Raw genomic sequence first — 57671 nt, 5'->3', positions numbered from 1 at the left:
TCAGCACCGTCCGGTCCTGGTCCGCTCCCATGGCGCGAACGGTTACGGTCGCGGTCGAGGGATTGAGCCATGAAGCCGATCTGCCGATCGGGCTGCTCGGTCATGCTGATGACCTTGCGATGCTGGTAGTCAGGGCGAAGTAATAACCTTTATGGCTATAAGTAATAAAAGAACATATTCGGAATAGATATTGTAAGTTTTCTCTCCCGGGCTTATCTACGCGCCAGCCGCCGAAGAGCGGTGTTCGTTTTTCGCACAGGAGAAGATGATGAAGATTGGGCTCATGTGCCTGGCGGCTTTCGCCTTCGCGACCCCGGCAATCGCTGGCACTACTGGCGGCAATCCCTTCGCTCAGGACACCGCGATCCTCGACCTCAAGGGGTTGGACCTCTCTACCGCCTCTGGCCAGCAGAGCCTCGCCATCCGCATGGATCAGGCGGCGCGGGCCGTTTGCGGCGATCATTTGGCGGGCGTGCACCTCGCTCTCGAATCCAAGGCGCGGGATTGTCGCACTGCGGTTGCGGCCGACATCCGCGCCCAGATTGAAGCCCGGCTTGCCAAGGCTGGCGATAAGTCGCCCGTCCAAATGGCTTCCGCCCGCTGAGAATCTGCTCCGCGGCGCTTGATGGCGCCGCGGACGCCTCATTTCGCCAGCTTCGCCGGATCGGGCCACCAGGTCAGCGTGTGCACGTCATGCGCGGACGTCCAGATGCCTGAATCCGTGAAGCGCAGCGCGCCGCTGCCTTCCGCTTTCCCCACTCGCGCCCTGACCGCCATCGACTTGGGATCGATCACGACGAAGGTCTGATCCTCCGTGGTGCGCAGCCACACCAGCCCGCCGCCCGTATCGATGTCGCCCCATTTCAGCACTGCGCCGACCTTCACCCGGCCAGCCGCGTCGCCGGTTTCCGGGTCGATGCGGACGACCGTTCCGTCGCCCTGCTCCTGAACCCAGACCCCGCCTTCCCCGGCCGCAAGGAAACCCGGCTCCTTGCCCAGTGCCGTCGTCTTGACGACGCTGTCGGTCGCGGGGTCGATGCGCTGGATCGAGCGGCTCTCGCTGCTGACCGCCCAGACCGATCCGAAACCGAACGCCAGATAATGGGTGCCGGGATTGACGGGGATGGTTGCCGTCACCGCGTTCTTCGCCGGGTCGACGCGGGATACGACGCCCTTCTGATCGCTGGCGACCCAGATCGATCCGGCGCCGGCGACCACATTCAGCTCGCCCTTGGGATTGGCGATGCCGGTGGGGATGGTGGCAGTCTTCCGCGCGGTCTTCGTATCGATCTTTATGAGCGCATTTTCCTGGCAATCGGCCACCCAGAGCGCTCCGTCGGACAGGGCCATGGCGCCGCAGGGTTTCGACATGGCCACGGCGGCAAGCCTGCCCTGCCGCGACCAGCGCTCGACCCGGCCGGCATTGGTCGCCCAGACGCTGTCGCCGTCGACCGCCAGGAAGTCCGCAAAGCCCGGCACCTCGATCACCTGCTCCGCATGGGCCATGGAAGCCGCACATCCCGCCGCCACTGTCATGATCAATCTCCTGAGCCTTTTCATGCCTTGCCCTTTCCTTGCGAAGATCAGGCGCGCTGCGCGATATAGGCGCGCCATCCGCCCAGGGCGGTGATGTCCTCGGCTCCCGTCAGCGCGCGCGGCTCTGCGACGAAGCCCTTGACGCTGCTGCCGTCGGCCAGCGTCACCGTGCCTATGGCGAGTGGCGCCGGCACCTCGACCACGAAGCTGCCGAATTCGGCGATGCCAAGCTCGTAAACCTCCAGCGCGATCGATCCGCCGTCCTCGCTGTGCACCAGTGCGGGCTTGGGCGGCACGCTGTTCGCGATCGCGTAGAGGCGGTAGTTGGGTGCCGTTTCGAAAGCGCCCACGAACTTCGCGTCGCGGGAGGTGAGTTGCCAGTGCAGCGGCATGTTCTTCAGATGAGCACCGACTACAGCGAGTTTTACGGTTTCCATTTTGCCCTCCAGATCGAGCGGTGGCGGCGACGGAATATCCGCCGCCGAAATATAGGCGTCGGCGGCGTCGAGCAGCGCAACATCGCTGTCGGCGGGACCGATCAGGGTGATGCCGAACCCGGTCGCATTCGACCTTATGCCGGCGGGCACGGCGACGGCGGCCATGTCCAGCAGGTTCACGAAATTGGTGTAGAAGCCCAGGGCGCTGTTCAGCGCGATCGGCGCGGCCTTGAGTTCCGCCACTCGATAGGTCGTGCCGGTGGTAGGGAAGGCGAGCAGGTCGATGCTCTCCCAAAGCGTATCGGCGTGACGCTTGAGTTCGGCAAGCCGATAGATGCCGTTGAACAGATCGACGGCGCTTATTTCCAGTCCCGGCTCGACGACTTCACGCACGGTCGGGTCTATCGCGTGGGGATGGTCGGCAAGCAGGTCCGCGATGGCGGCGGTCCGCTCCGCCACCCAAGGGCCGCCATAGAGGAGCTGCGCCGCTTCCTGTAGCGGCGCATAGTCGATCTCCACCAGTTCGGCGAGGGTGGAGAGCCTGTCGAGCGCCCGGTCGTAAAGATATTCGGACTGCGCGTCGCCGAAGAAGGCGCGCTGGTCGCGGCGAGGAACGCCGATCCTCTTGCGCCCGATCGGCCGGTCGGCAAGCGGTTTGGAATAGGGATCGGCCGCATCGAAGCCTGCTGCGATAGAGTCGACCAGCCGGGCGTCCGCCGTGTCGCTCGTGAAGGCGGTGATGCAATCGAGCGTGCGGCAGGCTGGCACGAGACCGCTGTTGCTCCACCGGCCTTTGCTGGGCTTGAACCCGATCAAATGCTGGAAAGCGGCCGGAACGCGGCCCGATCCTGCGGTGTCGGTGCCGAGTGCGAAGGCGACCAGTCCCGCCGCCACGGCGACCGAGGAACCGGAGCTGGAGCCGCCGCTGACATAGGACAGGTTGTAGGCGTTTCTGGGGCTGCCATAGGGACTTCGCGTGCCGTTCAGTCCCGTGGCGAACTGGTCGAGATTGGTCTTGCCGACGCAGATCGCACCCGTCGCGATCAGCCGCTCAACGACCGTGGCCGAAGCCTTCGGCCGATAGGTGAAGGCGGGGCAGGCCGCGGTCGTATCGAGCCCCCGGACATCGATATTGTCCTTCACGGCGAAGGGAACGCCGGCCAGCGGCAAGGCTTCGCCTGCCGCCACCCGCGCATCGACCGTGCGGGCGGCCTCGATCAGGGCGTCCGGCGCGACCCGGCTGATCCAGATCTGGGGCTGAACCGCGTCATAAAGGGCCAGACGCGCGATCGTCTCTTCGGCCACCGCAACGGCGCTCATGCGCCCCGCCCTGACCGCATCGGCAATCATCGACACGCTGCGGCGGTTCAGCCGGTCCCCGGCTGGCGCGGTCATGCGTGCCTCCTCAGCGCCATCATCGGCGCACCGGGCTGCAGCGACTGCCGCTCCTGCACATAGAGCGCCTCGACCCTGCCCGCGCCCGGGCTGTGAACGGCACATTCCATCTTCATCGCCTCTATGATCGCGATCGTTTCGCCGGCATCGACCTCGTCGCCGGGCCCAACGAGCAGTTTCCACAGGCTGCCGCCGAACGGCGCTTCGACCAGATCGGCGCCATCGGGAATTTCCACGGCGTCCGGCTGCGGCTCCTCAGCTTCGGATAGATGGGCGACGCGGTCGAATTCGCCGTTCCGCTGCCACTCGGCCCGCTCCTCATCGAAGGCGCTCTGTCGTCGCGCCTCAAATTCCGCGATCGACTTCGCATTGTCGGCAAGGAAAGCGCGATAGTCAGAGAGGCGGAATTCGCACGGCTCGATCCTGATCGAGCGTCGGCCGCTCGGAAAATCGCGCCGCCATTCGACGAGTTCGTCCGCGTTTACAGGATAGAAGCGGATCTGGTCGAAAAAGCGCAGCAGCCAGGGCTTTCCCTCCGTGAAGGCGTCGGTCTGCCGATGGGTATTCCACATCTGGATGGTGCGGCCGAACAGTTGATAGCCGCCCGGCCCTTCCATGCCGTAGATGCACATATAGGCCCCGCCGATGCCAACGACATTGGGCGGCGTCCAGGTGCGCGCGGGGTTGTATTTGGTGGTGACCAGCCGATGCCGAGGATCGACCGGCGTGGCCACCGGGGCACCCAGATAAACGTCGCCCAGGCCCAGGACGAGATAATTGGCCTCGAAGATCAGATTCTCCACGGCCGCGGCATCGGGAAGGCCGTTGATCCGCCGGATGAACTCGATATTGTCGGGGCACCAGGGCGCGTCAGCGCGGACGGCGCCCATATATTTCTCGATCGTCTCGATCGTGGCCGGATCGCGCCAGCTGAGCGGCAGGTGGACGATACGCGACGGGACGACGAAGTCCGCCAGATCGCCCAGCCGCTCCTCCGCCGCCATCAGCATGTCGAGGGCGGCTCGCTGATCCATGATCTCGCCGTCGAAATGCAACTGGAGGGACCGGATTCCGGGCACGATGTCGACAATCCCGGCAGGATCGAGCCTTTCCAGCTCGGCCATCAGCGCATGCGCCCTTATCCGCAGCTCGATATCCAGCACGATGGGGCCGTATTCGACCAGGATATTGCGGTCGCCCTGCTGGCGATAGACCGTGCGCGGGCGATCCGGGGTGGCCGGGATTTCCGCAAGGATGGGGGTGAGCGTGCCGATGGGCCGGGCTGGTCCGCCCCCAAGCGCCGTACCCGATGCGATCAGCCCGCGCTGGTGCAAATCCGCCGCGCGCGCACCCTCGACATCGACCGGCACGAAGCGCAGCTTGTCGCCGGGCGCGAGCTGACCCATGATCCAGCGATCGGCGGCGATCACGACGAAGGGACAGACAAAGCCGCCGAGCGAGGGGCCGTCCGGGCCCAATATGATCGGCATGTCGCCGGTGAAGTCCACTGCCCCGATCGCATAGGGATTGTCGTGAATGTTGGACGGGTGCAGACCCGCTTCCCCGCCGTCGGTGCGCGCCCAGCGGGGCTTGGGGCCGATCAGCCGGACGCCGGTACGATTGCTGTTATAGTGGACCTGCCACTCCGCCGTCACGATTTCCTCAATATCCTCGTCGGTGAAGAAATCGGGCGCCCCGTGCGGGCCATAGAGCACGCGCAAGGTCCATTCATTCGTCAAGGGCGGCAGCGCGACTTCCGGCAAGGCAGGCCCGACCTCGTCACCGGCCAGATGCAGCGTATCGCCAGCCAGCAACCGGCGCGCGGCATGTCCGCCGAACTGGCCAAGCTCGAAGGTGCTGCGACTGCCGAGATAGGGCGCGATGTCCAGGCCGCCGGCCATGAGGATGTAGCCGCGTATGCCGCCGCCCCTCACCCGGCCAAGGCTAAGCGTCCGCCCCTCCCCCACGTCGAAGGCGACGCCACGCGGCACCGGCGTTCCGTCAAGCTTGGCGTCGAAATCAGCGCCGGTCAGGCAGATGCGCGCCGGCGCGTTGAAGGTCAATGTCGGGCCGGTATGGAGCACTTCCAGGCCGGCCGTGCCTTCGGCATTGCCGAGCAGCCTGTTGCCGAGCCGGAACGACTGGTCGTCCATCGGGCCCGATGGCGGAACACCCACGGCCCACAGTTTCTGCCGGCCGGGCCAATCCTGAACGGTCGTCGCCGTGCCGCCGCTGACGACCTGGATGCTGCGCGGATGGAAGGCGATGCCGTCGAGGACGCGGGTCGAGACTTCGCCGCTGACGAAGGGAGACGAACGCACCACCTCCCGAAGCCAGCGCAGGTTGGTCTCGATCCCGTCGATACGGCTTTGGTCCAGTGCCGCCTGCATGGCGGATACGGCTTGGGCGCGGGTGGGCGCGTGCACGATCAGCTTCGCCAGCATCGGATCGTACCAGGCGCTGACCGTGCTGCCGGCCATGCACCAGGTTTCGACGCGAATGTCGGGCGGAAACGCGACCGCCGTCAGCGTGCCGGAGGTCGGGCGATAGTCGAGCGCGGGATCTTCGGCGTAGAGGCGCACCTGCACGGAATGGCCATTGGGACGCGGCGGCTCCCTGTCGAGGAAGGAGAAGTCTCCGGCAGCGCCGCGGATCATCCATTCGACAAGATCGATGCCCATCACTTCTTCAGTGACGCCATGTTCGACCTGAAGGCGGGTGTTCATCTCCAGAAAGAAAAATTCTTCCCGTTCCGCATCATAGAGAAATTCGACCGTTCCGGCCGACCGATAGGACGCGGCCTCGCCCAGCCGCGTGGCGGCAGCGATCAGCGCGCTGCGCACCGCGTCGGGCAGCAGGGGCGCAGGCGCTTCCTCGACCACTTTCTGGTTGCGGCGCTGGAGCGAGCAGTCCCGTTCGCCCACCGGCAGGACGCGCCCCTCGCCATCGCCGAATATCTGCACCTCGATGTGCCGCGCACGTCGGATGTAGCGTTCCAGGAAGATGCCCGCGTCGCCGAAATTGCTTTCGCCCAGACGAGCGACGGCGGCGAAACTCTCGCGGACGGCGGCCTCGTCCTCGCAGACGCGCATGCCGATGCCGCCGCCGCCCGCAGTCGCCTTGAGGATCACGGGGAAACCGATCTCACGAGCGGCGAGTACGGCCTGCGCCTCGTCCCTGAGCAGATCCGTGCCGGGCGCGAGCGGAACATCGTGCGCGGCGGCAAGCTCGCGCGCGCTGTGCTTCAGGCCGAAGGTGCGGATATTGTCCGGCGTGGGGCCGATGAAGATGATCCCGGCCTTCGCGCAAGCCTGTGCGAACTCGACATTTTCAGCGAGGAAACCGTAACCGGGGTGAATGGCGCCAGAGCCCGTCCTGCGGGCCGCATCCAATATGGCCTCTATGTTGAGATAGCTTTCCGAGGCGCGCGCACCGCCAATGCAGACCGCTTCGTCGGCCAGTGCGACGTGGAGCGAATCCTCGTCGGCTTCGGAATAGACCGCGACTGATCGCAGGCCCATCCGGCGGAGCGTGCGGACGATGCGGGTGGCGATCGCTCCGCGATTCGCGATGAGGACGGTATCGAACCTCATGCGGCGACAATCATGCGCACGGGCGTCGGGTTGAAACCGTTGCACGGATTGTTGATCTGCGGGCAGTTGGAAACCACCACGATGACATCCATCTCCGCGCGCAGGTCCACGGTCAGGCCGGGCGCGGAGATGCCATCGACGATCCCCAGCGATCCGTCGGCCTCCACCGGCACGTTCATGAAGAAGTTGATGTTGGAGACAATGTCGCGCTTGCCCCTGCCTTCGCGCAGATTCGCCTCCAGGAAGTTTTCGACGCAGGCATGTTCGGCCTTGGTGTGGTGGCCGTAGCGAAGCGTGTTGGATTCGCAGGAACAGGCGCCGCCGATGGTGTCGTGATAATCGACGGACGTGGCGGTGATCGTCATCATCGCCCGCCCCTCGTTGGAACGCAGCACCGCGCCTTCGCGAAGGAAGAGATTGCCTTGCGCGGCGACGGTGTCCTGCGCGCTGTAACGCTCCGCATCGTCCTGCGCGGAATAGAGGAGGAAATCGACCGCCTGATTCCCTTCCAGATCGACGATCCGCAGGGTCTGGCCGGCTGCGACATGATGCAGCCAGGGCGCTCGCGCCGGCACGATCACGTCATGGAGGACAGTGCCCGGAAGGCCGGACAAGTGAATATCGACGCTCATTGAGGCGTTTTCCTTTTAACGGCGGAAATAGTCTTCGACATTCTCAAAGGCGCGCAGGCCTTCTGGAGTGGCGGTGCGGATGGTATCGTCGGCGGGAGTGACCGGACCGCGCCAGGCCGTCGCGCGAAGCGGCGTCACGGTCCAATCCTCGCGCGGGTCCAGGACATGCGGGCAGTTCGCGATCACCACGATCACATTCATCTCGGCGCGCAGCACCAGGCTTCGCGCCTGGGCAAAGGGGCCCAACTGCGGCACGATCGCTCCGTCGGCTTCGATCCGCACCCCCTTGAACAGGTTGACGCACGGATGCACGTCGCGCCGCTGGAGGCCGTGTTTGGCGACGCCGAGCAGGAAGCGGTCGCGTCCGCTGGGCGTCGGGCCGCTATTGGCCCCATTGCCATATTTGGCCGCATTCGTCGCAGCGTTGGAGGTGCCGCAGAAGGCGTCATGCGTTCCCGCCCCATCCTCGACAAAGCTCATGAGGACACGGCCCATGTCCGACAGCAGCAGCTTGCCCGCGCCGAGATAGGCGTTCCATTGCACTTTCACCGTATCGGCGACGTTGAGCCGTTCGGTCGGCAGTTCGGCGTTGAAGATGAGGAGGGAAGCACAGGCATCGCCCTTGAGGTCGATCAGCCGCAGGCGGGCGCCGCGCGGCAGACGCCGCGTTGCATAGCCGCCCGCCGCGATCGTCTCTTCCCACAGAAGGTCGTCCGCGGGCACGCCGTCCGGCAGGTCGCTGGCCACCGGCGGCAACACCGGCATGGCTTCCACCGCGGTCCCGGCCTTGGCGCGGGCATGGTCGCGGGCGGCGGTGGGGTTGGTAAGGGCCGTCATGCCATCACTCCCTTGGTCTGTTTGCTGGATTCCTGTTCATAGAGCGGCGGCAGCAGGGCGGTTGTGGTGACGAGCTGGAGCTGGTGGACGCCGCGCACCCGCCGAAGCGCATCGCACAGTTCCTTGAGCAGCGAGGCAGGCCCCTGCACCAGCAGCACCTCAAGCGACTGGTCATCCTCCAGAAAGACATGCTGAGAGGAGATGACCTCCTTCAGATAGTCCGCCTGCGTCTGGGCAAGCTGATGCCGCACGCGGCCGCGGTCGCCGCGATAGACGATGGTGATGGTGCCGGCCAACATCTCGTCGGGCCGGGTAAAGGCCTCATGTTCGGCAAGCGCATGACGGATGAGTTCGGCGATGAGCTGCGAACGCGACGGCAGTCCGCGTTCCTCCACCATCATGTCGAGCTGCCGGAACAGGTCCGCCGGCAGGCTCATGCTCAGCCTTGCAAGGGCCGCAGATTCGCTACCCATGTCCAATCTTCTCCTCATGATGCCGGTCGCCGTTTTCCGGCGCGGCTATCGCCTCTTCCCCGGCCGCGTCGCTCGCGCGTTTGCGCAGGGCGAGGTCGTAAACAGCCGTCGCGCCGAAGCGGTGCGGGGCGTGCGGGTCGTGACGGCGCTTGTCGAGCGCCAGCACCCGCGTCCCCAGGTTGAAGGCTTCGTGGATGTCGTGAGTCACCATGATGATCGTCAGCGAATAGTCGCGCCAAAGCCGGGTGATCAGCCGGTGCATGTCGGAACGGATACCCGGATCCAGCGCGCCGAACGGTTCATCGAGCAGCAGGATGCGGGGGCGCTTGATAAGCGCCTGCGCGATGGCCAGACGCTGCTGCATGCCGCCCGAAAGCTGTGCGGGATAGAGGTGAAGGCTGTCGCCAAGGCCGACGGCATCCAGCATTTCGGTGGCTTCTTCCACCGCCGCGCTGCGAGCCCTGCCGAACAGGCGCGCCAGAAGCGGCGATTGGGCGCATTCCAGCCCGAAAACCGTGTTCCGCAAGGCCGACAGGTGGGGAAATACCGAATAGCGCTGAAACACGACGCCCCGATCGGGTCCGCATTCAGGCGTCAGCGGCATCCCGTCGAGAAGGATGGAACCCCGCGTCGCCGCTTCCTGGCCGAGGATGAGACGCAGCAGGCTGCTTTTGCCGGCGCCCGAAGGGCCGATGATCGACACGAAAGACCCTTCCTCGATATCGATCGTCACGCGTTCGAGCACGATCTTCTCGCCATATTCGATCCAGACATCACGAAGAGAGAGAAGCGCGCTCAATGGCTGACTCCGTGGGCCCAGGGGAACAGGCGCTGGCTGAGGAAAGTGAGGGAAAGATCCATCACCACGGCCAGCAGCGCGATCCACGCGACATAGGGAATGATGACATCCATCGAGAGATAGCGGCGGACGAGGAATATGCGGTAGCCAAGTCCGATGTCGGATGCGATCGCCTCGGCCGATATGAGGAAGACCCAGGCCGGCCCCAGCGACAGGCGTACGGCGTGAAGCAGGCGCGGCATGGCCTGGGGCAGCGCCACCCTTATCATGATCTGCCAGCTGCTCGCCCCCAGCGTCTGCGCCTTGATGATCTGTTCGCGCGGCAGGGCAGCGACGTGCGCGGCAATGTCCCGCACCATGACAGGGGCTATGCCGATGACGATGAGCGCGACCTTGGCAGTTTCCCCCAGGCCCAGGGCGATGAAGAGGATAGGGAGCAGCGCGATGGGCGGGATCACGGCGATGCCCGTTACCAAAGGTCCGAAGGTTGCCCGCACGGGGGGAAGGATGCCGAGCACCAGCCCCACAAGAAGCGCCGCGAGCGTCGCGATGCCCAAACCGATGCCAAGCCGCTCCAGGCTCGCCAGCGTATCCGCCCAGAATAGCAGCTGTCCCGTCAGCTGGTCCGGCTGGAAAAGCAGCCCGGACATCGCCTTCGTCATGCCGTCGGGCAACGGCAATATCTTGTCGAACTGATTGGCGGCGTGGCGTTGAGCCGCCAGGAAAAGATAGAGCAGGACCAGCAGCAGGATCGGCACCGCCCCCAGCAGCAGCCGGTCGCCTCGGCTGACATGTCGATTCACCCAGCGCATATCATCATCGTCCTACAGAGTGGATCGATCGGGGCAGCTCAAAGCTTTCCGTCGGCCGCCAGTTTCATGAAGCTTTCGTCGAACCGCAGCGTCACATGCTGCGCGTCGCCCAGCGTCTTCCCGCCGGCGAAGCTCATGCCGACGGCATCGGCTGAGGCCGCGCCCTTGAACAGGCCATGGGCGAAGCTGAAATCCCGCACCTGCGCCATGCTTTGAACGAGTGCGGGGGCAGATGTGGCCGCCACGGCGGATTTGGGATCGGCATAGAGATGCGTGGTCGCCAGCTGGCTCTCGAACACTTCGGGTGTCGTGCCCGCCAGCTTCGCCATGGCCGCGCGTGCCGCCTTGCCCTGCGCGTCCTGCCTTTTCATCAGCGCCATCGTATCGAACCAGATGCCGGTCAGCGCCTTGCCCAGATTCGGATTGGCTTTCAGGGTCGCCGTATCGACCACCAGCAGATCCAGTATTTCACCGGGGATCTGGGCCGAGCTGAAGACCTCCTTCGCCCCGGCCTGTCCCTTCATGACCGAAAGCTGCGGGTTCCATGCGACCGCCGCGGTGACGTCCGGACTGGAAAAGGCCCCGACGATATCAGCGTCGGAGGTGTTCACGGTCTTGATGTCGGTGGGCTTCATCCCCGACTTCTCCAGCGCGCGGGCGAGAAGATAGTGGGAGACCGAAAGTTCGACCAGATAGACCTGCCTGCCCTTGATCGCTGAAAAATTGTCGGCGCCCTTGAGCAAGATGCCATCATTGCCGTTCGAATAGTCGCCGACTATGATCGCGCTGGTATCTTTCCCGCCGGCGGCCGGAATCGTCAGGGCGTCCATATTGGTCACCGTCACGCCATCGAATTTGCCGGCGGTATATTGATTCACCGATTCAACATAGTCGTTGACCTGAACGATATTGATCTTGATGCCGTATTTATCCGCCCACTTCTTCACGATTCCGGCCTGCTGGGCATAGGGCCATGGCATCCAGCCAGCGTATATCGACCATCCGATGTTGAACTCTGTCTTCGGCTGGGAGGGGGCGTCCGGCGCTTGCGAGCAGGATACAAGCAAAAGCGCTCCAGCCATCAGAGCAGCCCGGCCTGCATTGCGGAACATTCGGATCATTCTTTCGTCCCCTTTCGGCAAACACTATTGCAAAGCAGCACGGGTCTGTCCACCAAGAATTATTACCTTTAAAGTTTTAGGTAATACTCTCCATCGTGGCGGAAATCCGGGGTCCAGCGCCCTGACACCCGCCGTCGGGCCGGCTGAGCGACCGCGCCGATGACCGGCCCCTCCCCGCGAATCGACCAGATTGCGTTATTCTGACGGATAGACAGCGGGCAGCGTCGATCCGTTGGTCGGGGTTTGCGATTCGGGGCCGAATGGTCCCACATAATTCCCACTCCGGTCCCGCCGCCATTCCTCCCACCAATATTGGAATCGGTCTTCATCGTAAGAAAACCGCCACATTGTGCGCCGCACCCAACGATTGCAGTCATACTGAGCAAGTGCGAAATTATTACGCTTGACCCATTACGTAATATCCATACCGTATAGTTGATCGACCGCTCGTCGAAGCGGCGCAACAAAGGGGTAGATTAGCCGGGCAGTCACCGGCTTGAAGTGAGGGTTCGTGAATCGAAGAACGGCTCGCAATGCTGCTCTCTCAGGCGCTATGGCGCCGGTCGCCAGCAATGCGCGGCATTGTGACCTTGCCGGTTCATCGCACGGCGCGCGAACAGATCAAATGATGATTGCAGCCGCTTCGGTTGCAAAAGACGATGCACATCATGGCATGACAATGACGACTGGCCGGGAACCGGCCGACAAGGTGCCGGCCTAGCCAGAGCGCCAGGGAGAAGGATGTCACTTGGGGCTCAACTGCAAGGGGGTCGAAGTGACTATGAAATTGTTTCGCAATACATTGCTTGGCGCGACCATTCTTATGGGCGTTGGGACCACTTCGGCTTTCGCTCAAGGCGCCGCGGACGGTGCTGACGGTGCAGGCGGCGAGGGCAACGAGATCGTCGTGACGGCCACTCGGCGCGCGGTTTCGATCCAGGACGTGCCGATCAACATCAGCGCCGTCGGCCAGGAGCAGCTCGCCCGGCAGCGGATCGACGACGTGCGCGACATTGCCGACTTTACGCCAGGCGTGACCATATCGGACACGGGCCCGGGCTCGACCGGAACGATCGTGCTTCGCGGCCTCAACGCTTCGGATTCCAGTTCCACCGGCAATTCCTATGACACGGCCTTGGGCGTCTATCTCGGCGAGGTTCCGCTCTATTACGACTTCAAATTGCTCGACATCGCGCGCGTCGAAACGCTGCTCGGGCCGCAGGGGACACTCTATGGCCTTGGCACCCTGGCGGGAGCGATCCGCAATATCCCCAACCGGCCCGACACGGACAAGATTGAGGGCGAGGTGCATAGCCGCCTTTACGGCAAGGGCCACAGCGGCAAGCTAGGCTATCAGGTCGACGGCGTCATCAACATCCCGATCGTCAAGGATCATATCGCCTTCCGGTCGGCCACGGGCTATTTCTACGATCCCGGCTTCATCGACTATCCGCTGCTGCTCCAGACGCCGGGCGTTTCGCTGCCCCAGCCGGATGGTCCGACGAGCATCTCGCCCGCCGGCTATGCCGCGAACCTGAGAAAGGAGAAGGACCTCAATTTCGAGAAGACCTTCACCACCCGCAACCAGTTGCTGTTCCAGGTCAGCGAGGATCTGAAGGTCAACTTCACCTACGCGTTCCAGCAGACCAAGACCGATGGAGGTCAATATAATAGCGACGGCGTACTCGGAACGGGCAAATATCAAAGTGCGGCGCGTTATATCGAGCCGGTGAAGCGTCGCGCGCACCTGGGAGCGATGGAAATCAACGCCAACCTCGCGGACATTGCCGATCTTGTTTCGACAACTGCCTATACCGATGTCAAGAACGACAATCGGACGGACAATACCGACCTTCTGCTCGATCTCGATTATGGCTATGAATCCTTCCCCGCTTTTTCGAGCTGGAACGAAAGCCACGATCGCCGCAAGCAGTTCAACCAGGAAGTCCGCTTCGTTTCCCGCCATGGCGGTCCGTTCAACTGGGTGCTGGGCGGCTTCTACAATCAGCAGAAGCGGCTGCGGGAATATACCGAACATGTTCCGAATCATCCCTGGGTGGAATTCGGAACGCAGCCCAACCCCGACGAGGTCGAATATAACAGCTTCAACAAGTCGAAAGTGACGGAGAAGGCAGTCTTCGGAGAAGGCACGTTAAGGATCATACCCGAATGGCAGGTGACGGCAGGCGTGCGCTATTTCGGCTATACGTCGGACGTCAGCGGACGCGCGGTACTTCCACTGCTCGGCGATCCGGTCAGCCCCTATGATCTTCCTTCTGCCGGCGGCAAGTCGAAGAAGAGCGGCTGGGTGTGGAAGTTTAACAGCTCCTACAACTTCACGCCAGACATCATGCTCTATGGCACCTACAGCAAGGGCTATCGGATCGGAGGGCCGAACACTGTCGCGCCCTGCGTCCTGCCACTCGATCTAACGCAGCAGAATGTGTGCGCGCTGCCCAATGAAATCCAATATGGCCCGGACACCACGAAAAACGCGGAACTCGGCATCCGCACCCAGCTTCTGGATCGCAAGCTGACGTTCAATTTCAACGTCTTCCAGATCAAGTGGAACGGTATTCAAGTCGATTCTGCCACCATCAACGGCATCGTGGGCATCACCGTCAACGGCGGCAAGGCGAAGTCGGAGGGCTTCGAAGCGTCGTTCCAGGTCAAGCCGATAGAAGGATTGTCGATCCAGGGAACATATTCCTACACCGATGCCAAGCTGACCCAGGATGTTCCGGGGATCATCGCGGTCAACGACCCGGCGGGAACCTATCCCAGTTCACCGATTCAGCTGGACGCGCTATCGGGCGATCGCCTTCCAGGCTCTGCAAAGAACAGCGGCAGCCTGGGCGCGACCTACACCATGCCGTTCATGGCCGGGAACCTGGTGGCGGACTGGACAGCGACCTATCGCGGCAATGTCGTGACGCGGCTGGGCTGGGACCGCGCCTATGGCGACAAGCTTCCGGGCTATGTGCTGCACCGCGCCTCGCTGGCCTATGAGACGGACCGTTACAGCCTCGTCCTGTTCGCGAACAATATCTTCGACAAATATGCGGTGGCTTCCGTCTCCAATGACCGCTCGCGCGTAGGCCTCAACGATGGAGTGGTGCTGCGCTATTACAAGCAGACCGTGATCAATCCGCGCACCTTCGGCATCGAAGCACGCTTCAAATATTGATCTGATGATGCTGCCGGGGCGCCATTTCGAAAGGATGGCGCCCCGGCGAGCGCGCAGGATCATCGCAATGCTGCCTTGCATGAAAGGGAAAGAGCCATGGCCGCTGATGCGCGCAGGGTTCGACGGGTACGAACCCTTGGATTGAGTGCGGCGCTCCTGATGGCGAGCGGCTCGGGATATGCCCCGGACCTGAAGGCAGCTTGCGTAGCGCTGCCGAAGCTCTTCGCGGAAAAGTGGATCGACGGCACGCTGCCGCAGGAGCCCTTCACCCAGGTCCAGCAACTCGACGAGGACAGTTTCGTCATCCGCCAGTCGGTCAAGACCAATTTCGAAGCGCCCTTCCTTTATCTGCTCTTCGGGCGCGACAGGGCTTTGCTGATCGACAGCGGGGCCGAAGGCGGCCGCATCAGGCCGACAGTCGACCGGCTGGTCGCACAGTGGCTGGCCGCTCACGGACGCCGTTCGATCCCGCTCGTGGTCGCCCATAGCCACAGCCATGGCGACCATGTTGCCGGAGACGCCGCCTTCCGTGACCGCCCGGATACGACCGTCGTCGGGCTGAAGCCATCGGACGTGGCCAGCTTTTTCGGCATCTCCCCTTGGCCCGAGGGAGTTGCCAATTTCGACCTGGGCGATCGCGCGCTCAGCGTCATCGCAACACCAGGGCATCAGGCCGCCGCGATCATGATCTACGACCCTCGCCTCAAGATCTTGTTGTCGGGCGACACGCTCTATCCCGGCCGCCTTTACGTGCCGGTAAATTTCATGGCCGACAATCGCGCCAGCATCGAACGGCTGGCAGCCTTCGCGGCGAAGCATCCGATCTGCGCCGTCATGGGAGCTCATATCGAGATGACGTCCGAGTCGGGGCGCGACTATGGGCATGAAGCGTCAACCCATCCAGAGGAACATCCCCTCCCCTTGCCGGCGCAAACCATTGGTGAACTCCAGACCGGCCTGCGAGAGCCGCTGGAGACACCCGACCAGCGGCAAGTCCACGATCATTTCATCATTGTCCCGGTACCCGCCCGCGCGGAATGATCCGGCGGCGTCGGATAAGATTGCCTTCAAAATCAGAGCAAAGTCTGTGATTCTGGCGCAAGATCGATATGCCTCAAGTTGGAAAGCTTCGCGCGGGCGACCGGACAGACTTTCGTCCTTGCTGCTTTCTTCTTCGCCTGCGCGGCATCGATCATCTGGCTTGCATCGCGACCCACGCGCGCAGTTGATCCCGATGCGGCGCATTGATCGAAAGCTTTCGGTGCATGTCACATGACGATCCGGGAACCTATGTCATGCGCAACATCGAGGAGCAAATCTCCCGCCCACTGGCAGAGACGGCCCTGGCAAATAGCCGTTCCTTCACCTTTGATGTGATATAATAGTGACAATGCAGCTATTTGTGCGTCATGTGGGAAATCGCGCTGCCGATGCTTGTTCTATCCCCGAAGGCATGAAGGGATGCCTTCTGCAAGGGATGAGGGGTGTAACATGCAGCTTCGTGCTATTCTGCTTGGCTCGGCGAGCTGGAGCGCGGCTTTCCTGATCGCAACCGGCGCGGCCTGTGCGCAGACGAATGCGGACGCAGCCTCCCCGGCTGCCGCAACGGTGCCGCAGGGCAGCGACACGGCGTCGGACAGAGGAGAGCCGGTCATCATTGTGACAGGTTCCCGCATTGCGCGGCCGACACTGGATTCGCCGATCCCCGTAACATCGCTGTCGACTGCGGATCTCACCCGGAGCGGCGGCACCGTCATCGGCGATGTGCTGAATGATCTGCCCTCCCTGCGGTCCTCCTACAGTCAGGCGAATTCCACCCAATATATCGGCACGTCCGGCCTCAACCTGCTCGATTTGCGTGGCCTGGGCGTTACGCGCTCGCTGGTTCTGGTGAACGGCCGTCGCCATGTCACCTCTTCCGAAGGCGATTTTCTCGTCGATACGAACACCATTCCCACCGACCTCATCGAGCGCGTCGACATCGTGACCGGCGGCAGTTCGGCCGTCTATGGCTCCGATGCCATGGCCGGCGTGGTCAATTTCGTGCTGAAGCGCGATTTCGAAGGCCTGTCGCTTGACGGCAAGGCCGGTATCTCTAGCTATGGCGACCGGGGAACCTATCGGCTGTCGGGCACCTTCGGCCGGAATTTCGCCGATGGACGGGGCAATGTTGCGCTGAGCCTCGAATATAATCGCACGAATTTGCTGACCTATACCGACCGGCCCGCCCTGACTGGCGCTTTTTCCGGACGGCGGCAGTTCCAGCTGGTCGACAATCCGTCTCTGGACAATGACATTCCCGACAGAAGCTTCCTTACCGGGGTGCACAGCTTCGGTTATGACAATGGTGGCAATTTCATCGCCTATAATGGCGGCAGCCCCCTGTCCTGCGGCACTGGCGCCGCGGGGGCCTGCCGCGCAAATGGTTTCCCGCGCGTTTTCGGCTTCAACCCCGACGGGTCGCTTTACGAATATGCCTATGGCAATGATTTCCGCCCCGCCGGATCGGGGAATAATCAGAATGGCAACGGCGCGACCCTGAACGATCGCGGCACGCTCGACCCCTCGCTCAAGCGCTTCGTGGCGAATTTCCTTGCCCATTATGACGTGTCGGATGCATTTCGCCCCTTTATCGAGGCCAAGTTCGTCCGGGTGAAGAGCTTTAACCAGGGCAGCCCGACATTCGGACAAGGCGGGGAACAAGGCACGGTCGCGTCGGAGGATGAGGACGGCAATCCGATCCGCGTGGCGGCGACGCCCGACACCTATCTGGGCTCGGGCGTTCCGATCTTTTTCGACAATGCCTATTTGCAGCCGGGCGCGGCCGCCACCATCCGCTCGCTGCTGCCGGCGGGCGCGGAGTTCTTCCGGCTCAACCGCAATAATAACGATCTTGGCACCCGCGACGAATATGACCGTCGCGATACATACCGCATCGTTATGGGCGCCGAAGGAACGTTCAACGATGACTGGCGCTATGATTTTTCCGTCAACTACGGGAAGTTCAAGAGCCGCTCCCTGTTCTTCAACAACCGTATCGAATCCCGCTTCCAGAATGCGGCTGACGCCGTTTTCAACGCTGCGGGCAATATCGTCTGCCGCATCAATCAGGTGACCGTCACCGACCCGGCCTGCGCGCCGCTCAACCTCTTCGGGGACGGCGCGCCCAGCCAGGCGGCGCTCGATTATATCAACACCACATCCCATCGCCGGGGCAGCGCCAGTCAGTTCGACATCAACGCCAATCTGGTGGGCGACAGCTCGCAATGGTTCGAATTGCCCGGCGGCCCTGTCGCCTTTGCGGTTGGCGCCGAATATCGTCGGGAAAAGGCGTTTTACGCCTATGACGATACGGTGAAGAGCGGCGATACTTTCCTGAACGCCATTCCCGACTTCAATCCGCCATCCTTCGCCGTGAAGGAAGCCTATGGCGAACTGGACGTTCCCCTTCTGAAGGACATGCCGTTCGCGCGGGAACTCAGCGTCAATGGCGCGGTTCGCGTCGCGGACTATAAGGGCGCAACCGGCACCGTCTGGGCCTATAATGGCGGTGCGATCTACGCGCCGGTTTCCGACATCAAGTTCCGGGTCAATTACTCCCGGTCGGTGCGGGCTCCGACACTGAGCGACCTTTATTCCTCGCCATCACAGAATTTCGATCTTCTGGACGATCCCTGCGACGTCAATTTCATCGACAAGGGCAAGTCGACCCGCGCGGCCAATTGCGCCGCCGCCGGCGTTCCCGCGGGCTTCGTCAACAGCGTGGCGCGGGCCGGAAGCACGGAGTTTCTGTCGGGCGGAAATCCCAATCTGACCGCCGAAAAGTCGCGCAGCTGGACCTATGGGTTCATCCTGCAACCGCGCATGATCCCGGACCTGTCGATCACGGTCGACTATTACGACATCAAGATCAGCAAGGTCATCAGTGCCGTGGATGCGCAGACCATTCTCGACGCCTGCTATGATGGAGCAAATCTGAACAACCAGTTCTGTCAGCTCATCTATCCCCGTCAGGCCAATGGACTGTTCGCCAGACCGGCCCTGTTGCAGAGCACGGTGAACTTCGCCGCCCTGGTGGCGAAAGGCATCGACATGGATGTCGCCTATAATCATCGGTTCGACCCCGACAACAGGATCGCGGTCCGGGTCGTCGGCACCTGGGTGCGGACCCGCACCGACTATCCCTATCTCGACAATCCCGGCCAGCCCGAACGGGTGAAGGGAGAGCTGGGCGATCCGATCTGGAACGTCAATGCGTCCATCGACTATACGCACCGCAACCTCACCCTGGGGTATCAAATCCGCTATATCGGCCGCCAATCGATCACCGATTGGGAGGCCCAGCACGACACTTATGGTGTGCCTGCGCTCGATCCCAACTATGCCGACACCGTCTATTATCCGCGCGTTTTCTACCATTCGATCCGTGCGTCGCTGGATGTCGACAAGCGGTTCACCCTTTATGGTGGGGTCGACAATCTCACCAACCGTAAACCGCCCTACGGATTGTTCGGCAATGGCAGCAATGGTGATGGCGACGCCATTTACGACAATATCGGCCGCTTCATGTATATGGGCGTGTCTGTCAAACTTTGATTTGCAAAGCGGGAATGAGAAAGGGCGGGCAGGTTTGCGTGCCCTTTCTCAACAACATGTGACTTACCGATACAGGTCGAAAATGACGTTTGGGCAGCTTAACCCTCGGTAATGACTCAAGCGTCGAATTCCGGTTTTCGAAAGCGGACAGGGATGCCCGCCATATCAGTTCGACCTCGCGCGTCGGTCCAGAATCTGCTTGAGAGGATTGGGTTTCCCCGGCGCCACACGCCGAAGGGTATTCGTATCGTGATGGTCGAACGGGTCGGGCCTGCCGTGGACGGCAAGAATGGTGTGAATATCATAGCTCCAGCTATCGTCGCCGTCGAAGCGGATGTCGATCCGGTATGCATCCGTTCGAAAACCATATTCCAGGAAAGCGGTCGAGCATATCCCATACTGCGTCTGACCGCGTGCCGCGACCAGCGACAAATTGTCGTCGCCGACCTTGGCGTGGCCCGCGGCCAGCGCCACCTGCCCACGGGGAATAGCCAATGTCTGCAGGATCAGCCCGGTTGCCGGTTCCCATAGCCAGTAACCGACCTGATCGTGGAAGGTGATGTCCTCTTCCTCGGTCGTGATATGGGTGTGATAGCGCAGGCCGTAGAAAAGCTGCGGCCCGTTGGTTTGAGGATCGATGGCATCGAACGAAACACGCTCAACGAACACGCGCCGCTCGGGAGCGTCTGCCTTGGGGTTGATATCAACACCCTTATGGGCCTCCCAGCGACCGGCCAGCCTTGCCAGCGGCCCCAGATTGGCGAGCGTGTCGGGGTCGACGCCGGTTGGCTCGGTAAAAATATCCTGAGGAAACGGATTCATGGCCTTTCCCTGCGAAACGAGTGGAACCCGCAACATAGGACCTGATCCTGGTCGACCCAAGGACTCAATTCCTTGCCTGGTTCATAGGCTTAGGGCAAAAAATATGCCGCTCATCGCGTGCGTGAACGTGGACAGCGCTCGAAGGAATAATCGGTGCGCCCGTTGCACGCATTGCCGGGATGGGAGAAGAGGCGGGCGATACGGACGGAAACCCTCGTCACGATTCGCGGCATGATCCAGTGCAGGGTTCGTCCCTGAACCGCTTGAGGAAAGAGATATGAGCAAGGACATCATCATCGCTGGCTATGCCCGGACGCCCATGGGCGGCTTTCAGGGCGCACTTTCCAGCGTTTCGGCGCCGGAACTGGGCGCCGTTGCGGTGAAGGCGGCGGTTGAGCGCTCCGGCGCCGCGCCGGAGGCCATCGACCGCATCTATATGGGCTGCGTCCTGCCCGCCGCCCTCGGCCAGGCGCCCGCGCGGCAGGCGGCGCTTGGCGCGGGCCTGCCCCAGTCGGTGGAGGCGACGACGGTCAACAAGATGTGCGGTTCGGGCATGCAGGCGGCAATCATGGCGGCCGAAGCGCTGAGCGCCGGGGCCGTGGACATCGTCGTCGCCGGCGGCATGGAGAGCATGACCAATGCGCCCTATGCCCTGCCCAAGCACCGTTCCGGCGCGCGCATCGGCCACGATCGGGTCATCGACACGATGATGATGGACGGGCTGGAGGACGCCTATGATCGCGGCAAGCCCATGGGAGCCTTTGCCGAGGACACGGCCCGCGATTATCAGTTCACCCGCGCGGAAATGGATGCCTATGCGGTCGAAAGCCTCGCCCGCGCCAATGCGGCGATCGACAGCGGCGCCTTCGCTGCGGAGGTGGTGCCTGTCACCGTCAGGACGCGCGGCGGCGAGGTCCAGGTCGACAAGGACGAACAGCCCGGCAATGCGAAGCCGGAGAAGATACCCTCGCTGAAGCCCGCCTTCGCCAAAGACGGTGCGATCACGGCGGCGTCCTCCGCCTCGATTTCGGACGGCGCAGCCGCGCTGGTGCTGACCCGTGCGGATGTCGCTGAGAAGCTTGGCCTTGCCAGGGAGGCGCGCATCGTCGCCACCGCATCCCATGCCCATGCTCCCGCACTGTTCACGACTGCCCCGGTCTTCGCGATCCGCAAGGTGCTGGAGAAGGCAGGCTGGTCCGCCGGGGACGTCGATCTCTACGAAGTGAACGAGGCGTTTGCCGCCGTCGCCATGATCGCGATGCGCGACCTCGACATTCCGCATGACAGGATCAACGTCAATGGCGGCGCCACCGCACTGGGTCATCCCATCGGCGCCAGCGGCGCGCGCATCATCGCAACGCTGGTGGCGGCATTGAAAGCCCGCGGCCTCAAAAAAGGCGTCGCGGCGCTCTGCATCGGCGGCGGCGAAGCGACCGCCGTGGCTCTCGAAATCCTATAAGACGGATAGAGATAACAATTTGGACCGGCGCCGTCTTTCCGGATGGCGCTATCCTTTAATCCATGTCTCTCAGGTTATGGATTATGGCGCGGCGCGACTCATCGCGATGGAACGTCCTGTACGCGGCTGAAGTTTTCCCTTCAGTCGATGACCGGAGCCATGGAGCCAGCCGATGCTCGAACATATTCCCGCCTGGATGGGCAGGATCTTCACCAATGTCCGCGCCGGCCATGAAAGGCTGGCCATCGTCAGGGCCGGGCTGCAGGGAACGGCGCCCATGATCCCGCTGTCCAGCCCGGCTTTCGCTGCCGGCGGCCGGCTGCCGATCCGCTTCACGGCGGATGGCGAAGGGGTATCCCCGCCGCTTGTCTGGGGTGAGGTGCCGGCAGGCACGGCCAGCATCGCGCTGATCGTCGAGGACCCCGACGCGCCCACACCCAATCCGCTGGTCCATGGTCTGCTCTGGGACCTGCCCGGCGATCTCCGCCAGGTGGACGAGGGGGAGATTGCGGAGGGCAAGGAGGCCACCGTCGGTTCCGTTGGCCGAAACAGCTATCTTGCCCAGGCCTGGCTTCCGCCGGACCCGCCGACGGGCCATGGCGAGCATGATTATATTTTCCAGCTCTTCGCCCTGGCGCAGGCCATTGATCTGGGGCCGGGGCCCGGCCGGTCCGACATCGTCAAGGCGATGGACGGCCAGGTGCTGGGGGTGGGCGTGCTGGTCGGCACCTATTCCCGCGGCGATCCGGCGCCCGTCGGACATGTCGGCCCCGGCCTGGCGCGCGGTTAGCCCGAACAAGGCAGGCGCCTCGTCCGCCTGAACCGGCCGACGCCTATCCTTGGAACGTCTCCGCCCTCAAACCGTTCGGGACATGAAACAGAAACAAATCAGCCTCGCCCGACCGGCGTCCAACCCAGGTTAGTTCGCGCTGCGTAATAAACCGATAGAGAAGCGACAGGAGGGTCGTGCCATGGGCGATGAAGACGACACCGTTCATTATGACGGCGCGGAAGGCGGCTGGGGCTCGATCAAGGGCATGGCCGAAATCGCCTGGCGCGAGAAGCCGACGCCGGCCGTCCTCAACACGCTGCGCCGGCAAAACAAGGTCAAGGGGTTCATGTGCGTGTCCTGCGCCTGGACCAAGCCCGCCCATCCGCATGCCGCCGAATTTTGCGAGAACGGGGCCAAGGCCACGCTATGGGAACTGACCAGCCGCCGCTGCACGCCCGAAGTGCTGGCCAGGCACAAGGTCGGCGAGCTCAGGACATGGAAGGACCACGACCTTGAGCAGCTTGGGCGGCTCACCCATCCGATGCGATTCGATCGGGCGAGCGACCGCTATGTGCCTTGCTCCTGGGACGAGGCGTTCGAGGCGATCGGCAGGGAACTCAAGGCCATCGATCCCCGCGCCGCCGTCTTCTATTCATCGGGGCGGGCCAGCCTGGAAACAAGCTATCTCTATGCCCTGTTCGCCAGGGCCTATGGTCACAACAACCTGCCGGACAGTTCCAATATGTGCCATGAGACGACGTCCGTCGCGCTCAAGAAGCTCATCGGCTCCCCGGTCGGCACCTGCGTGCTGGCCGATTTCGACCTGTGCGACGCGATCTTCTTCTTCGGGCAGAATACGGGCTCCAACAGCCCCCGGCTGCTGCATCCGCTGCAGGAGGCGGTGAAACGCGGGGTGAAGATCGTGACCTTCAACCCGATCCGTGAAAAGGGTCTGGAAGTCTTCAAAAATCCCCAGAGCCCGACAGAAATGCTGACGCCCAAGACGACGCAGATCTCGACGCTCTATCTACAGGTCAAGGCCGGCGGGGACATTGCTGCCATCACCGGATTGATCAAGCATGTCCTTGCCGAGGAAGAAAGGAAGTGGCGCGAGGAACAGCGCCACGTCCTCGACATCGACTTCATCGAGCAGCACTGCACCGGATTCGAGGCGCTCAAGGCCCATGTCGAAGCGACAGGCTGGGAGGAGATCGAGCGCGAGAGCGGCCTTGCCCGCGCCGACCTCCGGCAGGCGGCGCAGATCTATATCGACGCTCCCCGCTCCATCGCCATGTATGGCATGGGCCTGACCCAGCATGTCCATGGCTTCGAAAATCTTGCGGCGCTCACCAATCTCTGGCTGCTCAAGGGCAATATCGGCCGCGACGGCACCGGCATATCCCCGGTCCGCGGCCATTCGAACGTGCAGGGCCAGCGGACGGTCGGCATTTCCGAAAAGCCGGAACTGGTGCCGCTGGACAGGATCGCCCGGCAATATGGCTTCGAACCGCCGCGGGAAGAGGGCATGAACACGGTGAAGGCATGCGAGAAAATCCTGTCGGGAGAGGTGAAGGCCTTTATCGGCCTGGGCGGCAATTTCGTCCGCGCCATCCCGGAACGCGAGAAGATGGAGGCGGCCTGGCAGCGCCTGCGCCTGACGGTCCAGATCGCGACCAAGCTCAACCGCAGTCACCTCATAAACGGCGAAATCGCCTATCTTCTGCCGTGCCTTGGACGGTCCGAGGAAGACATGCAGGCATCCGGCCCGCAGGCGGTGACGATGGAGGATTCTCTCTCCTGCATCCACGGCTCGCTGGGCAAGAACAAGCCCGCCTCCGACCATCTGAAGTCGGAAGTGGCGATCGTGGCCGGAATGGCGAAGGCGACGCTTCCCCCCAATCCAAAGCTGGAATGGGACGCATGGACGGCGGATTATGCCAGGATCAGGGACAGGATCGAGGAAAGCTACCCAGACCAGTTCCACGACTTCAATGACAGGGTGTTCACGCCCGGCGGCTTCTACCGCGGCAATTCGGCGCGGGAGCGGATCTGGAAGACCGAGAGCGGAAAGGCGCAGTTCACCGTTCCCAAGACGATGAGTTCGGTCGGCTTCGAACCGGCGGTGGGCCGTTACAGGCTGGTGACCTTGCGGTCGAACGACCAGTTCAACACGACGATCTACGGCTATTCCGACCGGCTGCGCGGCATCGAAGGAACGCGCGACGTCGTGCTGATGAACCCTGAGGATATGGGAGCCGCCGGCCTTCGGGAGGGCCAGGTCGTCAGCCTGGCGAGCGATGCCGGGGACGGCGTTCATCGTCAGGTCGACGGTCTGGCGGTCACGCCCTTCCTGCTGCCGCGCGGCTGCCTGGGCGCATATTATCCGGAAATGAATCCCCTGGTTCCGCTCTGGTACCACGACGAACAGTCGAAGACCCCTGCGGCCAAGGGCGTTCCCGTCCGCATCGTCATCTGAGATGCGGAAGCGCGGGGCAGCGGCATTGATGGCGATCCTGCTCGGCGGATGCAGCCAGGAAGCGCGCGACCTCGGCCCCGGCCTGCCGCAGACGGCGCCGCATGGCAATGCGGACCCGCGGATCGACGCCTATCAGCGGAATTTCTACCAGATCGCGCAGGGCGGCCGCTATTTCGCCTGGTATGGCTGTTCGCCCTGCCACAGCGAACAGGCAAAGGGCGGCGCCCGATTGTCCGATGGGCAATGGGTTCAGGGCGGGGGCTTCGCGGACGTCTACCGGTCGATCGCCACGGGCCATGGCGGCGCCTATGGCCGACGTGTGCCGGTCGAGCAGCTTTGGCAGATCACGGCGTATGTCCGCGATCTGCCGCTGCACTATCCCGAAAAGCGGCGGCGGCTCCTGCTCGACCAGAAGGGCGAGCCGCAGGGATCGGCATGGTCCGGCCCGCAATGAGACGATCGACATCGGTCATCACCATGCTGATCCTGTCCGCCTGCACCGGCGTCCAGTCGCCGCTCGCCCCGGCAGGGGATCAGGCGTCCGCTCTCCACATGCTTCTGATCGTCATGACGGTGGTCTGCGGGCTGGTCTATCTGCTGGTGATGGGCGGGCTCGTCTGGGCCGTCATGCGCGCCCGCTCGCGCCGCCAAAAGGATGAAGGACGCGCTGAAACGCGGGTGGACCGCGCCCTCCATGTCGCGGCGGGGATCATCGTCGTCGGACTCACCATCCTCATCACCGCCAGCTTCTTCGCTGACCGCGCCCTATTCGCAACCCGCGGGCAGGACGCCATGGCCGTGCGCGTGACCGGGCATCAATGGTGGTGGCGGATCGAATATCGCGATCCGGCGAGCGGGCGCTGGATCGAAACCGCCAACGAACTCCATTTGCCGCTGGGCCGCACGACACGGGTCGAGCTTGCGTCGGGAGATGTCATTCACAGTTTCTGGGTGCCGAACGTCTCCGGAAAGATCGACATGATTCCCGGCCGCCGCAACCTTCTCGACCTGACGCCGCGTCGAACGGGCTGGTTTCGCGGGGCCTGCACGGAGTTTTGCGGCGCGCAACATGCCCATATGGCCTTCGATGTGAAGGTGGAAGCGCCTGCCGATTTCGACCTCTGGCTGAAGACGCAGGCAGCCCCGGCGGCATCCGGCGCGCCCGTCACAGGGCGCGGAGCCAAGCTCTTCGCGACGAAATGCGCGGCCTGCCACAGGATCAGGGGCACATCGGCAACAGGCCGGGCGGGACCCGATCTCACCCATGTCGCCGCGCGAAGGTCCATCGCCGCCGGCACGCTGCCCATGACGCGGGGCGCGCTGCAAGGCTGGATCGCGCAGCCCCAGGCGTTGAAGCCCGGCACGTCGATGCCGGCCGTGCCGCTGCCGCCTGCGGATGCCGATGCGCTCGCCGCCTATCTGGCGAGGCTCAGATGACCGCCGACGCGACCCTGATCGAACGGCTGGACGAAAGGTGGCGCGACCCGCCGGGCCTGTGGGGTTTCCTGACCACGGTCGATCACAAGCGCATCGCCGCGCGCTACATCGTCACGGCGCTGTTCCTCATGTTCCTGGCCGGCATGCTCGCGCTCGACATGCGATGGCAGCTGTCGGTCGCCGAAAACACCCGCATGAGCCCGCAGCTCTACAATGAAAGCTTTTCGCTGCACGGTTCGACCATGTTGTTCCTGGTGTCCGTGCCATTGATGGAGGCCATGGCCTTCTGGCTGGTGCCGCTGATGCTCGGCACGCGCAATATGGCTTTCCCGCGCCTTGGCGCCTTCAGCTTCTGGCTCTATTTCGGCGGCGTCCTGACCCTGTGGATCGCCCATGCGATCGACATCACGCCCGACCTTGGCTGGTTCGAATATCCCCCGCTCTCAGGTCCATCCTACAGCCCGGGGCATCGCGCCGACATCTGGGCGCAGATGATCACCTTCACGGAGGTTGCCGCGCTTGCGGCCTCGGTCAATGTCGCGGCGACCATCCTCAAGATGCGGCCCCCGGGCATGACGCTGACCCGCATGCCGGTATTCCTCTGGGCCATGCTGATCGCATCTATCATGACGATCCTGTCCATGCCGGCGGTCATGCTCGTCACCTCCATGCTGATCGCCGACCGGCTCGTCTCGACCCATTTCTTCTCGCCCGCCGGGGGCGGCGACACGCTTCTGTTCCAGCATCTCTTCTGGTTCTTCGGGCATCCGGAAGTCTATATCATCTTCGTGCCCGCCACCGGGTTCATATCCTCCATCGTCGAGACCTTTTCGCGGCGGACGCTGTTCGGCCATGCCGCCCTCGTCCTCTCCATGATCTCCATCGGCGCGCTGGCCTTCGGCCTGTGGGTGCACCATATGTTCGCCGTCGGCCTGCCCCGACTGGGCAATGATTTCTACACCGCCGCCAGCATGGCGATCGCGCTGCCCGCCGGATTGCAGATCTTCTGCTGGATCGCGACGATCTGGCTCGGCAGAATTCATCTTGCGACGCCGATGCTGTGGATTCTGGGCTTCGTCGCGACCTTCGTCATCGGCGGCCTTTCAGGCGTGATGACCGCGTCGGCCGCTCTCGACCTGCAACTCACCGACACCTATTTCGTGGTGGCGCATCTTCATTATGTGCTGATCGGCGGGGCGATCTTCCCGCTTTTGGGGGCCTTTGCCTATTGGTACCCCAAGGCGACCGGGCGGCTGATGTCGGAACGCTGGGGAAAGGTCGCCTTCGTCCTGATCGTCGGCGGCTTCAACCTGGGCTTCATGCCGATGCATTTCCTGGGCCTGATGGGAATGCCCCGTCGCGTCTATACCTATCCGCCCGGCATGGGCTGGGAAACGCTGAACCAGGTCGCGACCGCTGGCAGCGCCATCGCCGTGGCGGGCGGGCTCGTCTTCGTGGGCAATGCGCTATGGGCCTATTGGCGCGGCCAGCCGGCGGGCGACGACCCCTGGGGCGGATCGACGCTGGAATGGGCATCCCCCTCCCCGCCGCCGCCGTACAACATGGCGCATGTGCCCGTGGTGCGCAGCCTGACCCCGATGTGGGACGATGCCGGGCGGCTCGACGTCATGGACGGCCTTCGCCCGGACCGGCGCGAAGTGCTGGTGACGTCCGTGACCGACGCCATTCCCCTCTACAGGCAGAAGAGCGCCGCGCCGTCGATCTGGCCGCTGCTGGCGGCGCTCGCGGTCTCCGCCATGTTCATCGGCAGCATCTTCACGCCTTGGGCCATTGTCGTCGGCGCGGCGCCGGTCGCCGCCACCCTGACGGGATGGTTCTGGCCCAGCCGGCCCCGCTCCCGATCGGGATCATTGGGGGTGAATGCATGAGTCCTTCCCGCTCCATCCGGATCGTCGGCGATCTTTCCACCCTGCCGGAAAGCGCATCGGGCCCGCGCCATCTGGTCTGGTGGGGCAATATCGGCTTCATGGTCATAGAGGGGACCGGCTTCGCGCTCGCCGCCGCGGCCTATCTCTACCTTATGACCCAGGCCCCTGCCTGGCCGCCCAAGGGCGACGCCTTGCCCGGACTTTTGTGGAGCGCGATCTTCACCATCGGCCTGCTGCTGAGCGCGGTGCCCAATCTCTGGGTTTTGCGCTGCGCCAGGAAGAAGCATCTGGGCGGCGTGCGCTGGGGTACGCTGGCGATGGCGGTCATCGCAGCCTTGCTCTTCATACCCCGCGCGTTCGAGTTCGCGCATCTCGGCATATCCTGGCATCAGGACGCCTATGGATCGATCGTCTGGACGCTCCTCGTCCTCCATACCACCCATGTCGTCACCGACTGGTTCGACACGGTGGTGCTGGGCGTCTGGCTTTTCACCCATGAGGTCGGAGACGATCAGTTCGCGGATGTGGAGGACAATTCCAATTATTGGACCTTCGTGATCCTATGCTGGCTGCCCGTCTATGCCCTCATCTACTGGGCGCCGAGGGCGCTATGACGCCCAGCCGCCTCAGCATCCGGGCGCGGGCCTGGATCGGCCTGCTGCTGCCGCCGATGACCTGGTTCCTGTTCGAACAGGGCCTTTCAGCACTGCTCCATGCCGATTGCGGGCGATGGCGGATCGGCCTTGCTTGGGGGGTGGTCAGCATCGCCCTTTGCGCCTTGGCGGCGCGCATCGCCTGGCCCCTGACAGGGTCGCATGGCCCCCTTTCCCATCCCTGGCTGGCGAGACTCGCCCTCGCCGTCGCGGGCATATTCGCGCTGGCGAGCGCCTTCCAGACCCTCGCCCTGCTGATCGTGCCGCCATGCGTCGGATAGGCGTGATCCTTCCAGCGGCGGCGCCGGGCTGCCTCGTCCATGCCGGCGCAGCGATGCGCTTCACCCGCAAAGTGCCGAGGCCTGCATATGGCTAGCCGCCCCGTTCCCTCAAGCCTCGTCTGGCTGGCAGCGATCCTTCTGCTCGCGGTCTGCGTCACGCTTGTGGCGGGCGGCGCGATCTATCTGGAAACCAGGGCCGCCGATGAAACCCGCGCCGACGCCATGACCGGCGGACATTCGGAAAGGGGCCGGGCCGCCCTTTATCGCCATGGCTGCGGCACCTGCCATGTCATTCCCGGCATCGACGGCGCGAACGGCATGGTGGGGCCGGACCTGACCCATGTCGGACAACGCGCAAGCCTGGCCGGTTCGCTCCCCAACGATCCGGAGACGATGGTGCGATGGCTGATGCATCCGCAGGCGCTGCGGCCCGGAAGCGGCATGCCCGAACAGGGCCTGTCGGAGCGTCAGGCACGCGACATCGCCGCCTATCTCTATGCCCGGAACTGAGGGGAGGCATGGCACAAACAGGGTTCCACCAAGCCGGAAATCCTGGGGCCGATTCAGTTCAGGGTGAGCCGAAAATGGCAGTTTTCCGTGACCCGGAGCGCAGCATATTCAAAGTAAGCGAGCACCGGAAGCACGGGAATGGAAGCGGAGCAGGTGACTCGATTCAACCATTGCAGGCCACCATGAGCCTGAATGTCGATCGGTCCTAATGCGCGTCGCCGGATGGACGCTTCACCTTTCTGATCTGGCCGATCCCCAGGAAGACCGTGATGATCGTCACCGGGAACAGCGCGACATCGATCCAGGCGGGCAGATGCCATCCCTGAAGCTCCAGCGCTTCCTTCAGATGGTGCCAAAGGCCAAGGGCATAATAGCTGATGGCCACCACCGACAGCCCTTCCACCGTATGCTGGAGCCGCAATTGCAGCGCGGTCCGGCGGTCCATGGACGCCAGCAGGTCGCGGTTGCGGCGGGCAAGGGCGGTGTCGACCCGCGTGCGCAGCAAGGCGCTGGTCCAGGCGGTCCGCTGCGCCAGATCCTCCAGCCGGCGGGTGAAGGCATCGCAGGTGCGCATGGCCGGCAGCAGGCGCCGCTCGGTGAAATCGTCGAGCGAGCGATACCCCCGCACCGGCACGACGGCGAGACGGCGGAGGCGGTCGCGGCAGATTTCCGCATAGGCCTGCGTCGCGCTCATGCGGTAGCGGGTGCGCGCCACGATCCCGGCCAGCTCCGCGCTCAAGGCGGAAAGTTGCTCCAGCACCTGATCGGCATCCGCATCCTTCTGCGCGACGCGGCTCGTGATCGCGGTCAGCCGCTGTTCCAGCGCGGTGAGCAAGGGGGTCGCCTGTTGCGCCTCGGGCAGGCCGAGCAAGGCGATCTTGCGGTAATTGCCCAGTTCCTGGAGCCGCTGGACCAGTTGCGAGCTTTCGCCGCCTTGCAGCCCCTTGTCGTGGATGAGCAGCCGGCCGAAGCCGTCGGCATGCAGGCGGAAGTCGCTCCAGATGCGGGCATGGCCGTCCGCAACGTCGGATATGATGAGGTCGTCGGTCGCGAAATGGGCGGCGATCGCCGCGGAGAGCGGTTCGTCCATGACCATGGCGATCTGGGTGGAGCGGATCACCCGGCCCGGCATGTCCGCCATCCATGCGGGCACATCGCCAAATGGCGCAAGGTCGAACAGCGTCGCGCCCTCGACCGGCGCGAGGAAGCTGTAGGTCATGAATTCGGTATGACGCTCCCAGGAGAAATGGAGGTCGCCGATCCGAGCGGCAAGGAAGCGATCACCGGCCTTGAGGGCAGGAAAGCGGTGGGACAGCAGGGCGATGCCCTGCTCGGCCTGCTGCTCGTCGACCAGCAGCACGAATTGCAGCGCGAGGGCCGGGGCATCGAAACGGGGCAGGCCGCGAATATGCATTTCCCGCGAGAGGGAAGCCCGCAGCGGATGGTCGCGCTGGCCCAGCGCCGCAAAGGGATCGGCCGGGGTGCTGGTCATGTCGTCCATGGGCCGGTTCTTCCTTGGCAGGCTTGCGCTATTAAGTCCGACAATATCGTCCTTGTCGATTCATAATGCGGCTGGATCGCCATTGGCAATCCGCCCTGCCCGAAAGGATGACAGGCAGAAGGGCGAGACGGACGAGCTCGCCCGACCCCCGCTATCTGAACAGATCGAGCGGGATCGCCCGGGCCATGGCGCGATAGCCTTCGGGCGAAGGATGCAGCGCATCCCCGACATCATGGCGGGGAAGCAGGCGGTCGGGGCGAGCGGGATCGCGCACCGCCCGGTCGAAATCGATCACGCCGTCGAAATTCCCCGGTTCGCGAATCCAGCGGTTGACGGCCTGCCGGTCGGCTTCGTTGCGGGCGTCGGGATGATAATAGTCGTTGCCCATGAAGGGCAATATGGTTCCGCCGATCACCTTGACGCCCCGCGCCCGCGCCCGCATGACGATCTGGCGATAGGACCCGATGATGCGCGATACCAGCCGGGCATGTTCGGCATCGCTGACCGGCGCTTCGCGCGTCAGCGTGCCGATGTCGTTGATCCCCTCCAGCAGGATCAGGTAGCGCACGCCCGGCTGCGCCAGCACATCGCGGTCGAGCCGGGCAAGCGCATTGGGGCCAAGGCCGTCGTTCAGCAGGCGGTTGCCGCCTATGCCCTGGTTGACGACCGCCAGATGCCGCGTCGCCGGATCGGCCTGAAGTCGCCGGGCGAGATTGTCGGTCCAGCGGTCATTGCCATCCGTGGTCGACCCCCTCCCGTCGGTGATGGAATCGCCCAGCGCGACGATCAGCTCCGCCGCCGTGCAGCGCTCCACCTCCAGCGCGGCCAGCGAGAACCAGTGCTCCACCGCCTGCGCGCCCGCCATGGCAGGGTCGGTCAGATGATCGCCCTTGAGCAGCCAGGAGGTCGCCCGCGATCCGGGGTGGGAGGTCTGGCCCGAAGGCTCCTCCCCAAAGGCGATGCTGATCGCCAGATCGTCAAAGGCGCGGACCGGCAGCGCCACCGGATCAGACAGATAATCCGCGCCGGCCGGGATCGTCACGTCGCTGCGCCCGTCGAAGCGGAGCGGAAGGAGGGTCTTCGCATCGATGGCTGGCGATCCGGCCCGCAGCGCGCGCGCGATGCTGGCGCCCCTTATGTGCAGCGGCGCGGCGCCCATCAGATTGGACAGGCGCACCCGCAGCCGGTCCCCCGCCATGGAGGGCCGGACGATCTGCCGCAGGCTGCTGTCCGCCAGCATGCCCGGCGCCAGCGCATTGTCCCCGGTGGGCGCCATCTGGGCAGAGGCCCAGGCCGCAGTCCAACGCCCTGCGCATGGCGTCGCCAGAGCCGGGCCCGCGATGCAGGCCGCGAGCGGGAACAGAAAAGCCGCAAAGGTCAACCGCATGGGCTTGTCCTCGTCAGAACGAAAGAAAGGGGCCGGTCTTGCAACCGGCCCCAGGCTCCTTGGGGGAGGATCAGAAATTCGCGCGGATGCCCGCCAGCACCGTCCGGCCCGGATAGTAGATCGAATAGGGTGCATTATCATATTCGAAGGTGGTGCGGATCGGTTCGTTGGTGATGTTGAGCACATCCAGCGTCAGGCGCATCGCCTTGTTGAGGAAAGGCAGTTGATAACCGGCGGACAGATCAAGCTGGCCGCGGGCATCATTGCGCAGGGCGGCGCCGGTAATGCCGTTCTGCGGCGCGTTGACCGCGATCGACTTGTCGTTCCAGACATAGTTCAGGCTGACCGAGAGGCCGTTATTTTCATAGAAGCCCTGGAGATTATACGACCATTTGGAAACGCCGGTCGCAACCAGCCTGGTCGCCTGACCCGGCATCAGCTTCGACGACTGCTTGAGGTAGGTGCCGTTGGCCGAGAAGCCGAGGCCCTTCACCAGGAAGTCGAGCGGCTGCACCCAGGTCGCCTCGATGCCCTTGATCTTGAGGTCGCTGAGGTTGATCGGCCGGTTCACCGAAACGATCAGGTCGTTGATCGCCACGCCGGTCGATGCCGCGCGGTTGGTCAGCGCTTGCTGCTGGGTCGCGATCAGGCTGTCATAGGGAATATTGAGCGACCCGAAGGTGACATCCTGGGACTGGGTGACGGTAAAGCCCTGGACATTCTTCTGGAACAGCGACAGCCCGACATAGCCGATGCCGCCGGTGTAGATTTCGCCGCCCAGATCGTAATTGTCGGAAGTATAGGGCTTCAGCGTCGGATTGCCGGCGGTCGCCACCAGAGCCGAGGGATCGGTGAAGGTCACGCCCGGCAGGATCTGGCTCGCATCCGGGCGCGTCATGGTCCGCGAGGCGGAGGCGCGCAGTTTCACATTGTCGGCAATGTCGTAGGTCAGGTTGATCGATGGCAGGAAATTATCATATTTCGACCGCGAGGTGATGTCGACGATCGCCGTGCCCACCTGGCTGGGACCGACCACCAGCTGGTTGGTGGCGGCGTAGCGCATGCCGGCATTGATGTGCAGGTCGCGGCCCCCGATGGTGGTGACGCCGTTCAGTTCGAAATAGGCGCCCCAGACCTTTTCATCCATGTCTCCGGTCGCGCCGCCCGTCACCGCGCCGCGCGTTTCCGGCGCGCTGTCGCGATAGCTGTAATAGTCGGTCGCATCCTTGATCGCGCCGAAATCAGGCATGATGAAGGCGTTATAGCCGATATTCCGGCCCGCCAGATGCCCGAAATTGCCGACCGTCATCGGCATCAGATATTGCGGAATGGCGCTGGTGGGGATCGATCCGGTGGCGCCGGTGCAGCCCGTGCCGCAGACCGAAAGCTGATAGGCCGGGCTGTTGTCATAGGCGCGGATCGAGCGGGTCGCCCGGTCATAGGCGGCGCCGACCTTCACGTTGAACATGGCGTCGCCCAGCATGACGTCCAGATGCGCGCCCTTGGTTTCCGTCTTGCGGCGAACCAGCGCGATGTTCTGGCGATACCATTGCCAGCCGAGATTGGGGTCGTTCAGGTCGACATTGGTGGTGATCGACGGATAATAGCCTTGCAGATTGTCATAATAGACGTCGACCCCCGAATTGGGCGGCGTCTGGAACGCGAAGGTCGGCTGCTCGCGGAAGAAGCGGCTCTTGGAATAATTGGCGCTGAGGTCGACCTTCAGGGTTTCGGTCGGCTGCCAGCTCAGGCTGGGATTGATGTTCCAGAACTTGGTGGTCTGCTTGAACTCGCTCGCCTCCAGGAAGAAGGAAGAGTTGGCGAAGGTACCCGAAGTCACGACCCCGTTGTCGTCGACGGTGAGATCGATCGGAATCATGCCGCCGGTCGCCTGCGCTCCCGTACCGGGGCCGGAGTTGCGGACCTGCCAGTTCATGTTGATGCGCGAATAGTCACGCTTCGATTTTGCCCAGATGCCGTCGAGGGCGAAGTGCAGCGTATCGCTGGGCCGCCATTCAAGAGAGGCCAGGGCTGAAATGCGCGAACGGTCGCCGACCGTCAGCGTATTGCGGCCAAGGCGGGGCAGCAGCGCGGTGCTGAGTTGGCTGCGGGTCAGGCCGGAGGTCGCGACGACATCGACTGGCTGGCCCGGGATAAGGCCGTGACCTGCATTGGCGGGGACGGTCGAAGCCCAGAAGAAGTTGTTGCCCCCCGGATCGGGGACGCCATTGACCGGACCCAGATTGCCATCGGTCCAGCCGACCGTGTCGAAGCCATCGATGCGGGTCTTGGTCTTGACGCCGGCCACGCCGACCAGAATGCCGAAAGTGTCGGTCGTATGGCTGGCCACGATCGCGCCGCGCGGGCTCAGCTTTTCATTGCTGTCGGTATATTGGCCTTGCGCGACCACGGTGACATGGGTGCCCGGCTTGTCGAAGGGACGGGCGTTGCGCAGGTTGACGGTGCCCGCAATGCCCCCTTCCAGCGTAGAGGGCGACGGCGTCTTGGCAAGGTCGAGGCGGGTGAAGAGTTCGGACGGGAAGAAGTCGAGGTCGACTTCGCGATTGGCGCTGCCGCCGTTCGTGCCGCCGTCCGACGCGACCTGAAGCTGAGAGCCGTTCAGCAGGACGCGGGTGAAGCTGGGGCCAAGGCCGCGGATCGCGACCTGCGTGCCTTCGCCGCTGATGTCGCGGTTCAGGCGCACGCCGGGCATGCGGTTCAGCGTTTCAGCAAGGTTGGTGGCGGGCAGCTTGCCGATGTCTTCGGCAAAGATGGAGTCGCCGAAGGCGACCGCGTTCTTCTTGGCGTTGGTGGCGCTTTGCAGGCTGCCGCGGATGCCGGTCACGACGATGTCGGCTGCTTCGTCCTGCTGGGCGACGGGTTGAGCGGCGGGCTGGGCCGCGCTGTCCTGGGCGATCGCCGCCTGGGCCAGCGTCAGCGCGCCGAAGGCCGACGCTGCGCAAAGCGCGATGCGGAAAGAATGAATGTGAGAATCTGCCATTTGAAAATCCCCTCCTGAGCGCAGCTTCCGCCTATCCGGTAAGCCTGTCTGGTAGCGCTATCAGTTCGGCTTTGATAAACCCTGAGTTATTTTTGTCAAGCCCGGAAGCGTCTTTATTGGTAACGGTACAAGCGGACCTTCTGGATCTGGAAGTTGCCGGCAGGCAGCCGGATATGGCGCCCCTGATGGGTCTGGTCGCCGTTCAGCAATCGTCCGGCGATCCAGCGGCCCTGCGCGTCGAAATGCCCTTCCCAGGCGCTGTCGATCCCGGCGAGACCCGGTCCTGATCCCGCCGGGGCGAAGGTGACGGTGATGCCCTGCCCGGCGATCAGGTAATCCTCCGGCCCGGTCTGAATGACGATGCCGCCTGCGTTAACGGTATCAGGAGTGGCCACGGGTCTCTGGATGTCGGCAAAGGCGACGGTGAAGCGGTAATTGCCGATCGTCTCCGTCACCGGCTCATAGACCAGCGTTTCGTCATAGAGCGATTTCGGCCGGAAAGCCGACATTCGGCCCAGACCCTGCGCGGCGAGGATATGGGGGGCGAGCTGTTCCAGCAGGCCATAGGCCTCGCCCAGCGCCCCCGGCTTCTCGTCGATCGACTCGATGGAAAAGGGGCCGAAGCCGATCGCGTCCAGCTTGCCGATGGCGTAGAAGGCATTGCCGGGCACCTGCGGATGGTCGGCATTATTGGCTTCGGGGATGAACAGCGGATTGTCGGGCCGCTTGTAGATGTTCACGATGTCGACGAAGTTCGGGAAATAAATGTCGGGCGCCAGGAAATCGATGGCGGGCGCTCCCGCCTTCCACACGTCGATCAGGTGCGGCAGCGGCCCGCCGCTCGGATATTCGCCCGGCAGGCGACCGGGGCGGTTGAGCGCGACATTGACATACATGGGCATGGGATAGGCGCCCTTGCCCGCGCGGGTCAGGGCATCGGCAAAGCGCGCATAATGCCAGGCGGTGAAGATTTCCTCCGCCTGATGGCCGGGGCCGAACACTTCGGACCAGGTGCCGGCGGTCCTGTTCCCCTGCTCCTCCCAGAGGCGCTTCATCTGCGGGACCAGCGTGTCGCGATGCTGCTGCAAATAGGTCATGAGTTCAGCCGGCACCGGCCCCCTGAAAGCGGCATCGGCCAGGGGGCCATAGTCGCGGGCGACCGGCAGCATGCCTATCTCATTTTCCACCTGGGTCATCAGCACCGTATTCTGCCTGTCGTCCACGGCCCTGATATGCGCCATCAGCGCGGCAAAGGCCTTCTGGTCGACCTCCAGCGTCGCGGGCGCCATGGCGGAAAGGATTTCGACGCCCTGCCCATTGGGAAGCTGCGCGCGGGGGAAGCGGCTCTGGTCGCGCTTCACCCAGGCGGGGACGTAGGTCGACATGCTGTTCTTCCACGCGCCGAACCAGAGGATGACCAGCTTCAGGTCATTCGCCCGCGCGTCGCGGATCAGCGCGTCCACCGAGGAAAAGTCGAACCTGCCCTCCTCCGGCTCGATCAGTTCCCAGGACACAGGGGCCAGCACGGTGTTGAGGTGCATGGCCTTCAGCCGCTTCCAGTGCGGCGCCATATAGGCCGCGCTCGACGCGCTGCTGTTGCCCAGCTCGCCCGCGATCAGCAGCATCGGCTTGCCCTGCACGCTGAGTTGGGTGGCGCTGCCCTGCCTGACGAGCCGGGGCGGTTCGGCCTGCGCCGTGGCGGCCAGCGCGAAGGCGGTGAGCGCGGCGCCGATCCTGGCGAATTGCATCATATTTTCTCCTGGAAGGTAGCGAGCGCGGCCAGCGCGCCCTGCGTTTCGAGGATGGCGAGCCACCGGGCCAGCGCTACGCGGAAAGCCGCATTCGCCGCCAATGCGGGCGGAACCACGGAGTCGAGGCGCAGGATCGCGGCGACCCGCTCCTCCGGCGTGTCGGCATCCGCGAGCCGGGCGGCGATCGTGCCTGCCAGCGGGTCGTCGACGACATGCGCCTTGCCGAGATCGTCCCGTCCCGCCTGCCAACGCACCCATGCCGCGACGGCCAGGGACAGCGCCCCTATCCCCTGCCCCGCCGCCAGCCTCGCGGCGATGGGGGCAAGCAGGCGCTGGGGCAGCTTCTGCGATCCGTCCATGGCGATCTGCCGCGTGCGATGGCGCAGCGTCGGATTGTCGAAGCGGGCCATCAACGCGTCACGATAGGCGGCGATGTCGAGTTCCGGTGGCGGCGACAGCGTCGTCTGCGCCTCATCCCACAGCGCCTCGACAAAGGCGCGTGCGGTGGGAAGCGCCAGCACGTCATGCACATGGTCGATGCCCGCAAGGCCGCCCAGATAGGCGATGCCGCTGTGCGCGCCATTCAGCAGGCGCAGCTTCGCCTCCTCCCACGGGGCGACGGCCGCCGTCAGTTGCACCCCTGCCCCGAATTCCGGGCGCGGGCCGCAAAACCGATCTTCGATCACCCATTGGATGAAGGGTTCGGTCTTGACCATCGCCCGGTCTTCCGCGTCCAGCCGTGCGGCGAGCGCGGCGACATCCTCCGGCGTGGTGGCGGGCACGATGCGGTCGACCATCGTCTCCGGGAAAGCCGCTTCTTCCGCGATCCACTCCGCCAGCGCGGGATCATGGCGGCGCGCCAGCGCCAGCACGGCATTGCGCAACCGCTGCCCATTATGCGGCAGATTGTCGCAGGAAATCGCCGTGAAGGGCGGCAGACCCTGAGCCTTCCGCATCGCCAGCGCCGCGACCAGATAGCCCGGCGCCGTCTGCGGCGCGGCGAGCGAGGCGAGATCGGCCGCCAGTTGCGGATCACCCTCGATCAGCGCGCCGGTAGCGGGATCGAGCTTATAGCCTTTCTCCGTGATCGTCAGCGTCACGACATGGGTGTCGGGCGACGCCAGGGCGTCCAGCAGCGCCTGCGGCTCCTGCGGCGCGACGATGACCCGCTGGACCGCGCCGATGATCCGCGCCCGCCGGGATGCGCCGTCGCGCACCAGCATGGTGTAGAGGCCGTCCTGCGGCGCCATCTGGTCGCGCACCTGCGGCGAGCGCAGGGACGCGGCGACGATGCCCCAGCGCAGGTCGCCGGCATTCAGCACATCATCGAAGACCGCCGCCTGATGCGCGCGGTGGAAGGCGCCGATCCCCAGATGGACGACGCCGGCCTTCACCACGGCGCGATCATAGGCAGGCCGGATCACATCGGCGGGCAGCGTATCGAGCGTCGCGGAGGATAGCCGCCTCACAGCTTATAGGCCTGCTTCACAAGGTCGTAGGACAAGGCGCGGGCCAGTTCGAAAGCCTCGTCTTCTTCCAGCCGGTGTTCGGCCACCAGCCGCGCCAGCCAGGCGCAGTCCATCCGGCGCGCCATGTCGTGCCGCGCGGGAATCGACAGGAAGGCGCGGGTGTCGTCGTTGAAGCCGACCGTGTTGTAGAAGCCCGCCGTCTCGGTCGCGCGCTCGCGGAACCGGCGCATTCCTTCCGGACTGTCATGGAACCACCAGGGCGGGCCCAGCTTCAGGGCGGGATAATGGCCCGCCAGCGGCGCGAGTTCGCGGGAATAGACATCCTCGTCCAGGGTGAAGAGGATCAGCGTCAGCCGCGGGTCATTGCCGTAGAGGTCGAGCAGGGGCTTGAGCGCCTGGACGAACTCTCCGGCCGCCGGAATGTCGCCGCCCTTGTCCCTGCCGAAACGCGCCAGCACGGCTGCATTATGGCTGCGATGCACGCCGGGATGGAGCTGCATCACCATGCCGTCCTCGATCGACATGCGCGCCATTTCCACCAGCATATGGCCACGGAACAATTCGGCGTCGCGGTCGCTGACGGGACCGGACATGATGCTGGCATAAAGCGCCTCGATCTCCGCCCTTCCGAGGTGCGCGGTGAAGGCGGTGGGGTGGCCATGATCGGTGGAGGTCGCCCCGGCGGCGCGGAAGTCTGCGCGACGCCTTTCATGGGCGCGCAGATAGCCGGCGAAACTGCCCGCATCCTCCCCCGCCACGGCGCAGAAGGCGCGGACATTGTCGGCAAAGCCGCGCACCGCCGGGTCCATCACCGGGTCCGGCCGATAGGCGGTGATCACCCTGCCGCCCCAGCCGGACGCCCGGATCGCCCGATGATGGTCGAGCGGGTCCAGCGGCCCTTCCGTGGTCGCGATGACCTCTATATCATAACGCTCGAACAGGGCGCGGGGACGGAAGCCGGGCGTCTTCAGCGCGGCGTCGATGATGTCGTAATAATGGTCGGCAGTCTCCGCCTCCAACCGGACATCGATGCCGAAGGCTTCGGCGAAGACCCAGTCGAGCCACATGCGGGACGGCGTGCCCCGGAACAGGCGATAATGGGCGGCGAACCTGTGCCAGATGGCGCGGGGATCGGTTTCCGTGGGGCTGCCATCCTTGGTCGGAACGCCCAGCTCCTCCAGCTTCACGCCCTGGCTCATCAGCATGCGGAACACATAGTGATCCGGGACGATCAGCAGTTCGGACGGGTTGGCGAAGGGATCGTCATAGGCGAACCAGCGCGGATCGGTATGCCCGTGCGGGCTGACGATGGGCAGGTCCCTGACCGTGGCATGGAGCGCGCGGGCGATGTCGCGGGTGCGCGGTTCGGCAGGGAAAAGGCGGTCGGGGTGGAGCTTCAGCGGCTTCATGAACGGGATTCCGAAAGGGTGACGGGCGCGTAGCGCGGCACGATGAGGTGGACGACCAGCAGCGCGATCAGATAGGCGCAGGCCGCGACGATGAAGATCGGCTGGAAGCTGCCGACGCTTTCCAGGATCATGCCGGCGAACTTCGCCATCAGCATGCCGCCGATGGCGCCCGACAGCCCGCCAAGGCCGACGACCGATCCCGCCATCCAGCGGGGAAAGAGGTCGCCCGGCAGCGCATAGACATTGGCGGAAAATCCCTGGTGCCCGGCGCAGGCAAGGCCGATCAGCCCGACCGCGACCCACAGGCCCGGCGCCTGCGCGGCGAAGGCGATGGGCAGGGCGCAGAGCGCGGCGCAGAACATCGCGGTCTTGCGGGCGCGGTTGATGCTCATGCCCCGGCCCATCAGTCGCGACGACAGCCAGCCGCCGGTGACGGACCCCACGTCCGCCAGCAGATAGACGGCGATCAGCGGCGGACCGAAGTCCAGCATCTTGACGCCATATTGCTTGTTGAAGAAGTCCGGCAGCCAGAAGAGGAAGGTCCACCACACCGGATCGATCAGGAAACGCGCGGCGATATAGGCCCAGGTCTGGCGATGGCGGAACAGGGCGCGCCATTTGACCGGGCGCTGCGGCTCCTGCGGGTCGGCTTCGATCCAGGCGAGTTCTTCCTGCGAGAGGGTCTTCTTCTCCCGCGGGCGGCGATAGAAGCCGATCCATGCCGCCAGCCAGACCACCGTCAGCAGGCCCGTCAGGATGAAGGCCCAGCGCCAGCCCATGGTGACGGCGATGACGGGCACGATCAGCGGCGTCAGGATCGCGCCGACATTGGACCCGGCATTGAAGATGCCGATGGCGAAGGCGCGCTCCTTCCTGGGGAACCACTCATTGGTCGCGGCGATGGCGGCGGGGAAGGTTCCCGCTTCCCCGATGGCGAGCGGAATGCGCGCAAGCAGCATCCCCGCCGTCGAGGTGAAGAAGATGTGCATGACGTGGCCGGCGGTCCACAATCCCACCGCCAGCGCATAGCCCGCCCGCGCCCCGATCCGGTCGATCAGCCGCCCGAAGAAGACATAGGCGATGCCGTAGCCCGCCTGGAACCAGATGGCGAGGTCGGCATAGCCGCTCTCGCTCCAGCCGTAGCGGGCCTGGAGATCGGGCTTGAGCGTCGGCAGGACCAGCCGGTCGACATAGCTCAGCACCACCGCCGCGAACAGCAGGGCGCAGACGATCCAGCGGACCTTGCCGGAGGGTTTGGGGATGGATCGGGTCATGGTCGGTCCCTATGATCCGTCATCCCCGCGCAGGCGGCGATCCGGTTCACGCCCCATATCCAGCCGCAAGGCCGGGAGATGGATACCCGCCCGCGCGGGGATGACGGAGAAGGAGGGGCAGGCACGGATCACCAACTGAACATCGTGCCGTCTTCCAGCCGGTTCACCGGCAGGAAGGCGCGCTTATATTCATATCCGGCGGCCAGTTGCTCGTCGATGTCGACGCCCAGGCCCGGCGCCTCGCCCGGATGCATCATGCCGTCGGAGAAAGTGTAGGCATGGGGGAAGACCGCGTCGGTCTCGGGCGTGTGCCGCATATATTCCTGAATGCCGAAATTGGGCACGCTAAGGTCGAAATGCAGCGCGGCGGCCATGCAGACCGGCGACAGGTCGGTCGCGCCATGGCAGCCTGTGCGGACCTGATAGAGATCGGCCAGCGCGGCGATCCGGCGCAGATGGGTGATCCCGCCCGCGTGCACCACGGTCGCGCGGATATAATCGATAAGCTGGTTCTGGATCAGGTCCTTCGCGTCCCAGATCGAATTGAAGATCTCCCCCACCGCCAGCGGCGCGGTGGTGTGCTGGCGGATCAGCCTGAACGCCTCCTGATTTTCCGCCGGCGTCGCATCCTCCAGCCAGAAGGGGCGATATGGCTCCAGGTCCCGGCCCAGACGTCCGGCCTCTATGGGGGTCAGGCGGTGATGGATGTCGTGCAGCAGATGCACGTCCCAGCCCAGCGCTTCGCGGGCGGCCTTGAAGAGTTCGGGAACGACGCGAAGATATTTGGACGTGTTCCAGACATTTTCGGTCGGCAGGTCGGCGTCGGCGGGTTCGTAGAAATATTTGTCCTTCGACACGCCATAGGTCGACGCCATGCCCGGCACGCCGCATTGCAGGCGGATCGCCTTGTAGCCCTGCGCCCGATATTCCAGCGCGGCGTTGATCGTATCCTCTATGGTCGTGCCATTGGCATGGCCATAGACCATCACCCCCTCCCGGCTGGCCCCGCCCAGGAGCTGATAGACGGGCAGGCCCGCAATCTTGCCCTTGATGTCCCACAGCGCCATGTCGACCGCGGCAATGGCGGTCATGGTGACGGGACCGCGCCGCCAATAGGCGCCCTTGTAGAGATATTGCCAGATGTCCTCGATCCGGTGCGCGTCCCGCCCGATCAGACAGGGAACGACATGGTCGGCCAGATAGCTCCCCACCGCCAGTTCGCGGCCGTTGAGCGTCGCGTCGCCCACGCCATGGACGCCCTCATCGGTGATGATCTTGAGCGTGACGAAATTGCGGCCGGGGCAGGTGACGATGACCTTGGCATCGATGATCTTGGGCATTGGATGATCCTGTTCAGATGATTTCGAGCGTGGTTTTCTGGAGATTTTCGCTGTCCGGCCCGGTCATGACGTCGAACAGGCCGGGTTCGACCACTTCCTCCATGTCGAGATTCCAGAGCGCGAAGGCGGCGGGGCCCAGCGTCATGCGCACGGCGCGGCTCTCGCCGGGGGCCAGCGTTATGCGTTCGAAGCCCTTCAGTTCCCTGATCGGCCGGGTGACGCTGGCGGTCTGGTCGCGAACGTAAAGCTGCACGACCGCATCCCCTGCCCTCTGCCCGGCATTGCGGACGTCGACCTCCACCGTCACCTCGCCGCCCGTGCCGATGCGCGGCGACGACAGGCGGGGCGGCCCGAATTCGAAATGCGTGTAGCTGAGGCCGAAGCCGAAGGGGAAGAGCGGCGAAATATCCTCGAACACATAGCCGCGCCGGGCCGATGGCTTGCGGTTGTAGAAGATCGGTATCTGCCCCGCGTCGCGCGCCACCGCGACGGGCAGCTTCGCGCCGGGATTGACGTCCCCGAACAGGATGTCGGCCATGGCGGTGCCGCCCTCCTGCCCCGGATACCAGCACTCCAGCAGCGCATTGGCGCCCTCCGCAACCGTGGGATAGCTGGGCGGGCGGCCGTTGATGGCGCACACCACCACCGGCTTGCCGGTCGCCTTCAGCGCGGCGAACAGGTCGTTCTGCTCGCCCAGCAGGTCCAGGCTCGTGCGGTCGCCCAGATGGTTCTTCGCAAAGCCTTCCCGGCTGGTCTGTTCCGTGTCGCCGATGGCGAGCAGGACGATGTCCGCCGTCTTCGCGACCTCGACCGCCTGCGCGATCAGGGCGCGGTTCTCCGCCGGATCGGCCAGCAGCACCTCGTCCGCAGAGCGATCCTCGCTCCGCGTGATGAAGACGCCCTGGGCGTGGACGACCTCCGCCTTGCCCTTGAGCTTCGCCTGCACGCCCTCCAGCAGGGAGACGGTCTGGCGCGGGACGCTGCTATAACCGCCCAGTCGCGCAATGGCGGCATTGGGACCGATCACCGCAACCCGCCGGTGCGCGCCGGGCGTGAGCGGCAGCGTGCCGTCATTGCCGAGCAGCACGATGGAGCGATGCGCCGCCTTCAGCGCCAGCGCGCGCGCCTCCGCATTGCCGGTCAGCCGCTCATGATCCTTGCGCGGCCAGGGATTTTCGAACAGGCCCGCGCGGAACTTGAGCGTCAGCATCCGGGTGCAGGCCAGATCGACCGCCTCCAGCGGCACCTTGCCCGCGCGGACTTGTTCGACGAGCGTCCGATAGGTCTGGCCATCGGGCAGTTCGCAATCGACGCCCGCCCGCAGCGCGGCGCGTGCCGCTGCCTCCGGGTCGGGCTGGACATGGTGGATGCTGTCCAGTTCGTGGACCGCCCCATAGTCGCTGACGACGGCGCCGTCGAAACGCCATTCGCCGCGCAATATGTCGTTCAGCAGCCAGCGGTTCTGGTGCGAAGGCACGCCGTCTATCTCATTATAGGACGGCATGACGGCGGCGATGCCGGTGCGCTTCACCACCTCCCGGAAGGGTGGAAAGAAATTCTCGCGCAGTTCCCGTTCGGAGATCGGCGCGGGCGCGATATTCTCGCCGCTCTGGGGTTGGCCGTGGCCGGTCATGTGCTTGAGCGTCGCCATGACCTTGTCCGGGCCGATCCGGCTGCTCTCGCCCTGAAGGCCGCGCACGGCGGCCACGCCCATCTCGGCGCAGAGATAGGGGTCTTCACCGAAGGTCTCCTCGATCCGGCCCCAGCGCGGGTCCCGGGCAATGTCCACCACCGGCGACAGCGCCAGATGGACGCCGCGAGCCCGCACCTCGCGAGCGATGACCGACTGGACATCCTCCATCAACTGGCGGTCGAAACTGCCCGCGAGCCCGATCGCCATGGGGAACATGGTCGCCCCTGTCGCCATGAGCCCGTGCAGCGCCTCCTCATGGAACAGCACCGGGATGCCGAGCCGCGTCTCCTCCGTCGCCCATTTCTGGACGGCGGTGATGAAGGCGACGGTATCGGCCGGCGTCCGCCAGCGCGCGCCCACGCCGCCCGCCTGGGTCGATCCGTTCGGCGCGCCGCGGCGGTCGGACGGGCGGGTGATCTGGCCGAAGCCGTCGGGATAGGCCTTGCTCGCCTTGGCGGGAGAGAAGGTCAGATCGTCCATGATGTCGGCCTTGGTCGCCCAGAGCGCGATGATCTGGCCAACCTTCTCCTCCAGCGTCATGCGCGCCAGCAGATCCCTGACGCGCAGGTCGATGGGGGCGGAAGCATCCTTGTAGAGCGGCCCGCCCCTCCCCTTCGCGGCGGCGGGCGCGGCGGCGAGCAGCGAGGTCGAAGCGAGCAGGCCCAGCGCCTGCCGGCGCGCGAAACCGTTCATGGTACCACCGTCAGCGTTGCCGATTTGAGCGCGACCGAACTGTTGCCGGTCATGATCTCGAAATCGCCCGGCTCGACCACGCGGTCCATATGATCGTTCCACATCCGCAGCGCCTCCGGCCCGACCGTGAAGGTCACCGTGCGAACCTCGCCGGGCTTCAGCGTCACGCGCTGAAATCCCTTCAGCTCCTTGATCGGCCGGGTGACGGAACTGACCTTGTCCCGCACATATAATTGGACGACCTCGTCGCCCTCTCGCAGGCCGCCATTGCGCACGTCGACCGAGACGCTGGCGGTGCCGCCGACGCCGATCTTCGCGGTCGACAGTCGCGGCGCGGACAGGTCGAAGCTCGTATAGCTGAGGCCGAAACCGAAGGGGTAGAGCGGATCGGTCGTATCGAAGAGATAGCCGCGCCGCGCGCTGGGCTTCGCATTGTAGAACATCGGCAATTGTCCCGCCGAGCGCGGGATGGTCACCGGCAGCTTGCCGCCCGGATTGACGTCCCCGAACAGCACGTCCGCCACGGCATGGCCGCCCTGCTCGCCCAGATACCAGCCCTCCAGAATGGCGTCCGCCTGTTCCGAAACCTTGACGGTGGAGGCAGGGCGGCCGTTGATGAGCACCACGGCGATCGGCTTGCCCAGCGCCTTCAGCGCGTCGAACAGGTCCTGCTGCTCGCCCACCAGGTCCAGGCTGGGCCGGTCGCCCAGATGATTGTCGGCCCAGCCTTCGCGGCTCGACTGTTCCGTGTCGCCCAGCGTCAGGACGATGCGATCGGCATGACGGGCCGCCTCGACCGCCTGCGCGATCAGGCGGCGGTTTTCGGCGGGATCGGACCGGACGACCTTGTCGGCCCACCAATCGTCATTCTCCGTGATCCTGACGCCCTGCGCGAAGACGATCTTCGCCCGGGTTCCGACTTTGGCCCTGATGCCTTCGAGGATCGAGACGCTATGCGGCGGCTGGCCATAATAGCCGCCCAGCCGCGCCACGGCGGCGCTGGGGCCGATGACGGCGATGCTGCCCTCCGGCTTCAGCGGCAGCATGCCGTCATTCTTGAGCAGGGTGATGGAGCGCTGCGCCGCCTTGAGCGCCAATGCGCGGGCCTGCGCATTATTGGTGATCTTCTCCGACGCCGTCGCATCGGCATAGGGATTTTCGAACAGGCCCGCGCGGAATTTCAGTTCCAGCATGCGCCGCACGGCGCGGTCGACCAGCGCCTCGCTGATCCTGCCCTCGCGCACCTGCCGGCCGAGCGTCGCATAGGAGAGGCCATCGGGCAGGTCCGCATCCACGCCCGCATCCAGTGCGCGCCCCGCCGCCTGTTCCAGATCGCCGGCAATATGGTGGATGCTCATCAACTGGTCGATCGCCGAATAGTCGCTGACCACCGCGCCCCTGAAGCCCCATTCGCCGCGCAGCACATCGCGCAGCAGCCAGCGATTGGCGTGGGAGGGCACGCCGTCGATTTCATTATAGCTGGCCATCACCGCCTCGATCCCGGTGCGTTTCACCACCTGTTCGAAGGGCGGAAAGAAATTCTCGCGCAGTTCGCGTTCGGAAACCGGCGCAGGACCGACATTGGTGCCGCTTTCGGGCTGGCCATGGCCTGTCAGATGCTTGAGCGTCGCGAACACCTTGCCCGGCGGCAGCAGGCGCGAACGCCCCTTGCCCTGCAGCCCCTCGACAGCGGCCACCCCCATTTCTCCGACCAGATAGGGGTCTTCGCCATAGGTTTCCTCGATCCGGCCCCAGCGTGGATCGCGGGCGATGTCGACCACGGGGGAAAGGACGAGGCTGACGCCGCGCGAGCGGATTTCGCGGGCGATGACGGCATTCACCTCACGCAGCATGTCAGGGTCCCAGGATGAGGCCAGGGCAATCGACTGCGGAAAGCTGGTAGCGCCAACAGCCGCATAGCCGTGCAGTCCTTCCTCATGGAACAGGATCGGAATGCCCAGCCGCGTCCGCGTCGTCGCCCAGCGTTGCAGCGCATTGACCAGCGCCACTGTCTGGCGCGGATTTCGGCCGGGAACTTCGCGGGGGGAATAGGCCCCCTTGGCATCGGACGGGCGCGTGAACTGCCCCATGCCATGGGGAAAGATCTGCGCCAGTTTCGATGGGTCGAGCTGCAACCTCTCATCGAAAATCTTGACCTTGTCGGTCCACACCGCCGTGATCTGGGCGATTTTCTCCTCCAGCGTCATGCGGGAGAGCAGATCGTCGACCCGCGATTCGATGGGGGCGGAAGCATCCTTGTAGAGCGGACGCGCGCCCGTCGACGCAGGCGCCGCCAGAACGGGGACGGCGGGCGTCGCGACCGTCAGCGTCAGCAGCGAAACCGCGCCCAACAGCTTGCGGAACCGGATCACGAAACAGCCTCTCCCCTTTTTTTGCGGCGGCTTCCAGCTTTTTGCTTGCCGCATCCCAACTGATAGCGTTATCATTGCTCAGACAAGAGCGGCCTGTCAATGCCCTTCGATCCGAAGCGTCGGTTCGGGCGAAGACGGGAAGGAGAGGAAAGGGGATCTATGTTCGCGCGTCTGTTCTGCTGGACCGTCGCCACCGCCGTGATGACGGCGCCCGCCATGGCGGAGGACGGCTATGATCTGTGGCTGCGGCACGAAAAGGTGCAGGATGGCGGCAATCTGGCGCGGCACGCCACGGCGGTCGTTGCGCCGGGCCGCGGTGCGACTGCGCTGGCCGCCCGCGATGAATTGATGCGCGGCCTTGCGGGCGCGAATGGCGCGGCGCCGGCGCTGGCTGACAAGCCCATGAATGGCGCGATCTGGCTGGCGACTCCGGCTTCCGCCCCCGATCTGCCGGTGAAGCTCGATGGGCTGGGCGAAGAGGGCTATGCCATTCGCTCGGTCATGCTGGACGGCCAGTCCGTGACGGTGATCGCGGCCAATGGCGATGCCGGACTTCTTTATGGGGCCTATGCCTATTTGCGGCTGGCGGAAACGGGCGCCCCGCTGGACCGGCTCGACATCCGCAGCGCGCCGCGCATGAAGCTGCGCTTGCTCAACCATTGGGACAATCTGGATGGCACGGTGGAGCGCGGCTATGCCGGGCAATCCATCTGGGACTGGTGGCGCCTGCCCGACTGGAAGGGGCCGCGATACACCGACTATGCCCGCGCCAATGCCTCCATCGGCATCAACGGCACGGTGCTCAACAATGTGAACGCCAGGTCCGACAGCCTGACCGCGCCCTATATCGCCAAGGCGGCGGCGCTGGCGGACGTGTTCCGGCCCTATGGCATCAAGGTCTATCTGTCGGTGAAATGGACCGCGCCGATGGAGCTGTCCGGCCTCGGGACCGCCGATCCGCTCGACCCGGCAGTCGCCGCCTGGTGGAAGGCGAAGGCCGACGAAATCTACAGGGCCATTCCCGATTTCGGCGGCTTCCTGGTGAAGGCGAACAGCGAAGGGCAGCCGGGGCCGCAGGATTACAGGCGCACCCATGCCGATGGCGCGAACATGCTGGCCGCGGCCGTGAAGCCGCATGGCGGCATCGTGATGTGGCGCGCCTTCGTCTATGCGCATGACAATCCGGACGACCGCGCCAAGCAGGCCTATAACGACTTCAAGCCGCTGGACGGCCAGTTCGCGGACAATGTGCTGGTGCAGGTGAAGAACGGCGCGATCGACTTCCAGCCGCGCGAACCCTTCCATCCTCTGTTCGGCGCCATGCCCCGGACGCCGCTGATGATGGAATTCCAGATCACCAAGGAATATCTGGGCCAGTCGACCCACCTCACCTATCTCGGCCCCTTGTTCGAGGAGACGCTGAAAAGCGACACCTTCGCCCGCGGCAAGGGGTCGACCGTGGCCAGGGTGATCGACGGGTCGCTGGAGGGCCACAGGCTGACCGGCATTGCCGGCGTCGCCAATATCGGCGCCGACCGCGACTGGAGCGGATCGATCTTCAACCAGGCGGACTGGTATGCCTTCGGCCGCCTTGCCTGGGACCCGGATTTGTCGGCGGAGGCGATCGCACGCGAATGGGCGGCGCAGACTTTCTCGACGGATGCGAAGGTGGTCGATCCGGTCGTCGCCATGATGATGGGATCCCGGGAGGCGGCGGTCGACTATATGACCCCGCTCGGCCTGTCCCATGTCATGGGCACCGGCCATCATTACGGCCCGGCTCCCTGGATTTCAGAGCTTGCCCGGCCCGAATGGAACCCGGTCTATTATCACAAGGCGGACGCGCAGGGGATCGGCTTCGACCGGACGAGGACCGGCAGCAACGCCATCGCCCAATATGCCCCGCCGGTCGCCAGGATGCTCGCCAACCCGAAGACGACGCCGGAACGCGACCTCCTCTGGTTCCACCATGTCGGCTGGGATGCGAAGCTGAAATCGGGCGAAACCCTGTGGAACGGCCTCATCCGACATTATGACGCGGGGGTCGCCTATGTCGCGGCCATGCGCAGGACGTGGGACAGCCTGCGCCCCTATGTCGATGCGGAACGCTTCGCCCAGACGCAGTCCTTCCTCGGCATCCAGCATCGCGAGGCGAAATGGTGGCGCGATGCCAGCATCGCCTATTTCCAGACGCGGTCCAAACGCCCGCTGCCGGCGGGCACGGCACCGCCGGAACATGATCTGAACTGGTACAAATCGCTCGCTTTCCCCTATGCGCCGGGCAATCCATGACTGGCTTTCAAGGGCCGCAAAGGCTAGGCGGTGAACGACCATGAACGAACGTAAGCCGCCGACAATCCGGGAAGTCGCAGCGCGGGCCGGCGTGTCCGTGATGACCGTGTCGCGCGTCGCGAACAAGCAGAGCTGGGTCAGCCCCCAGACCCGAGCCCGGGTGGAAAAGGCGATCGCGGAACTGAACTATGCGCCCAATGTCTCCGCCCGGGCGCTGGCCGGGGGCGACGACCGGCGAGTGGCGCTGCTTTACCGCAATACGACGACCTCCGCCTATCTGGGCGAACTGTTGCTGGGCGGGCTGGACGAGGCGGCGAAGCATCACCTCCACCTGGTGGTGGAACAGTGCGAGATGGGCGCCACGGCGGAGGACATCGTCGCCCAGGTCCTTCAGGCGCGCGTTTCCGGCGTCATCGTGCCGCCGCCGCTGTGCGACTGGGACGAACTGGCGCAGGCTCTCGGGCGGCAGGGCATTCCCTGGGTCGCGATCGCGCCGGACGAGAACCATGGCATGATGGTGGTCGCGATAGACGACCGCCAGGCCGCGAGCGAGATGACGCGGCATCTGATCGACCTCGGCCACCGCCGCATCGCCTTCATCCAGGGCAATTCCCAGCACCGTTCCAGCGCGCGACGGCTGGAGGGCTTTCGCGTCGCCATGACCGCGCAAGGCCTGCCGGTTGAGGAAGATTATATCGTCGAGGGCGATTTCAGCTACCGGTCCGGGCTGGAGGCGGCGGCGCATCTGCTGAGCCTGAAGACGCCGCCGACAGCGATCTTCGCCTGCAACGACGATATGGCCGCGGCGACCATCACCATCGCGCATCAGCGTCAGATCAGCGTGCCGGCCGATCTGACGGTCTGCGGTTTCGACGACACGCCGCTTGCCGCCGCGATCTGGCCCACGCTCACCACCATCCGCCAGCCGATTCGCGACATGAGCCGGGCCGCCATGACCCTGCTGGCGGATGCCATGAAGGGCGGGGAAGAAGTGGACGGGCGGGGGTTGGCGCGAATGGACTACAGCCTGGTCCGCCGGCAATCCGACGCGGTTCCGCGCCTGCACCACCGACGTGGGTAGCGGGCTGGGCCCGCAAGCCATGTCCTGCCGCAAGGGCTGGAGCAGCTTTCCACCGCTATCATGGGAGCTGAAATTTCCTAGGCAAAGCGCGCCAGCAACTGGTTGAGCAGCGGACGCAAGCGGCGGATCTCATCGCGATGCGTGGCCGACAGCTTCGCCAGCAGGTCCAGCGCGTCCGGCGTCAATTGCAATTGCGCGCGCCGCCGGTCCGTGGCGCTGGCATGGCGCGTCACCAGCCCCAGCTTTTCCAGCCGGTCGACCAGCCCCGTCGCGCTGTGGGGCTTTAGCAACAGCCGCCGTGCGACATAGCCGACGGTCGCATCCTCGGCCGGCGCAGCGCGCAGGGCGAGCAAGGCCTGATGCTGCTGCGGGGTGAGTCCCACCCTGGCCGCCCGCTCGCTGCTGAACGCCTGAAACTGTCGCAGAGCGAAGCGGAATTCCGCCAGCGCCGCATAATCTTCATCCTGCAATATGGCGCCGTCTGCTTCCATCTGACCTTCATCTTCATATATCGCATCGCGATTTGATCGCGCAGCCTGAGAGCATCAAAGAAGGATTTGCATGATTCGGGAACCCCCGCGTCGGTCCCGGCGCGATTTCTACCGGCGGCAGAGGAACATCGGCGCGTGCGGGCGATCTGCGGTTAGCCCGCCGGACTGACGGCGTCATTGAAATAAGGCATGGCCACATAAGTGATCAGGCCATTGGCAGATCCCACCCGCTCTTCCGAAAAGGCATTCATCGCCTTCGCGGTCAGCCAGGCATTGCGGAGGCTTTCCCCTCCCCGGTAAGGACGGCCAAGCAGACACTTCCAAATCGCGATCAGCCATGGTTCGCTCCGACTAAAGGCGTTCAGGCTGTGGAGTGAATGCCTTCAAGCCAAGATCCGGCACAAGATGGCCGGTAGAAGCGGCATGATCTGCTCTGTCTCAGCCAGTGGCAGACGCGCGTGCACCAACACTCCCCGAACAACTCCAAGACATGATCGCAGGAAATATGCGGCGGGGTCTTGGTATGTCCATCACTTTGTGGCAGATCATATAGGATAGGATCGACCGAGAGAGTCGCGATACATATCTTTGCTGGTGAGGATGAGTTGAAAGGGACGTTCACGAGCTGGGCCCGCAAGGTCCGCAATATGGCTGCTCCGCCGGGCAGGAAGCGAAGCCATTCCCGTACTCCGCGCCCGGTGGGTGCGGCGCTGGCGGCCATGGCGGTCGCTTTCCTGTTGCCGATGCCGGCTGGAACGGCGCCCTTGCCGCCCGTGCGCATCCTGCTATTCGCGGGACCGAAGCAGCATGGCGCGCCCGGCCGCCATGAATATGAGAAGGACCTGCGCGAACTGGCCTGGCTGCTCGAACATTCCGGCGCGGCGCGAGAGGTGAAGACGCAGGTCATCGTCGGAGAAAAGCCGCGGGATCTGGCAATGCTGGAGGCGGCCGACGCCATCGTGATCGACGGCAATGGCGACTGGCTGAAGCGCGAAACCGGCGCGATCTTCCAGCAATATGCCGAAACGGACGGTCTGGGCTATAATGCCGAGACCAGTGCCGCGCTCAAGGGTTTCGACGCGCTTCTGAAGCGCAGGAAGACGGGGCTGGTCGTCTATCATTATACGATGTTCGTCGATAACCGGGCAGGCCGCCTCTATCTGAACGATTGGCTGGGCGGCGTCTGGATTCCCTATGTCTCGCACAATCCCGTCGACACATGGGCGATCAGGCCGATCCCCGGCAAGCATCCGATCCTGCGCGGGGTCAAGCCCTGGACGCCGCGGGAGGAAATGTACGCGCGCTATTTCCTGCCCGACAACCCCCGCCGCACCCCGTTGCTCACCGCCCGGCCGTCACAGGCGGCCAATGGCACCGGCGGTCCGGTCGCCTGGGCCTATGAGCGGCCCGACGGCGGACGTTCGGTCGTGTGGGGCGGCAACGACTTCCATGACAACATGCACCTCTATCCGCAGCAACGCCGGTTCCTGGTGAATGGAATACTGTGGGCCGCAGGGGTCGAGGTGCCGCGCGGCGGCGCGAACGACCAGATGCCGCCGGAATTCTAGAATGGAAGGTCCGACCGGCCGCCGCGCGGATCGGCGCTGCACCACGCACAGGATAGGGAGATACCGAGCCATGGGATTCGACCGGCGGCTGAAGGGCGCCGCCCTCGCCTTCGCGGCCATGCTGCTGCCGCAGCACGCGCTGGCCGAGGAAGGCTTCTTCACGCGCGAACAGGTGATCCGCCATACGCCGGCCTGGACCGGCGAACGCTTTCCGGACGGACGGCCGAAGGTCCCCGACGACATTCTGGAGCGGATGCGGGAAGTCACTCTGGAGGAAGCCTGGGCGACGCTGCGCAGCGCCGGCTTCAACCATCAATATGAGGATGGCTGGCTGTCCATCTTCCCCGACAAGGTGTTGGTCGGTCGGGCGCTGACCTCCCAATGGCTGCCCGGCCGCCCGGACATCCAGACCGTACTGGAAAAGCAGGGCGCCGACGACGGACGCAAGGGCGCCATGAACGCCTGGCCGGTCGACATGCTGCAAAAGGGCGACGTCTATGTCAGCGACCATTTCGGGCTGAAGCAGGACGGCCCATCGATCGGCGACAATGTCGGCAACGCCATCTACGCCCGCAGCGGCAACGGCGTCGTCTATGACGGCGCGGTGCGCGACATCAACGGCCTCAGGGAACTGCCGAATTTCGTTTCCTTCGTCCGCTCCTACGATCCGTCGCATCATTTCGGCGCCATGGCGACGGGCGCGCGGCTCAATTCGACGATGGTGGGCATCAACGGTCCGATCCGCATCGGCAAGGCGACCGCCATGCCCGGCGATGTCGTGCTGGGCCGGGACGGCGGCGTGCTGTTCATCCCGCCGCAACTGGCCGAAAAGGTGGTGAAGCTGTCGGAGAATACGCGGCTGCGCGATATGTTCGGCCATATGCGCCTGCGCGAAGGCAGATATACCGCCGGCCAGATCGACACCCGCTGGACCGACGCGATCGAGGCGGACTTCTTCGCCTGGCTCCAGGCCAATCAGAACAAGCTGCCCGTGAAGCCCGACGCCGTAAGGCAGATCATCCGCGATCATGAAGCGGGCATCCCCTATGAGGGATGACCGGCCCGCAACCCACCCTTCCCCCCGAAAATGCTTGAGAAAGGCTCCCGCCGTCATGGACTTCCGCCTCCCCTTCGCCACCCTCCTCAGTCTCTGCCTGGCCGGGGCCGCCCAAGCCGCCACACCCGCCGAAGTGGTCGCCCGTCATGTCGAGAGCATGAAAGCCGGCAAGCTGCAGCCGATCATGGACGATTATTCCGCGGACACCGTCGTCGTGACTCCCCAGGGGCTGGTCGCGGATCAGGCGCCGGCCAAGGGGCCGGGCATCTATTCGGGTCAGGCGCAGGCGCGGCGCGTCTTCACGACGCTGACCGACAAGGATCATCATCCCGGCATCAAGGCGATGGAAACGACCATCGAACCGGCCGGCCCGGACAGCGTCATCCTGCATTGGGTCCAGTTCAAGGGGCAGCCCCAGCAGGTCTCGGGCAAGGACGCCTTCATCGTGCGCGACGACAAGATCGTGTTCCAGGCCATCTTCGTCGACTGACCGCAGCGCCGGCGGACAGTACCGGCCTCAGCGCGACCGGACCGCAAGGTTCGACCGCGGTTCAGGCGGCGATCGGTGGGACATTTTCCTCGAATTCAGTCTGCTGAACCGAAGTCGCCGCCATAGCCCATTTGCGCGTAGACACGGACGGGTTGCGAATGCGGCAGGCTTTGACCTGCCTGTTCCAGCTATTCGCATGCAAATATCAACAGCCGTTCCCGATCAACTGCCCCTTCATCAGGCGAGCGGGCTCACGACGTCGAGCCACTCGGTGATGGCCAGTGGGACCTTGTCCGCGCCATCCCGCAGGTCATAAAGCGCTTCGCCGCCAAGCTGGACCCGGCACACGGTGAAGGCCCGCTTTTCGTCACGGCTGTTGTCCGTCAATATGGAGGCGTCGGCCACGCCCAGCGCGTGCGATATGGCCTTCTGCGTCCTGGGAAACCGCGAGACGAGTTTGCCGGTGTCGACGCCGTGGCCATGTTCAAGCACGCGCTGGCTGACGCGCAATATGGACAGATCGGCGTTCGAAAGACCGACGAAAAACAGCAGGACGAAATAACCCGCCGCCTGAAGATCGGTTATCGTGTCGAGTTTCGAGGCGACCGTGCCGTCAGGCCGCTCTTCCCAATGGCTGAAGACGGTTTCGGTTGCGAATGGCACCTTCTCGGCCATGGCATGCGCGGCGAACGCCTTCACGCCATTTTGCGCCACCTGCATCCAGCCGAGGTTTGTGTCGCGCAATTCCTGCGCCCAGTCCACAAGCGATCCGTCCCCCTAGGCTTCCGGCAGAATCGAAAGCATCATGCGATCCGCGTTCAGCAGCGGCAGCTGGAGCTTTTGCGCAAGAATCTTGCGCCATATCGTCGATTTGCCCGACCCGTTATGACCGGCCAGAATGATCGCGAGCGGCTTGTCGGTCCTGACCTGTGCGGAAAGTATCTGGTCTACCGCGCCCTTGAGCGCCGTCACGCAATTCTTGAAACTTGCCGTCGACAAGTTGGCCGCGACTCACCTGTCCGTTGAGCTTACGGATGACGATCTTGGGATTATCTTCAGCAACCGAATAGAGCGGCACATTCTTGCGCTGAGGAATAGCCACCCCGCCCCGCACGATACGGGCCGCGGCACGCTCCAACGCCTGGGAGCTGCGCTTGACATTATCCTTGACGAGCGCGGCCGACGGCTTCTGGGCACTGACGGTCACATTACCCAGTTTGGTGGTGACCGTCCGCGTGCGCTTCGAGCCCGCAGGCCCGATGATAATCCCGGTCTTTCCGTCGCGCATGCTCGCCGAAGCCATTTTGCTCTGCTTTGCCATAAGCCCGATATAGCTCTTCCGCAGATCAAGTTCCAGCCGTCATGATCGCCAGGAAATCCATCGGATCGTCCTCATGCAAAAGCGCGCGCGCCGCCTCATGGAGGGTAACGCGCATCGCGGGGTGTATCACCCAAGTCTCGAACATGGCCTATCCCAGCTTGATCGCCATGTGCGCCCGGCCCCGACAGGAATGTTTCTTTCATGGCGGGGACTGAGGGATCATGAGGAGCGCAGGTCGCCCGCGGCCACGCAAGAGCCGCTTGTGACCGCGGGCGGAAAGGATCAATATTTGAAGCCGACCTTGAAGAAGATGGTGCGCGGCGGGTTCTGAGCGCCTTGCAGCAGCAAGGTGCCCGCATAGGGCCCGGCCTTGATGGCCGTGCCGATCGGGGTGAGCGTGGAATAATAAAATTCATTGCCGATGTTGCGCGCCGTCAGCGTGAAATCCCACCGCTTGTCAGCAGTCTGGAAACCGATGAAGGCATTTAGGAAATGCTTCGAACCGATCCGATATTGGGGATTGTTGAGCTGGTCGGAGAAATAGCCGGTCTGCCAGTTGACGCTGCCGCCGAACTTGATCGCGCCCAGCCCCTCAATCGGGATCGAATAGTCGGCGGACGCGAAATATTGCCATTTCGGCTGGCCGGGAAATTGCTTGCCCGTATAGTTATAGGCGGGAACGGTGCCCAGCGCCGGCGCCGAATAATCGTCATATTCGGTTGTCAGATAGGTGACATTGAAAGCCAGCGACAGATTGTTGGTCGGCTCTGCCGAGGTTTCCAGTTCGAAGCCCTGCGTGTGCGCTGACGGCGCATTGCCGCGCGTGCTGACATAGGTGCCGGAGATCGGACTGAACGCCGACACCGCTGTCTGCAGATCCTTATAGTCGTTATAGAAACCTGTCGCGTTGACCCTCAGCCGGCGATCGAACCAGTCGGTCTTGAATCCGATCTCGAACGCATTGACCGTCTCAGGATCATAGGGCAGCGCGGTGGCAAGGTTAAGCGCGCGGTTGTTGAAGCCGCCCGCGTCGAAACCCTTGGCATAGTTGGCGAACAGGAAGATCGTCGGCGTTGCCTGGTAGGAAATGCCTGCCTTCGGCGTGAACGCATGCCAGGTCTTCTTGTTGAGCACGCCGCTATTGTCGAAATTTACCTGCGTCGCGGCGACAGTGACGCCCAGCGCGGGGATCGCGCCGCCTGTCTTCACCTGCGGATAGAACGTCGGATCGATCGGATGGCCGTCCAGGTCATAGTTGACGCCCTGAAAATCGAATGCGCGCCGGATGCTGATATAGCGCCCGCCGGCGGTCAGCGTCAGCCGGTCGGTCAGGCGATAATTGGCCTGGAGATAGGCTGAATAATTATACGTTACGGTCTTGCCGATCTGAGGGCGATGACTTCATAGGCGGGCGCCCTGGGATTCATGCTCTCGACCTTGCGCAGCCCGCTCCGGGGGAGATCGATCGTGCGGGTGGCGATGCGGCCTTCGAGGCGACCGTTGATTTCACGAACTTCAACGATGTTCATTGACTTGACCTTTCATTCTGTCGCCCGAAACCCATTTTTCGGCGACAAAAATCTGAGATCCCTCTCTTCTCTGATCCCGGCGGCGCGGCTGGACGCGTCCGCCTCCGCATCGGCACGACCTCTCCAGACCAAGGTCCCCATTCGCGCGCGTGTATCGCCCACTGACAGCCGCGCGATGTCTCCCCCCCCCCCCCCCCCCCCCCCCCCCCCCGGGGGGGAACCCCCCCCGGGGCCG

46 protein-coding genes and 1 pseudogene (1 of these 47 running past the window's edge) are annotated in these 57671 nt (G+C 64.3%); 20 read left to right on the top strand and 27 right to left on the bottom strand.

All coding sequences use genetic code 11. From position 1 onward, the window contains the following. Positions 1-143: the end of a hypothetical protein gene (locus A8G00_RS22335; RefSeq protein ID WP_044660827.1), read on the top strand. It extends 220 nt beyond the left edge of the window; only the last 143 of its 363 coding nucleotides appear in the window; its start codon lies beyond the left edge, outside the window; the stop codon is at positions 141-143. Positions 144-268: 125 nt separating this feature from the next. After that, a complete protein-coding gene (locus A8G00_RS22330) occupies positions 269-604 on the top strand; it encodes a UrcA family protein (protein WP_103001752.1) in 336 nt (111 codons plus the stop codon). Between the two features lie 38 nt (positions 605-642). Here A8G00_RS22330 and A8G00_RS22325 read toward each other — a convergent pair whose 3' ends face one another. From A8G00_RS22325 to A8G00_RS22285, 9 genes are read right to left on the bottom strand one after another with little or no spacing between them, the layout of a single operon-like run. Next, positions 643-1536: a YncE family protein gene (locus tag A8G00_RS22325; protein ID WP_244309823.1), complete on the bottom strand. Its 894-nt coding sequence runs from the start codon at positions 1534-1536 to the stop codon at positions 643-645. A gap of 47 nt (positions 1537-1583) precedes the next feature. After that, entirely contained in the window at positions 1584-3368 is a 1785-nt protein-coding gene (gene atzF / locus A8G00_RS22320; protein ID WP_103001725.1) for an allophanate hydrolase, read from the bottom strand. Then, positions 3365-6961: an urea carboxylase gene (uca, locus tag A8G00_RS22315; RefSeq protein WP_103001724.1), complete on the bottom strand. Its 3597-nt coding sequence runs from the start codon at positions 6959-6961 to the stop codon at positions 3365-3367. The genes atzF and uca overlap by 4 nt, the downstream gene beginning before the upstream one ends. Then, on the bottom strand, positions 6958-7593 hold the full coding sequence (locus A8G00_RS22310; protein ID WP_025546586.1) for an urea amidolyase associated protein UAAP2: 636 nt from the start codon (positions 7591-7593) through the stop codon (positions 6958-6960). Before A8G00_RS22310 ends, uca begins: the two co-directional genes overlap by 4 nt. A 15-nt stretch (positions 7594-7608) precedes the next feature. Next, on the bottom strand, positions 7609-8430 hold the full coding sequence (locus A8G00_RS22305) for an urea amidolyase associated protein UAAP1 (protein ID WP_103001723.1): 822 nt from the start codon (positions 8428-8430) through the stop codon (positions 7609-7611). Further along, the gene (locus tag A8G00_RS22300) at positions 8427-8903 is read right to left on the bottom strand and encodes a CopG family ribbon-helix-helix protein (protein WP_103001722.1); all 477 of its coding nucleotides are present in this window, start codon (positions 8901-8903) and stop codon (positions 8427-8429) included. Before A8G00_RS22300 ends, A8G00_RS22305 begins: the two co-directional genes overlap by 4 nt. Further along, complete coding sequence (locus A8G00_RS22295) at positions 8896-9702, bottom strand: ABC transporter ATP-binding protein (RefSeq protein ID WP_044660831.1); 807 nt, start codon at positions 9700-9702, stop codon at positions 8896-8898. Before A8G00_RS22295 ends, A8G00_RS22300 begins: the two co-directional genes overlap by 8 nt. Continuing rightward, the gene (locus A8G00_RS22290; RefSeq protein ID WP_044660832.1) at positions 9699-10514 is read right to left on the bottom strand and encodes an ABC transporter permease; all 816 of its coding nucleotides are present in this window, start codon (positions 10512-10514) and stop codon (positions 9699-9701) included. The genes A8G00_RS22295 and A8G00_RS22290 overlap by 4 nt, the downstream gene beginning before the upstream one ends. Before the next feature lie 38 nt (positions 10515-10552). Further along, entirely contained in the window at positions 10553-11635 is a 1083-nt protein-coding gene (locus A8G00_RS22285; protein WP_103001721.1) for a putative urea ABC transporter substrate-binding protein, read from the bottom strand. Positions 11636-12188: 553 nt separating this feature from the next. On the opposite strand from A8G00_RS22285, the gene A8G00_RS25365 reads away from it, so the two are divergent. The 3 genes from A8G00_RS25365 to A8G00_RS22275 all read left to right on the top strand — a co-directional run bounded on the left by A8G00_RS25365 (position 12189) and on the right by A8G00_RS22275 (position 15863). Then, on the top strand, positions 12189-12356 hold the full coding sequence (locus tag A8G00_RS25365) for a hypothetical protein (RefSeq protein WP_172451954.1): 168 nt from the start codon (positions 12189-12191) through the stop codon (positions 12354-12356). Positions 12357-12416: 60 nt separating this feature from the next. Beyond that, a complete protein-coding gene (locus tag A8G00_RS22280) occupies positions 12417-14822 on the top strand; it encodes a TonB-dependent receptor (protein WP_103001720.1) in 2406 nt (801 codons plus the stop codon). A gap of 159 nt (positions 14823-14981) precedes the next feature. Further along, on the top strand, positions 14982-15863 hold the full coding sequence (locus A8G00_RS22275; protein WP_103001751.1) for an MBL fold metallo-hydrolase: 882 nt from the start codon (positions 14982-14984) through the stop codon (positions 15861-15863). A 32-nt stretch (positions 15864-15895) separates the two neighbouring features. Here A8G00_RS22275 and A8G00_RS25360 read toward each other — a convergent pair whose 3' ends face one another. Then, positions 15896-16039, bottom strand: a complete 144-nt coding sequence (locus tag A8G00_RS25360; protein WP_172451953.1) for a hypothetical protein — start codon at positions 16037-16039, stop codon at positions 15896-15898. A 274-nt stretch (positions 16040-16313) separates the two neighbouring features. Here A8G00_RS25360 and A8G00_RS22270 point away from each other — a divergent pair, with 274 nt between their 5' ends. Beyond that, complete coding sequence (locus tag A8G00_RS22270) at positions 16314-19418, top strand: TonB-dependent receptor (RefSeq protein ID WP_103001719.1); 3105 nt, start codon at positions 16314-16316, stop codon at positions 19416-19418. A 165-nt stretch (positions 19419-19583) separates the two neighbouring features. Here A8G00_RS22270 and A8G00_RS22265 read toward each other — a convergent pair whose 3' ends face one another. Continuing rightward, positions 19584-20240 (bottom strand): FABP family protein, encoded by a 657-nt coding sequence (locus tag A8G00_RS22265; RefSeq protein ID WP_103001718.1) that lies wholly within the window; start codon positions 20238-20240, stop codon positions 19584-19586. A 277-nt stretch (positions 20241-20517) separates the two neighbouring features. Here A8G00_RS22265 and A8G00_RS22260 point away from each other — a divergent pair, with 277 nt between their 5' ends. The 9 genes from A8G00_RS22260 (at position 20518) to A8G00_RS22225 (ending at position 29717) form a co-directional block, all read left to right on the top strand. After that, positions 20518-21699, top strand: a complete 1182-nt coding sequence (locus A8G00_RS22260; protein WP_065846350.1) for an acetyl-CoA C-acyltransferase — start codon at positions 20518-20520, stop codon at positions 21697-21699. A 172-nt stretch (positions 21700-21871) separates the two neighbouring features. Further along, positions 21872-22489, top strand: a complete 618-nt coding sequence (locus A8G00_RS22255) for a YbhB/YbcL family Raf kinase inhibitor-like protein (RefSeq protein WP_044660838.1) — start codon at positions 21872-21874, stop codon at positions 22487-22489. Between the two features lie 181 nt (positions 22490-22670). Beyond that, a complete protein-coding gene (locus A8G00_RS22250) occupies positions 22671-24947 on the top strand; it encodes an FdhF/YdeP family oxidoreductase (protein ID WP_103001717.1) in 2277 nt (758 codons plus the stop codon). A gap of 28 nt (positions 24948-24975) precedes the next feature. Continuing rightward, positions 24976-25401 (top strand): hypothetical protein, encoded by a 426-nt coding sequence (locus tag A8G00_RS25355; RefSeq protein ID WP_172451952.1) that lies wholly within the window; start codon positions 24976-24978, stop codon positions 25399-25401. Beyond that, positions 25398-26384: a cytochrome c oxidase subunit II gene (coxB, locus tag A8G00_RS22245; RefSeq protein ID WP_172451951.1), complete on the top strand. Its 987-nt coding sequence runs from the start codon at positions 25398-25400 to the stop codon at positions 26382-26384. Before A8G00_RS25355 ends, coxB begins: the two co-directional genes overlap by 4 nt. After that, complete coding sequence (locus tag A8G00_RS22240; protein WP_103001715.1) at positions 26381-28273, top strand: cbb3-type cytochrome c oxidase subunit I; 1893 nt, start codon at positions 26381-26383, stop codon at positions 28271-28273. The genes coxB and A8G00_RS22240 overlap by 4 nt, the downstream gene beginning before the upstream one ends. Further along, complete coding sequence (locus A8G00_RS22235) at positions 28270-28887, top strand: cytochrome C oxidase subunit III (protein ID WP_103001714.1); 618 nt, start codon at positions 28270-28272, stop codon at positions 28885-28887. Before A8G00_RS22240 ends, A8G00_RS22235 begins: the two co-directional genes overlap by 4 nt. Then, positions 28884-29207, top strand: coding sequence for a hypothetical protein (locus A8G00_RS22230; RefSeq protein WP_044660843.1), 324 nt, complete (start codon positions 28884-28886; stop codon positions 29205-29207). Before A8G00_RS22235 ends, A8G00_RS22230 begins: the two co-directional genes overlap by 4 nt. Positions 29208-29294: 87 nt before the next feature. Then, entirely contained in the window at positions 29295-29717 is a 423-nt protein-coding gene (locus A8G00_RS22225) for a cytochrome c family protein (protein ID WP_103001713.1), read from the top strand. 205 nt (positions 29718-29922) lie between these two features. Here A8G00_RS22225 and A8G00_RS22220 read toward each other — a convergent pair whose 3' ends face one another. The 10 genes from A8G00_RS22220 to A8G00_RS22175 form a co-directional block, all read right to left on the bottom strand. Then, the gene (locus A8G00_RS22220) at positions 29923-31218 is read right to left on the bottom strand and encodes a DUF3422 domain-containing protein (protein ID WP_103001712.1); all 1296 of its coding nucleotides are present in this window, start codon (positions 31216-31218) and stop codon (positions 29923-29925) included. A 151-nt stretch (positions 31219-31369) separates the two neighbouring features. Next, positions 31370-32605, bottom strand: a complete 1236-nt coding sequence (locus A8G00_RS22215) for an SGNH/GDSL hydrolase family protein (RefSeq protein WP_103001711.1) — start codon at positions 32603-32605, stop codon at positions 31370-31372. Between the two features lie 70 nt (positions 32606-32675). Further along, entirely contained in the window at positions 32676-35606 is a 2931-nt protein-coding gene (locus tag A8G00_RS22210) for a TonB-dependent receptor (protein WP_103001710.1), read from the bottom strand. A gap of 113 nt (positions 35607-35719) precedes the next feature. Continuing rightward, positions 35720-37357: a DUF5597 domain-containing protein gene (locus A8G00_RS22205; protein WP_103001709.1), complete on the bottom strand. Its 1638-nt coding sequence runs from the start codon at positions 37355-37357 to the stop codon at positions 35720-35722. Beyond that, the gene (locus A8G00_RS22200; RefSeq protein WP_103001708.1) at positions 37354-38826 is read right to left on the bottom strand and encodes a mannitol dehydrogenase family protein; all 1473 of its coding nucleotides are present in this window, start codon (positions 38824-38826) and stop codon (positions 37354-37356) included. Before A8G00_RS22200 ends, A8G00_RS22205 begins: the two co-directional genes overlap by 4 nt. Continuing rightward, entirely contained in the window at positions 38823-40235 is a 1413-nt protein-coding gene (gene uxaC, locus A8G00_RS22195; RefSeq protein WP_103001707.1) for a glucuronate isomerase, read from the bottom strand. The genes A8G00_RS22200 and uxaC overlap by 4 nt, the downstream gene beginning before the upstream one ends. Further along, the gene (locus A8G00_RS22190; RefSeq protein WP_061933944.1) at positions 40232-41509 is read right to left on the bottom strand and encodes an MFS transporter; all 1278 of its coding nucleotides are present in this window, start codon (positions 41507-41509) and stop codon (positions 40232-40234) included. The genes uxaC and A8G00_RS22190 overlap by 4 nt, the downstream gene beginning before the upstream one ends. A gap of 128 nt (positions 41510-41637) precedes the next feature. Then, complete coding sequence (manD, locus tag A8G00_RS22185) at positions 41638-42849, bottom strand: D-mannonate dehydratase ManD (protein ID WP_025546910.1); 1212 nt, start codon at positions 42847-42849, stop codon at positions 41638-41640. 13 nt (positions 42850-42862) lie between these two features. Beyond that, a complete protein-coding gene (locus tag A8G00_RS22180) occupies positions 42863-45235 on the bottom strand; it encodes a glycoside hydrolase family 3 N-terminal domain-containing protein (RefSeq protein WP_103001706.1) in 2373 nt (790 codons plus the stop codon). Next, positions 45232-47607 (bottom strand): glycoside hydrolase family 3 N-terminal domain-containing protein, encoded by a 2376-nt coding sequence (locus tag A8G00_RS22175; protein WP_103001705.1) that lies wholly within the window; start codon positions 47605-47607, stop codon positions 45232-45234. Before A8G00_RS22175 ends, A8G00_RS22180 begins: the two co-directional genes overlap by 4 nt. 159 nt (positions 47608-47766) lie before the next feature. Between A8G00_RS22175 and A8G00_RS22170 the strand changes: the two genes are divergently transcribed. Continuing rightward, a complete protein-coding gene (locus A8G00_RS22170; protein ID WP_103001704.1) occupies positions 47767-49899 on the top strand; it encodes an alpha-glucuronidase family glycosyl hydrolase in 2133 nt (710 codons plus the stop codon). Between the two features lie 40 nt (positions 49900-49939). After that, positions 49940-50980 (top strand): LacI family DNA-binding transcriptional regulator, encoded by a 1041-nt coding sequence (locus tag A8G00_RS22165; RefSeq protein WP_103001703.1) that lies wholly within the window; start codon positions 49940-49942, stop codon positions 50978-50980. A gap of 77 nt (positions 50981-51057) precedes the next feature. Here the strand turns inward: A8G00_RS22165 and A8G00_RS22160 are convergent, their stop codons facing one another. Beyond that, positions 51058-51471 carry a MarR family winged helix-turn-helix transcriptional regulator gene (locus tag A8G00_RS22160; protein ID WP_099186732.1) on the bottom strand — a complete coding sequence of 138 codons (414 nt, stop codon included), beginning with the start codon at positions 51469-51471 and terminating at the stop codon, positions 51058-51060. A gap of 698 nt (positions 51472-52169) precedes the next feature. Here A8G00_RS22160 and A8G00_RS22155 point away from each other — a divergent pair. From A8G00_RS22155 to A8G00_RS22145, 3 genes are all read left to right on the top strand, one after another. After that, a complete protein-coding gene (locus A8G00_RS22155; RefSeq protein WP_253258058.1) occupies positions 52170-53039 on the top strand; it encodes a ThuA domain-containing protein in 870 nt (289 codons plus the stop codon). Positions 53040-53109: 70 nt separating this feature from the next. Further along, positions 53110-54096 (top strand): RraA family protein, encoded by a 987-nt coding sequence (locus A8G00_RS22150; RefSeq protein ID WP_103001702.1) that lies wholly within the window; start codon positions 53110-53112, stop codon positions 54094-54096. Between the two features lie 55 nt (positions 54097-54151). Further along, entirely contained in the window at positions 54152-54586 is a 435-nt protein-coding gene (locus A8G00_RS22145; RefSeq protein WP_044662922.1) for a hypothetical protein, read from the top strand. Between the two features lie 237 nt (positions 54587-54823). Here A8G00_RS22145 and A8G00_RS22140 read toward each other — a convergent pair whose 3' ends face one another. The 5 genes and pseudogenes from A8G00_RS22140 to A8G00_RS22125 form a co-directional block, all read right to left on the bottom strand. Then, on the bottom strand, positions 54824-55330 hold the full coding sequence (locus tag A8G00_RS22140; RefSeq protein WP_216365655.1) for a hypothetical protein: 507 nt from the start codon (positions 55328-55330) through the stop codon (positions 54824-54826). 33 nt (positions 55331-55363) lie between these two features. After that, a complete protein-coding gene (locus tag A8G00_RS25945; RefSeq protein ID WP_216365654.1) occupies positions 55364-55558 on the bottom strand; it encodes a zeta toxin family protein in 195 nt (64 codons plus the stop codon). Continuing rightward, positions 55470-55907, bottom strand: a complete 438-nt coding sequence (locus A8G00_RS22135) for a hypothetical protein (protein ID WP_216365656.1) — start codon at positions 55905-55907, stop codon at positions 55470-55472. Before A8G00_RS22135 ends, A8G00_RS25945 begins: the two co-directional genes overlap by 89 nt. A gap of 282 nt (positions 55908-56189) precedes the next feature. Further along, positions 56190-57227 (bottom strand): TonB-dependent receptor, encoded by a 1038-nt coding sequence (locus A8G00_RS22130; RefSeq protein ID WP_253258061.1) that lies wholly within the window; start codon positions 57225-57227, stop codon positions 56190-56192. A 56-nt stretch (positions 57228-57283) separates the two neighbouring features. Beyond that, positions 57284-57436 (bottom strand): annotated as a pseudogene (locus A8G00_RS22125) (DUF736 domain-containing protein); the annotation flags it as partial. Positions 57437-57671 lie beyond the last annotated feature (235 nt).

Source organism: Sphingobium sp. SA916, from assembly GCF_002894065.1.
In the GTDB taxonomy this organism is placed as follows: domain Bacteria; phylum Pseudomonadota; class Alphaproteobacteria; order Sphingomonadales; family Sphingomonadaceae; genus Sphingobium; species Sphingobium fuliginis.
This window is presented reverse-complemented; position numbering and strand designations above follow the sequence as displayed.

Bases quoted from the DNA above. Each gene is read 5' to 3' on its own strand.
- atzF (WP_103001725.1), bottom strand. From the start codon at position 3,368: ATGACCGCGCCAGCCGGGGACCGGCTGAACCGCCGCAGCGTGTCGATG.
- A8G00_RS25365 (WP_172451954.1), top strand. From the start codon at position 12,189: ATGGCGCCGGTCGCCAGCAATGCGCGGCATTGTGACCTTGCCGGTTCA.
- A8G00_RS22265 (WP_103001718.1), bottom strand. From the start codon at position 20,240: ATGAATCCGTTTCCTCAGGATATTTTTACCGAGCCAACCGGCGTCGAC.
- coxB (WP_172451951.1), top strand. From the start codon at position 25,398: ATGAGACGATCGACATCGGTCATCACCATGCTGATCCTGTCCGCCTGC.
- A8G00_RS22240 (WP_103001715.1), top strand. From the start codon at position 26,381: ATGACCGCCGACGCGACCCTGATCGAACGGCTGGACGAAAGGTGGCGC.
- A8G00_RS22300 (WP_103001722.1), bottom strand. From the start codon at position 8,903: ATGGGTAGCGAATCTGCGGCCCTTGCAAGGCTGAGCATGAGCCTGCCG.
- A8G00_RS22210 (WP_103001710.1), bottom strand. From the start codon at position 35,606: ATGGCAGATTCTCACATTCATTCTTTCCGCATCGCGCTTTGCGCAGCG.
- A8G00_RS22205 (WP_103001709.1), bottom strand. From the start codon at position 37,357: ATGATGCAATTCGCCAGGATCGGCGCCGCGCTCACCGCCTTCGCGCTG.
- A8G00_RS22180 (WP_103001706.1), bottom strand. From the start codon at position 45,235: ATGAACGGTTTCGCGCGCCGGCAGGCGCTGGGCCTGCTCGCTTCGACC.
- A8G00_RS22325 (WP_244309823.1), bottom strand. From the start codon at position 1,536: ATGACAGTGGCGGCGGGATGTGCGGCTTCCATGGCCCATGCGGAGCAG.
- A8G00_RS22310 (WP_025546586.1), bottom strand. From the start codon at position 7,593: ATGAGCGTCGATATTCACTTGTCCGGCCTTCCGGGCACTGTCCTCCAT.
- uxaC (WP_103001707.1), bottom strand. From the start codon at position 40,235: ATGAAGCCGCTGAAGCTCCACCCCGACCGCCTTTTCCCTGCCGAACCG.
- A8G00_RS22165 (WP_103001703.1), top strand. From the start codon at position 49,940: ATGAACGAACGTAAGCCGCCGACAATCCGGGAAGTCGCAGCGCGGGCC.
- A8G00_RS22220 (WP_103001712.1), bottom strand. From the start codon at position 31,218: ATGGACGACATGACCAGCACCCCGGCCGATCCCTTTGCGGCGCTGGGC.
- A8G00_RS22230 (WP_044660843.1), top strand. From the start codon at position 28,884: ATGACGCCCAGCCGCCTCAGCATCCGGGCGCGGGCCTGGATCGGCCTG.
- A8G00_RS22160 (WP_099186732.1), bottom strand. From the start codon at position 51,471: ATGGAAGCAGACGGCGCCATATTGCAGGATGAAGATTATGCGGCGCTG.
- A8G00_RS22285 (WP_103001721.1), bottom strand. From the start codon at position 11,635: ATGATCCGAATGTTCCGCAATGCAGGCCGGGCTGCTCTGATGGCTGGA.
- uca (WP_103001724.1), bottom strand. From the start codon at position 6,961: ATGAGGTTCGATACCGTCCTCATCGCGAATCGCGGAGCGATCGCCACC.
- A8G00_RS22135 (WP_216365656.1), bottom strand. From the start codon at position 55,907: ATGGCAAAGCAGAGCAAAATGGCTTCGGCGAGCATGCGCGACGGAAAG.
- A8G00_RS22235 (WP_103001714.1), top strand. From the start codon at position 28,270: ATGAGTCCTTCCCGCTCCATCCGGATCGTCGGCGATCTTTCCACCCTG.
- A8G00_RS22250 (WP_103001717.1), top strand. From the start codon at position 22,671: ATGGGCGATGAAGACGACACCGTTCATTATGACGGCGCGGAAGGCGGC.
- A8G00_RS22255 (WP_044660838.1), top strand. From the start codon at position 21,872: ATGCTCGAACATATTCCCGCCTGGATGGGCAGGATCTTCACCAATGTC.
- A8G00_RS22280 (WP_103001720.1), top strand. From the start codon at position 12,417: ATGAAATTGTTTCGCAATACATTGCTTGGCGCGACCATTCTTATGGGC.
- A8G00_RS22225 (WP_103001713.1), top strand. From the start codon at position 29,295: ATGGCTAGCCGCCCCGTTCCCTCAAGCCTCGTCTGGCTGGCAGCGATC.
- A8G00_RS22290 (WP_044660832.1), bottom strand. From the start codon at position 10,514: ATGCGCTGGGTGAATCGACATGTCAGCCGAGGCGACCGGCTGCTGCTG.
- A8G00_RS22145 (WP_044662922.1), top strand. From the start codon at position 54,152: ATGGACTTCCGCCTCCCCTTCGCCACCCTCCTCAGTCTCTGCCTGGCC.
- manD (WP_025546910.1), bottom strand. From the start codon at position 42,849: ATGCCCAAGATCATCGATGCCAAGGTCATCGTCACCTGCCCCGGCCGC.
- A8G00_RS22305 (WP_103001723.1), bottom strand. From the start codon at position 8,430: ATGACGGCCCTTACCAACCCCACCGCCGCCCGCGACCATGCCCGCGCC.
- A8G00_RS22190 (WP_061933944.1), bottom strand. From the start codon at position 41,509: ATGACCCGATCCATCCCCAAACCCTCCGGCAAGGTCCGCTGGATCGTC.
- A8G00_RS22170 (WP_103001704.1), top strand. From the start codon at position 47,767: ATGTTCGCGCGTCTGTTCTGCTGGACCGTCGCCACCGCCGTGATGACG.
- A8G00_RS22260 (WP_065846350.1), top strand. From the start codon at position 20,518: ATGAGCAAGGACATCATCATCGCTGGCTATGCCCGGACGCCCATGGGC.
- A8G00_RS25355 (WP_172451952.1), top strand. From the start codon at position 24,976: ATGGCGATCCTGCTCGGCGGATGCAGCCAGGAAGCGCGCGACCTCGGC.
- A8G00_RS22275 (WP_103001751.1), top strand. From the start codon at position 14,982: ATGGCGAGCGGCTCGGGATATGCCCCGGACCTGAAGGCAGCTTGCGTA.
- A8G00_RS22330 (WP_103001752.1), top strand. From the start codon at position 269: ATGAAGATTGGGCTCATGTGCCTGGCGGCTTTCGCCTTCGCGACCCCG.
- A8G00_RS22215 (WP_103001711.1), bottom strand. From the start codon at position 32,605: ATGCGGTTGACCTTTGCGGCTTTTCTGTTCCCGCTCGCGGCCTGCATC.
- A8G00_RS22150 (WP_103001702.1), top strand. From the start codon at position 53,110: ATGGGATTCGACCGGCGGCTGAAGGGCGCCGCCCTCGCCTTCGCGGCC.
- A8G00_RS22270 (WP_103001719.1), top strand. From the start codon at position 16,314: ATGCAGCTTCGTGCTATTCTGCTTGGCTCGGCGAGCTGGAGCGCGGCT.